The 57,671-nt window shown below is 39.6% G+C and carries 58 protein-coding genes, 1 tRNA gene and 1 riboswitch (2 of these 60 running past the window's edge); of the genes, 11 read left to right on the top strand and 48 right to left on the bottom strand.

Features of this window, described 5'->3' with window-relative positions:
• On the bottom strand, positions 1–128 hold the start of the coding sequence (locus tag PGP85_RS09000) for a hypothetical protein (RefSeq protein WP_270327164.1). 472 nt of this gene lie to the left of the window's left edge; the window shows 128 of its 600 coding nt (coding positions 1–128); it begins with the start codon at positions 126–128; its stop codon lies off the left edge, out of view.
• A 510-nt stretch (positions 129–638) separates the two neighbouring features.
• Complete coding sequence (locus PGP85_RS08995) at positions 639–1,742, bottom strand: site-specific integrase (RefSeq protein WP_270327163.1); 1,104 nt, start codon at positions 1,740–1,742, stop codon at positions 639–641.
• Positions 1,743–2,441: 699 nt separating this feature from the next.
• Between PGP85_RS08995 and PGP85_RS08990 the strand changes: the two genes are divergently transcribed.
• Entirely contained in the window at positions 2,442–3,233 is a 792-nt protein-coding gene (locus PGP85_RS08990; RefSeq protein ID WP_270327161.1) for a TraX family protein, read from the top strand.
• A gap of 105 nt (positions 3,234–3,338) precedes the next feature.
• Positions 3,339–3,611, top strand: a complete 273-nt coding sequence (locus PGP85_RS08985; RefSeq protein WP_270327158.1) for a Cif family virulence factor — start codon at positions 3,339–3,341, stop codon at positions 3,609–3,611.
• A gap of 93 nt (positions 3,612–3,704) precedes the next feature.
• Here PGP85_RS08985 and PGP85_RS08980 read toward each other — a convergent pair whose 3' ends face one another.
• The 4 genes from PGP85_RS08980 to PGP85_RS08965 form a co-directional block, all read right to left on the bottom strand.
• Positions 3,705–4,541: a PRD domain-containing protein gene (locus tag PGP85_RS08980; protein ID WP_270327155.1), complete on the bottom strand. Its 837-nt coding sequence runs from the start codon at positions 4,539–4,541 to the stop codon at positions 3,705–3,707.
• A 17-nt stretch (positions 4,542–4,558) separates the two neighbouring features.
• Complete coding sequence (locus PGP85_RS08975; RefSeq protein ID WP_270327153.1) at positions 4,559–6,022, bottom strand: glycoside hydrolase family 1 protein; 1,464 nt, start codon at positions 6,020–6,022, stop codon at positions 4,559–4,561.
• A gap of 18 nt (positions 6,023–6,040) precedes the next feature.
• Positions 6,041–7,876, bottom strand: a complete 1,836-nt coding sequence (locus tag PGP85_RS08970; RefSeq protein ID WP_270327151.1) for a beta-glucoside-specific PTS transporter subunit IIABC — start codon at positions 7,874–7,876, stop codon at positions 6,041–6,043.
• Between the two features lie 249 nt (positions 7,877–8,125).
• Complete coding sequence (locus PGP85_RS08965; RefSeq protein WP_270327149.1) at positions 8,126–8,740, bottom strand: GNAT family N-acetyltransferase; 615 nt, start codon at positions 8,738–8,740, stop codon at positions 8,126–8,128.
• Positions 8,741–8,844: 104 nt separating this feature from the next.
• Between PGP85_RS08965 and PGP85_RS08960 the strand changes: the two genes are divergently transcribed.
• Entirely contained in the window at positions 8,845–9,423 is a 579-nt protein-coding gene (locus tag PGP85_RS08960; protein ID WP_270327148.1) for a TetR/AcrR family transcriptional regulator, read from the top strand.
• A gap of 41 nt (positions 9,424–9,464) precedes the next feature.
• On the opposite strand, the gene PGP85_RS08955 is transcribed toward PGP85_RS08960, so the two are convergent.
• From PGP85_RS08955 to PGP85_RS08940, 4 genes are all read right to left on the bottom strand, one after another.
• Complete coding sequence (locus PGP85_RS08955; protein ID WP_090407351.1) at positions 9,465–10,151, bottom strand: DNA-directed RNA polymerase subunit omega; 687 nt, start codon at positions 10,149–10,151, stop codon at positions 9,465–9,467.
• A 255-nt stretch (positions 10,152–10,406) separates the two neighbouring features.
• Positions 10,407–10,700 carry a PspC domain-containing protein gene (locus PGP85_RS08950; RefSeq protein WP_090407348.1) on the bottom strand — a complete coding sequence of 98 codons (294 nt, stop codon included), beginning with the start codon at positions 10,698–10,700 and terminating at the stop codon, positions 10,407–10,409.
• A gap of 16 nt (positions 10,701–10,716) precedes the next feature.
• A complete protein-coding gene (gene liaX, locus PGP85_RS08945) occupies positions 10,717–12,489 on the bottom strand; it encodes a daptomycin-sensing surface protein LiaX (RefSeq protein WP_270327145.1) in 1,773 nt (590 codons plus the stop codon).
• Positions 12,490–12,740: 251 nt separating this feature from the next.
• Positions 12,741–13,028 (bottom strand): PspC domain-containing protein, encoded by a 288-nt coding sequence (locus PGP85_RS08940; protein WP_270327142.1) that lies wholly within the window; start codon positions 13,026–13,028, stop codon positions 12,741–12,743.
• 313 nt (positions 13,029–13,341) lie between these two features.
• Between PGP85_RS08940 and PGP85_RS08935 the strand changes: the two genes are divergently transcribed.
• From PGP85_RS08935 to PGP85_RS08925, 3 genes are all read left to right on the top strand, one after another.
• Positions 13,342–13,761: a GNAT family N-acetyltransferase gene (locus PGP85_RS08935; RefSeq protein ID WP_270327139.1), complete on the top strand. Its 420-nt coding sequence runs from the start codon at positions 13,342–13,344 to the stop codon at positions 13,759–13,761.
• 110 nt (positions 13,762–13,871) lie between these two features.
• Positions 13,872–13,986, top strand: a riboswitch (FMN riboswitch).
• 127 nt (positions 13,987–14,113) lie between these two features.
• Positions 14,114–14,713, top strand: coding sequence for an ECF transporter S component (locus tag PGP85_RS08930; RefSeq protein WP_270327137.1), 600 nt, complete (start codon positions 14,114–14,116; stop codon positions 14,711–14,713).
• Positions 14,713–15,168: a pyridoxamine 5'-phosphate oxidase family protein gene (locus tag PGP85_RS08925; protein WP_270327134.1), complete on the top strand. Its 456-nt coding sequence runs from the start codon at positions 14,713–14,715 to the stop codon at positions 15,166–15,168. The genes PGP85_RS08930 and PGP85_RS08925 overlap by 1 nt, the downstream gene beginning before the upstream one ends.
• Before the next feature lie 50 nt (positions 15,169–15,218).
• On the opposite strand, the gene xylB (PGP85_RS08920) is transcribed toward PGP85_RS08925, so the two are convergent.
• From xylB (PGP85_RS08920) to PGP85_RS08845, 16 genes are all read right to left on the bottom strand, one after another.
• Positions 15,219–16,718, bottom strand: a complete 1,500-nt coding sequence (xylB, locus tag PGP85_RS08920) for a xylulokinase (protein WP_270327131.1) — start codon at positions 16,716–16,718, stop codon at positions 15,219–15,221.
• Between the two features lie 171 nt (positions 16,719–16,889).
• Positions 16,890–18,371 carry a xylulokinase gene (gene xylB, locus PGP85_RS08915; RefSeq protein ID WP_270327128.1) on the bottom strand — a complete coding sequence of 494 codons (1,482 nt, stop codon included), beginning with the start codon at positions 18,369–18,371 and terminating at the stop codon, positions 16,890–16,892.
• Positions 18,372–18,382: 11 nt separating this feature from the next.
• Positions 18,383–19,345 carry an aldose epimerase family protein gene (locus tag PGP85_RS08910; protein ID WP_270327125.1) on the bottom strand — a complete coding sequence of 321 codons (963 nt, stop codon included), beginning with the start codon at positions 19,343–19,345 and terminating at the stop codon, positions 18,383–18,385.
• A gap of 55 nt (positions 19,346–19,400) precedes the next feature.
• The gene (locus PGP85_RS08905) at positions 19,401–19,916 is read right to left on the bottom strand and encodes a D-lyxose/D-mannose family sugar isomerase (protein WP_270327124.1); all 516 of its coding nucleotides are present in this window, start codon (positions 19,914–19,916) and stop codon (positions 19,401–19,403) included.
• Between the two features lie 16 nt (positions 19,917–19,932).
• On the bottom strand, positions 19,933–21,030 hold the full coding sequence (locus PGP85_RS08900) for a PTS fructose transporter subunit IIC (protein WP_251867367.1): 1,098 nt from the start codon (positions 21,028–21,030) through the stop codon (positions 19,933–19,935).
• 10 nt (positions 21,031–21,040) lie between these two features.
• Positions 21,041–21,349, bottom strand: coding sequence for a PTS fructose transporter subunit IIB (locus tag PGP85_RS08895; protein WP_090407318.1), 309 nt, complete (start codon positions 21,347–21,349; stop codon positions 21,041–21,043).
• An 18-nt stretch (positions 21,350–21,367) separates the two neighbouring features.
• Positions 21,368–22,237 carry a ketose-bisphosphate aldolase gene (locus PGP85_RS08890; protein WP_270327120.1) on the bottom strand — a complete coding sequence of 290 codons (870 nt, stop codon included), beginning with the start codon at positions 22,235–22,237 and terminating at the stop codon, positions 21,368–21,370.
• A 119-nt stretch (positions 22,238–22,356) separates the two neighbouring features.
• Positions 22,357–22,821 carry a PTS sugar transporter subunit IIA gene (locus PGP85_RS08885; protein WP_090407312.1) on the bottom strand — a complete coding sequence of 155 codons (465 nt, stop codon included), beginning with the start codon at positions 22,819–22,821 and terminating at the stop codon, positions 22,357–22,359.
• Complete coding sequence (locus tag PGP85_RS08880; RefSeq protein ID WP_270327116.1) at positions 22,803–24,293, bottom strand: BglG family transcription antiterminator; 1,491 nt, start codon at positions 24,291–24,293, stop codon at positions 22,803–22,805. Before PGP85_RS08880 ends, PGP85_RS08885 begins: the two co-directional genes overlap by 19 nt.
• A 213-nt stretch (positions 24,294–24,506) precedes the next feature.
• Positions 24,507–25,157 carry an HAD family hydrolase gene (locus tag PGP85_RS08875; protein WP_270327111.1) on the bottom strand — a complete coding sequence of 217 codons (651 nt, stop codon included), beginning with the start codon at positions 25,155–25,157 and terminating at the stop codon, positions 24,507–24,509.
• A gap of 11 nt (positions 25,158–25,168) precedes the next feature.
• The gene (locus PGP85_RS08870) at positions 25,169–26,050 is read right to left on the bottom strand and encodes an aldose 1-epimerase family protein (RefSeq protein WP_251867370.1); all 882 of its coding nucleotides are present in this window, start codon (positions 26,048–26,050) and stop codon (positions 25,169–25,171) included.
• A 58-nt stretch (positions 26,051–26,108) separates the two neighbouring features.
• The gene (lacD, locus tag PGP85_RS08865) at positions 26,109–27,116 is read right to left on the bottom strand and encodes a tagatose-bisphosphate aldolase (protein ID WP_270327110.1); all 1,008 of its coding nucleotides are present in this window, start codon (positions 27,114–27,116) and stop codon (positions 26,109–26,111) included.
• Between the two features lie 4 nt (positions 27,117–27,120).
• The gene (locus PGP85_RS08860) at positions 27,121–28,164 is read right to left on the bottom strand and encodes a galactitol-1-phosphate 5-dehydrogenase (RefSeq protein WP_177184074.1); all 1,044 of its coding nucleotides are present in this window, start codon (positions 28,162–28,164) and stop codon (positions 27,121–27,123) included.
• Complete coding sequence (locus PGP85_RS08855; protein WP_090407297.1) at positions 28,142–29,524, bottom strand: PTS galactitol transporter subunit IIC; 1,383 nt, start codon at positions 29,522–29,524, stop codon at positions 28,142–28,144. Before PGP85_RS08855 ends, PGP85_RS08860 begins: the two co-directional genes overlap by 23 nt.
• Before the next feature lie 19 nt (positions 29,525–29,543).
• Positions 29,544–29,822: a PTS galactitol transporter subunit IIB gene (gatB, locus tag PGP85_RS08850; RefSeq protein ID WP_090407293.1), complete on the bottom strand. Its 279-nt coding sequence runs from the start codon at positions 29,820–29,822 to the stop codon at positions 29,544–29,546.
• A gap of 14 nt (positions 29,823–29,836) precedes the next feature.
• Positions 29,837–30,289 carry a PTS sugar transporter subunit IIA gene (locus tag PGP85_RS08845; protein WP_270327107.1) on the bottom strand — a complete coding sequence of 151 codons (453 nt, stop codon included), beginning with the start codon at positions 30,287–30,289 and terminating at the stop codon, positions 29,837–29,839.
• A 252-nt stretch (positions 30,290–30,541) separates the two neighbouring features.
• On the opposite strand from PGP85_RS08845, the gene PGP85_RS08840 reads away from it, so the two are divergent.
• A complete protein-coding gene (locus PGP85_RS08840; protein ID WP_270327104.1) occupies positions 30,542–31,477 on the top strand; it encodes a 1-phosphofructokinase family hexose kinase in 936 nt (311 codons plus the stop codon).
• Positions 31,478–31,514: 37 nt separating this feature from the next.
• Here the strand turns inward: PGP85_RS08840 and PGP85_RS08835 are convergent, their stop codons facing one another.
• The 12 genes from PGP85_RS08835 to PGP85_RS08780 all read right to left on the bottom strand — a co-directional run bounded on the left by PGP85_RS08835 (position 31,515) and on the right by PGP85_RS08780 (position 43,195).
• On the bottom strand, positions 31,515–32,279 hold the full coding sequence (locus PGP85_RS08835; RefSeq protein ID WP_270327102.1) for a DeoR/GlpR family DNA-binding transcription regulator: 765 nt from the start codon (positions 32,277–32,279) through the stop codon (positions 31,515–31,517).
• Between the two features lie 150 nt (positions 32,280–32,429).
• Positions 32,430–32,708: a PTS galactitol transporter subunit IIB gene (gene gatB, locus PGP85_RS08830; RefSeq protein ID WP_090407282.1), complete on the bottom strand. Its 279-nt coding sequence runs from the start codon at positions 32,706–32,708 to the stop codon at positions 32,430–32,432.
• A gap of 174 nt (positions 32,709–32,882) precedes the next feature.
• Entirely contained in the window at positions 32,883–33,662 is a 780-nt protein-coding gene (locus tag PGP85_RS08825; RefSeq protein ID WP_251867373.1) for a DeoR/GlpR family DNA-binding transcription regulator, read from the bottom strand.
• Positions 33,663–33,871: 209 nt separating this feature from the next.
• Positions 33,872–35,317, bottom strand: coding sequence for a helix-turn-helix domain-containing protein (locus PGP85_RS08820; protein WP_270327096.1), 1,446 nt, complete (start codon positions 35,315–35,317; stop codon positions 33,872–33,874).
• On the bottom strand, positions 35,298–35,891 hold the full coding sequence (locus tag PGP85_RS08815) for a hypothetical protein (RefSeq protein ID WP_270327094.1): 594 nt from the start codon (positions 35,889–35,891) through the stop codon (positions 35,298–35,300). Before PGP85_RS08815 ends, PGP85_RS08820 begins: the two co-directional genes overlap by 20 nt.
• 81 nt (positions 35,892–35,972) lie before the next feature.
• The gene (locus PGP85_RS08810; protein ID WP_270327092.1) at positions 35,973–36,650 is read right to left on the bottom strand and encodes a class A sortase; all 678 of its coding nucleotides are present in this window, start codon (positions 36,648–36,650) and stop codon (positions 35,973–35,975) included.
• A 61-nt stretch (positions 36,651–36,711) separates the two neighbouring features.
• On the bottom strand, positions 36,712–37,797 hold the full coding sequence (locus PGP85_RS08805; protein WP_270327088.1) for a DUF916 and DUF3324 domain-containing protein: 1,086 nt from the start codon (positions 37,795–37,797) through the stop codon (positions 36,712–36,714).
• A gap of 67 nt (positions 37,798–37,864) precedes the next feature.
• On the bottom strand, positions 37,865–38,602 hold the full coding sequence (locus tag PGP85_RS08800) for a WxL domain-containing protein (protein WP_090407269.1): 738 nt from the start codon (positions 38,600–38,602) through the stop codon (positions 37,865–37,867).
• Between the two features lie 29 nt (positions 38,603–38,631).
• Entirely contained in the window at positions 38,632–39,411 is a 780-nt protein-coding gene (locus PGP85_RS08795) for a WxL domain-containing protein (RefSeq protein ID WP_270327086.1), read from the bottom strand.
• A 46-nt stretch (positions 39,412–39,457) separates the two neighbouring features.
• Positions 39,458–40,180 carry a WxL domain-containing protein gene (locus PGP85_RS08790; protein WP_270327085.1) on the bottom strand — a complete coding sequence of 241 codons (723 nt, stop codon included), beginning with the start codon at positions 40,178–40,180 and terminating at the stop codon, positions 39,458–39,460.
• Positions 40,155–40,547 carry an LPXTG cell wall anchor domain-containing protein gene (locus PGP85_RS08785; RefSeq protein WP_270327083.1) on the bottom strand — a complete coding sequence of 131 codons (393 nt, stop codon included), beginning with the start codon at positions 40,545–40,547 and terminating at the stop codon, positions 40,155–40,157. The genes PGP85_RS08790 and PGP85_RS08785 overlap by 26 nt, the downstream gene beginning before the upstream one ends.
• An 8-nt stretch (positions 40,548–40,555) precedes the next feature.
• Positions 40,556–43,195, bottom strand: coding sequence for a pectate lyase-like adhesive domain-containing protein (locus PGP85_RS08780; protein WP_270327082.1), 2,640 nt, complete (start codon positions 43,193–43,195; stop codon positions 40,556–40,558).
• 599 nt (positions 43,196–43,794) lie between these two features.
• Between PGP85_RS08780 and PGP85_RS08775 the strand changes: the two genes are divergently transcribed.
• Both PGP85_RS08775 and PGP85_RS08770 read left to right on the top strand, forming a co-directional pair.
• A tRNA-OTHER gene (locus tag PGP85_RS08775) sits at positions 43,795–43,889 on the top strand.
• Positions 43,890–44,091: 202 nt separating this feature from the next.
• Positions 44,092–44,514 carry a hypothetical protein gene (locus tag PGP85_RS08770; protein ID WP_270327081.1) on the top strand — a complete coding sequence of 141 codons (423 nt, stop codon included), beginning with the start codon at positions 44,092–44,094 and terminating at the stop codon, positions 44,512–44,514.
• A gap of 93 nt (positions 44,515–44,607) precedes the next feature.
• Here PGP85_RS08770 and PGP85_RS08765 read toward each other — a convergent pair whose 3' ends face one another.
• Complete coding sequence (locus PGP85_RS08765; protein WP_270327080.1) at positions 44,608–46,146, bottom strand: helix-turn-helix domain-containing protein; 1,539 nt, start codon at positions 46,144–46,146, stop codon at positions 44,608–44,610.
• A gap of 515 nt (positions 46,147–46,661) precedes the next feature.
• Between PGP85_RS08765 and PGP85_RS08760 the strand changes: the two genes are divergently transcribed.
• Positions 46,662–47,495, top strand: coding sequence for a Cof-type HAD-IIB family hydrolase (locus PGP85_RS08760; protein WP_270327077.1), 834 nt, complete (start codon positions 46,662–46,664; stop codon positions 47,493–47,495).
• A 64-nt stretch (positions 47,496–47,559) separates the two neighbouring features.
• Here PGP85_RS08760 and PGP85_RS08755 read toward each other — a convergent pair whose 3' ends face one another.
• From PGP85_RS08755 to PGP85_RS08725, 7 genes are all read right to left on the bottom strand, one after another.
• Positions 47,560–48,924: an MFS transporter gene (locus PGP85_RS08755; protein WP_270327075.1), complete on the bottom strand. Its 1,365-nt coding sequence runs from the start codon at positions 48,922–48,924 to the stop codon at positions 47,560–47,562.
• Between the two features lie 117 nt (positions 48,925–49,041).
• A complete protein-coding gene (locus PGP85_RS08750) occupies positions 49,042–50,631 on the bottom strand; it encodes an alpha-L-rhamnosidase-related protein (RefSeq protein ID WP_270327072.1) in 1,590 nt (529 codons plus the stop codon).
• 27 nt (positions 50,632–50,658) lie between these two features.
• Positions 50,659–51,990, bottom strand: a complete 1,332-nt coding sequence (locus tag PGP85_RS08745; RefSeq protein WP_270327070.1) for an MFS transporter — start codon at positions 51,988–51,990, stop codon at positions 50,659–50,661.
• Positions 51,991–52,145: 155 nt separating this feature from the next.
• Positions 52,146–53,117, bottom strand: a complete 972-nt coding sequence (locus PGP85_RS08740) for an AraC family transcriptional regulator (RefSeq protein WP_090407237.1) — start codon at positions 53,115–53,117, stop codon at positions 52,146–52,148.
• Positions 53,118–53,289: 172 nt separating this feature from the next.
• Positions 53,290–54,000 (bottom strand): B3/B4 domain-containing protein, encoded by a 711-nt coding sequence (locus PGP85_RS08735; protein WP_270327068.1) that lies wholly within the window; start codon positions 53,998–54,000, stop codon positions 53,290–53,292.
• Positions 54,001–54,004: 4 nt separating this feature from the next.
• Positions 54,005–54,475: a MarR family winged helix-turn-helix transcriptional regulator gene (locus tag PGP85_RS08730; protein ID WP_270327066.1), complete on the bottom strand. Its 471-nt coding sequence runs from the start codon at positions 54,473–54,475 to the stop codon at positions 54,005–54,007.
• A 63-nt stretch (positions 54,476–54,538) separates the two neighbouring features.
• The gene (locus tag PGP85_RS08725; protein WP_010741409.1) at positions 54,539–55,207 is read right to left on the bottom strand and encodes a cyclic nucleotide-binding domain-containing protein; all 669 of its coding nucleotides are present in this window, start codon (positions 55,205–55,207) and stop codon (positions 54,539–54,541) included.
• Between the two features lie 92 nt (positions 55,208–55,299).
• Here PGP85_RS08725 and PGP85_RS08720 point away from each other — a divergent pair, with 92 nt between their 5' ends.
• The gene (locus PGP85_RS08720) at positions 55,300–55,899 is read left to right on the top strand and encodes a YczE/YyaS/YitT family protein (protein ID WP_010741410.1); all 600 of its coding nucleotides are present in this window, start codon (positions 55,300–55,302) and stop codon (positions 55,897–55,899) included.
• A gap of 45 nt (positions 55,900–55,944) precedes the next feature.
• Here PGP85_RS08720 and PGP85_RS08715 read toward each other — a convergent pair whose 3' ends face one another.
• On the bottom strand, positions 55,945–57,093 hold the full coding sequence (locus PGP85_RS08715; RefSeq protein WP_010741411.1) for a cation:proton antiporter: 1,149 nt from the start codon (positions 57,091–57,093) through the stop codon (positions 55,945–55,947).
• A 139-nt stretch (positions 57,094–57,232) separates the two neighbouring features.
• A protein-coding gene (locus tag PGP85_RS08710) for a glycoside hydrolase family 1 protein (RefSeq protein ID WP_010741412.1) crosses the window boundary here: on the bottom strand, positions 57,233–57,671 show its 3' end. 971 nt of this gene lie beyond the right edge of the window; the window shows 439 of its 1,410 coding nt (coding positions 972–1,410); the start codon falls outside the window, past its right edge; the stop codon is at positions 57,233–57,235.

Below are 57,671 nucleotides of genomic sequence, written 5' to 3'. Positions count from 1 at the left end.
TTCGTTGCCTCGTTTACCAGCTCTTTCAATAAATGATTACTGCAAAACACCTCATAACCAAGTAAATTTAGCTTTTTAACCAATTCTTCCTCTGCAAAAACACATTTCGTTAAAATCAATACGTTCATTTTTATCTTCCTTTTTTCTATTTATTTGTTCACCTAACAACTCAGTATTCAACCCTGTATTGCAAAAAAAATGCCATAAATTTTAAATAAAAAAGAGTCATTTATTCTTCTTCATTTAACTAAATTTGTTATTATAGGACTAATGTAATTAGCAACAAAATTCTCTGCAGTTACACTATTCATAGTGTGATTAAAACCAGCGGTTCACCATGTACAAAAAAGTTCAAAGTCGAAATTTCTTTCTGGATAGATTGGAAATAATTCCTAGTCTTATAAAAAACTAGAAAAAAAGCTGGAAACCTTTGATAGTAATGGTTTCCAGCTTCCTTTGACGGTTTATGACGTTTTATACATTTTTTATTTTTTTAGAAGGAGTTTTTTTCTTTACCAGAACGACCAAAAAGATATTTTTAGGGTCAATAAACAGAAAAGCAAATAAAGAAAGCGCTTACTTAGAAAAAGAATAATTAATAGCCCAAAATATCAAGAAAAAAATTTTGAAAACGATTTTTAGTTAATCCACTGTTCCATCCTAGCTATTACTTGATACCTCTGCTCTAACAAAGCATTTACATATGTATCAAGTGTCATTTGCGTAGAAGCATGCCCTAAAAGCGCGCTGACCGAAGAGATATCACCTTTTGATTCTAAACAGCGCGTTGCAAATGTATGTCTCAGTTGGTGAAAGTGTATCTGCGATAAATCAGCCTTCAAACGGATTTTGTGAAAATGGTATGTTAATAGTCGTGGTTCACAAGGTTGACCATTGGTTGAAAACACGAACTCGCCAGTAGATCCTTTTTTATGATCAATTAATAGTTTTTTTAAGGTTCGACCTATCGGAATGACTCTTATTGAGGCCTCCGTTTTGGAGCTTGCAAAAACCAATTGTGTTTTTTGTTTTCCCTGAGAAATTCCTATTCGTTGATACGTATTATTTACATGTATCAATCCTAAATCAAAATCAATATCTGACCAACGTAAAGCAGATATTTCCCCAATACGCATACCAGAATGCAGGGCCAATAACACAGGAATTCCCGAACCATTTTTTTCTGCTAATGCAGTACTCATTAGTTTTTTTTGCTCTGGCCGTGTCAGTGCGCTAACTTTAGTCTTTTTAGCTTTTGGCAATTGAAGATTAGAAAATGGATTAGAAAAAATCTTTCCACATTTTTTGGCATAGTTTAAACACTTATTTAAAATTCGAAAGATTACCTGTATCGTTGATTTAGCAAGCTTTCCATTGATGTTTTGGAGAATTTTCTTTCCTTGTTCTAGTGATAACTCATTTAATGGGACGTCTTTTATCATCGGTAAAACATAGTTGTTCATTTTATAATAGTAACTTGAAAATGTTGATGGTTTGACATCATGCTGTACATAACTCAACCAATAACTAGCCCATTCCTCAAACGTTTCATTTGCAAATCCCTGTACTTGCTGGATCGTATGGTACTGAATTCTAAGTGGGAAGATTTTTTGGCGAACTTCAGTATAGCTCTTTCCGTAGACATAGCCATACTTAATTTTTCCATTTGATTTTCTACCTTTAGAATAACGCCCTTCCCAACGTCCATCCTTTCTTAAATATATGTTTTCACCTTTTCTCATAACTAAGTAACCTCCAATTTTTTGACGGCGTAAACGACGGCACATTTTTTTATTAATTCTTATTTAATCCACAGAAAATATGAAAAATGAATTCACTTTTTGTAATGTAATTTCAGGCTTATTTAAAAATGATTAATTTTATGAATATTATTGATTAATTTTAATCAGTATTTTATAATAGCATTACAAAATGATTTTAAAACGGAAGATAAATAAGTTAATTTATTTTTCAGACGAATATTTCTTTTCTAGTTTTTTATAAGACTATGTAATTTTTTTGCTAAATAAGGAAAGTATCTTCTCTAAATTTGAGGTGATACTTTCCTTATTTATGTAATCTTATCGTTTCATTTTATTATTTTAGTATATACAAAAAAATAACCAATTAAAATAGTTCTTCTCTTAAATGTCTGATTATTCAAAAATTAGTTGCCTATCAGACTCCTAGATCTTTCTGAGGAATATAAGAGTATCTATGCTGGTTGCATAGTCAGTTGTCAATCTGATATTAGTTAATCTTAAATAATAAAAATAACAACTCTTACGAATACCGATACTAAAATTGCATTTTTATTTTTATAAAGAATAAGTTGAATACTGTTTATTACAAAATCGTTAGCTTTGCAACATGCCTTTCAATGGTTCCTATATCAAATCGCTGGTAAATTATAGCTACTAGTTATTTAGGAGGAGATGTTTTTGATTTCTGATACGTTAAAAAAAGGGTTGTCTACGTTTGACCTGAAGGTTCTTGGTATTGTTTTAATGCTTATTGATCATGTGCATCAAATGTTTGTTCCATTTGGTGCCCCCAACTGGTTAGATTGGTTTGGCAGACCGGTTGCGACACTATTCTTTTTCGTAAGTGTCGTTGGATTCACCCATACACATAGTAAAAAGGCCTACATGTTGAGATTGTATGTATCGATGGTACTCATGTCGCTCCTTACTTTTTTACTGAGTAAGATTGTCGGTTACGAACAAGTGCAATTAATTAATAATATCTTTAGGGATTTATTTGTCGGTACTTTAATGATGTATGCCATCGATCTTTTCGTTGAGGGAAAAAACACTGCTAACTTGAAAAAAAGTTTTGCAGGAATATTGTTGTTTATTCTGCCAGCGTTGCTTTCCGTATTCGTACTTTCTGCCCTTTCGAACCCGTTAATTCTGCAAAATCCGTATGGGGTCTTAGCTATTACCACGCTTCTTCCGGCATTACTCCTAGCTGAAAACAGTGTAATGGTGCTTCTGATTCCGCTGTTGTATCTTGCAAGGAATAACCGTAAAATTCAATGCTTATTGATTGCATTAGTAGCAGCGATTTATTTCTTTTTGGGTTTAACTCAGTGGATCATGATTTTTGCGATTGTCCCAATCATGTTGTACAACGGACAAAAAGGCAAAGGGATGAAATATTTCTTTTACGTCTTCTACCCGGCTCATATTGCTATCTTGTATCTCCTCTCTGCCTTCTTATATAATCGCTAAAGCAAAAAAAGAACTCCTTGCGAGTTCTTTTTTGCTTTTACGCAGTGATTGATTTTAAGTTTCTATCTGCTGGACTTATAAAAATTAAATGAAGGAGTTGTTTATATGTCAGAGGCAGAAAAAATTGAAAAAGATATTAAATCAATCATTGAAATCTGCGATCGGTTATTTCACGAAGAAAAGTTCGATGAACTGACCAAATATTATACTGAAGAAGCTGTTCTCGTCGTAAAACCGGACCTGGTCGCCCGCGGTCGTGCCCAAATTAAATCGGCATTCATTAAGATCGCCGCCTACTTTGACTTTGACAACTCGATCAAACCAATCGAAGGGAAAATGGTTGTTGTGCGATCGATAATTCTTATGGCACTACGTTGATAGATTAATCCTGTTTTGCTGAAAAAAACGTTGACTATTCATTTTGATAGTCAACGTTTTTGTATGAATTTAACTGATCAGTGAGCTGAGATTTTATGTCGTATGTTTCATCAGACGGTTAATATGCACACCTAGATAAATAATCTCATCGGTAGGAATTGTTGTGTGGTTCACCTTTTCGATGTACTTTTTAACTTTTCCAGCAATCTCCATCGCCGCAGGGTACAATATCCACATTTGCTCATATAGCTGATCCTCGTCTTCCTCCAATAATCCATTTTGGTATAAACGTTCGACAAAATATCGTACATGTGTGATAAATCGAGAATAATGGATAGAGGTAGTGTCGATCTCCTTTTGAATTGAATAACGAACCATGTTCACGATACCGCTGATCATTTTGGCATATTTAAATCCATTAGCTTCAGAACCATCCGATTGTGCATTAATGAGATGGAAAGCAATATTACTCGCTTCTTCTTTCGGAAGTTGAATGTCATATTTGTCTTCCAACAAGGCCAGTGCTTGCTTTCCAATCTCAAACTCCTTAGGATAATATTTTTTTATTTCCCAATACAAACGATTAGCCACAACGAGCCCTTCCCTTGAACGCTCAATCGCAAAATGCAAATGATCGGTTAGTGTCAGATAGATATTGCTATTCAATGTCTTGCCTAATTCATTTTCTGCTTTGAGGATGATATCACGCGAAATTTCAAAAAATTCAAAAGGAATTTCTCCTACTAACTCAATGATTTGAGAGGTCTTTTTATCTTCTGCTGCCAAAAACATTTTATCGACTAACTCATCTGGAATTTTTTCTCCAGCCTTTTTCCCGTAACCGATACCTTTTCCAAAGGCGATGATTTCTTTGCCTTCATCATCTGCGAGTATCACACTTGAGTTTAAGACTTTCTTGATTAAAATCACATGTTTTCCTCCTCGCATTAGTCGTTAAGTGAAGCGCCGTTTGTCTCAATGATTTTCTGATACCAATAAAAAGAATCCTTCCTGCTGCGGTCATATGTTCCGTGACCTTCATCATCTGCATCAACATGGATGAATCCATAGCGTTTGGACATTTGCGAAGTTCCTGCGCTAACCAAATCAATCGGTCCCCAGCTAGTATAACCAATTAAGTCTACCCCTTCATTGATGGCCTCTTTCATTTGTTTGAAATGCGCCTTGAAGTAGTCTATCCGATACGGATCATGGACCGTTCCGTCTTCTTCCACGACATCCATCGCTCCCATCCCATTTTCAACGATCATTAACGGTAAATTGTAGCGATCATACAATTCAATCAAGGCAATCTTTAGACCTTTAGGATCTATCTGCCAGCCCCATTCTGTTGAAGGCAAATATGGATTTTTTACACCCAACACAGTATTCCCCGGAGTTCGCTCAGCCTTAGGATCACCTGATTCTGCCATCGACATATAATAGCTGAAGGTCACAAAATCAACCGTATACCCCTTTAAAGTTGATTGATCTGCTGTCGTTATTTCCAGCTTGATCCCACGATTTTCTAAATCTTGCAAAATCATTTTCGGGTATTCCCCTTTGACCTGAACATCTGCATAGAAAGTGTTTTCTAAGTTCTTTTTCAGCGTCAATTCTACATCTAACGGCTCACATGTCAGCGGATACGTCATGAGTTTAGTCATCATGCAGCCTACTTGACTTCCCGGAATTTTTTCATGTGCTGCTTTTGTAACAAGTGCGCTGGCAACAAACTGATGATGCAATGCCTGATAAATTTCTTCCTCGAGATTCTCACCAGATTTATCTGGAATAATCCCAGCAGTAGTAAATGGATGGCGATGAATCGAATCAATTTCATTGAATGTCAGCCAATAGCGAACATATTCTCCAAAGTTATCGTAACAAACATTTGCGAAACGAACAAAATCATCAATCACCGATCGATTGACCCAGCCGTTATATCTCAAACTTAAGGCAAGAGGCATTTCATAATGAGACAACGTCATGATCGGTTCAATCTTCAGCCGTTTCATCTCTTTGAATAGCTCTTTATAAAAGGCAACTCCTGCTTCGTTGGGTGCTGTTTCCTCACCTGTAGGAAACAGACGGGACCAAGCAATCGACAACCGTAAAGTCTTAAAGCCCATTTCAGCAAATAGAGCCAAGTCTTCTTTATATCGATGGTAAAAATCAATGCCGCGACGTTTTGGATACCAAGTATCTGTCGTATCTGATGCCGCCGTTTCAACAGCTTCAGTAGTAATCGTCATATGTGCCGCAAAATCTTTTTTATCAACATTTGGTTTATAGGTTGCCACATCCGCAACCGAAAGTCCTTTGCCATCCACGTTCCAAGCACCTTCAACCTGATTGGCCGCGATTGCTCCGCCCCACAAAAATCCTTTTGGAAAAGTCTGTTCTGTCATTTTTTACGTTCCCCTTTATTAAATAGTATTAATGGACAAGACGTCCGAATCATTGGTTACCTGTTGTGTTTCATTTAATGCTTGTACCTCGAAGTGATCCCCATTCGTTACGACACAAACAATAATCGGATCAAAACCGGCCGCTTGAATGGCCTTAATATCAAATCGAATCAGTGGCGTTCCCTGTAAGACTTGCTCTCCTGCAGAAACGAGGGCGTTAAAACCGGCGCCTTTCATCTGAACAGTGTCCAATCCGATATGAAAGAGAACCTCAGCGCCATTTGATAATTTCATTCCAAGCGCATGCTTAGTTTCAAAAACTGTAGTGATTTCACCATTTTCTGGTGCATAAAGGATGCCTTCCTCAGGAATAATTGCGACCCCTTTACCAACCATCCCGCTTGAAAAGACTTCATCTTGAACTTCAGATAAGGAAATAACTTTCCCTTTTACTGGGCTTGCCAAAAATTCGACTTGCTTGTTCGAAGGTTCAACAGCCGATTTTTCGATTGACTCTGTATCTTTATATAAAAACAATGCAGCAACAAATGCTGTGACAAATGAAACACCCAATACCACAAAGGCCCATACGAGATTCATTCCATTATCTGGATCAGCAAACATAGTGATGCTGGCAATTCCTGGTCCGACTAAGGCAAAAGCTTTAATCGTGAAAATTCCCGCTAATGCTCCACCAACGAGGCTAGATCCCATTACCGCCATCAATACACGTTTATGAATAATCGTCACCCCATAAAGAGCCGGTTCAGTTATTCCAAAAAAGGCCGATATTCCTGCAGAAATCGCTGTTGAACGAAGCTTTTTATCTTTTGTCTTTAAGCTGACCGCAAAACACGCGCCCGATTCCGCAATATTATGTGCCAATGAAGCTGGGAGATACAGTAATTCAGCTCCCAATTCACTCATTGAAGATACTGCATACGGGATCATCGCTTTATGCATCCCGGTAACGACCATTAGCGGCAGGATTGCTGCTAAAAGTGCTGTGGCTACCCATCCAACCGTTGAGTAAAGAGAAATGATTGCACTTGAAAAAATAGTTCCGACATTATAACCAAGAGGTCCCAAGATCAATAAACCGATCGGAACCGTGATCAACATACTCATCATTGGTACAAAGAAAATTCGAATGGACTTGAACGAATATTTTGTGAAAAAACGTTCCGTCAATGCATAGAACAAAATGGTCAGAATTGCTGGGAATACTTGTGAGGCATAAGCAATATTTTCAATATTAAATGATAAAAATGTTGCTCCCTCTGCCAGCATCGCCGACATATCAGGTAAAATCATCGCTCCCGCAATCGATACCGCTACTAATTGATTCACTTTCAATTTATTCGCTGTAGTCATGGCCACTAAAATCGGCAAGAAATACAAAGGAGCTCCACCAATCAAGTTGAGAATCTGATAGGTTTGGCTTTGATCACTTAGCAGTCCGGTTAAGGATGCTAACATCAGCAATGATTTTAGAATCCCTCCGCCTGCAATGGCTGGGATTAAAGGTTGAAAAACAGAGATGACAAAGTCTAGCAGCACCGCTCCGATTTTTCGATTCTTTTTTGGTGTATCTTTACTGGCCGTTAAACTATCTCCAACAATTTTAATGACTTCCTCGTACACCTCAACAACTTCATTGCCAATAATTACCTGACATTGAACATTGTGGCGGACACCAATCACACCCTCAATTGCCTCCAAGGCTTCCTTATTTGCTTTATCATCATCTTTCAAGGTAAAACGCAATCGGGTTGAACAATGCTCAATATGGCAAATGTTTTCTTTTCCACCAACATGCTCAATAATTTGTTTTGCTGTTTCCTGATAGTTCATTTTTTCTCCTCTTTTCTTTTTATTTTGTCGTTGATGGCCAGTCAGACAACAAAAAAGCAAGACCAAAATAACCCTCCATTTTACTCTTAAAGGTAAAATGAAGCCTTATTTAGGTCCTGCCTGCATTACCAGTCACATGCCTGTTCGATTTACAAGCATCTTAGCACAAAAAAATGAAACCGTAAACATTTTTTTTCGCTTGATAGTAATAAATCGCTACTAATTCTATTTTTGCCTTAAGTGATTCCGCTACAATTTTTTACTCATAAGAAAACATGTCAACTTCAATTCTTTATTATTAACATTCATGGTTATGACTTTTTGTTTAAAAATTTCAAATCCCCGATGAAGATAGAATTGATATGTTGAACCTGAATCCGTATAAAGATAAATTGTCTTTCCACTTTTTTGCGCTCTCAATTCTTCAAGCAGCAGTGTACCGATCCCTTTTCCATTTAACTCAGGATCGACTGCAAAAAAAGTGATCTCCCCATCATATTTTTGCTTGGAAAATGCCTGAAACATTTCTCTGTTCGCTTTGTCATAAGCAGTTGAATTCTCATTATGTCCAGACAGTTGAATCACAGAGGAACCGATTGAAACAAATAACTGTTGTCTCCATGAATGAATAGCCGCTGCTTCATTTTCAAATCGTGCAAATAGGAACCCCACCAACTGCTTTCCCATGTATGCCCCTAAGGCAAGGGTTGATTTTGATAACTCAAGATAAAGTACATATTTACTGTAAAGATAAAGCTCGAAAGAATTGTTGACATACCTATTGAGATGCATTCCTGTTGCTGCAAATTTTCTTGCTTTCTTCAGATCACTAACGTCTATTCTTCTAATTTTTATTTTATCCATTGTACCCTCCTGTTTTTGAACAGCTGTTGAATAATGTCCATATGTTCAATATAATAAAATCAGATAAACGTTGCCATAATCAATCTATTGGAGACTGTTCAATTTTGGACAAAATCAATCATTCTGTTCAAGAAAGTGAGGGCAAAATGGATAGACGTACTCGAAAAACCAAAAAAATAATTCAAGATACATATCTTTCGCTTCTCAAAGAAAAACCAATCCATAAAATGACCATTTCGGAGATAACCGATCTAGCGGATATTGGCAGAGGAACCTTTTACACACACTATTTAGATATTTATGATCTGCATAGACATGTGATCGATGAAAAATCTCATGAACTTTTGAGCGTTTTTGATACCACTTATCCGAGTGATCAAATTAATGACTTCAGGACGTTCTGTCAAAACATCATCACTTTTGTATCTGATAATCGAACGGTCTTTCAGTTACTGGTAGAGGAAGACAACAATATGAACGATTTGAGTAAATTAAAGGAGCAACTGATTGTAAAAATCATGGCTATAGAAAGACTAAATCCTAATGATATGGAAAATTATATCGCTGTTTCCTTTGCTATCGCTGGAATAATCAGTGTTTTATCGGATTGGCTCAATGCAGTGATTCCGGTTGAAAGAGAAGAACTGACCGATATCTTAAATAAGCTTATCGTTGATTTTTAGCTTATTCCTTTCAATAAAAAAAACGTCAAATGACGTTTTTTTTATTGATGTTGATCGACAATTTGTTGCGACTTATCAGCCGCGTCTTTTACATCATTATTCGCTTTTTGTAATTTCGTAATGTACTCTTTTAAATCAGAATTTTCCTGGTTTGAGCTGGCCAATTGTTGTTTCGTTGTATCTAGTTCGGCCTGTAATGAACTTTTTTCGTTTTTCACTGCAGTAATTTGATTGGTTAAATCATTTACAGTGTTCTGCAAGGTGCTTACTTGATTTGCCGCCTCTTGCAATTTCGTATTCCATTCTTGATTTTTCTGCTCAATGTCCTTATTTTTTTGATCTATTTCTTTGAGCTTATCGGAAATTTCTTGTTGCTTAGACTGCAACTCGCCATCTTTGCTAGCTAATTGTGACTGTAAACTCGTCTTTTCTCCCGCCAATTGATTTTCCTGATTTTTCAATCCATCAATTTGCTGCATGTAATTTTGAACATCTTTTTGTGCTTGGCTCAATTGATTCTGAGCCGTTGTTGATTTCGTTGATAGCTCCGTGATTTGCTGTTCCTTATTTGATAAAGAGTTATTCAGTTTATCCAAGTTGCTGTTAATCAGCGCGATATTATCTTCACCGCCCCAGTTCAATACATTATCCGCATAATTCTTTCCAGTAACTCCGATAAAAATCAGCAGCAGCGGAACCGTAATAAGTGCAATAGTTTTCTTCTTCATTAATTGATGTTCTCCTTTAAAAATCAGTAGTTATTTATTGGTATTCTTAATAATAGGGAAGTTTTTTTAATAATCAATCATACTTATGAAGAAATGAGTGATTTCTATAATTGGGTTCATTTTTATTTATTTTTCAAAATTCTATTTTGTTATTTGAACGTTAATTCGTTTTCAAATTTCTGACAAAAAGCTGAGCACAAAAAAAAGTGCTCAGCTTTTTTTATAGCCGGGCACTCTTTCATTTCATTCTATTCGTTAGAAATCGCTCCAATTTTCTTCGTCAGCAGCCTCTGCTTTTTTACGTTGGCCTTTTGATTGCTTTGGTCGTTCATAAGATTGTTGTTGATAACGTTGACTGCTGGTATTCGCTTTTGGAACAATCAGCATCAATAAAATGTAAAGAAATACTGGTGCCCCTGCTAATACGATACTAACAAAGACAAAGATTACACGTGCGACTGTTGGATCTATACCAAAATATTCTGCAATCCCGGCGATCGTTCCTGTTAACATTCTATTCGTTTGTGATTTCATCAGTCTTTTTTTCATTTTTAGTTAGTCCCTTCTATTTGTCGTAGTCTTTTAGGAAAATGTTTCCCGCTTTAGACGATACTTCTATTTGAGCGGTTTCTTCAGCTGTTCGCTTAAAACGCAGTGTTTTTTGAGTTTCTCCGTTTCTTTCTTGAACCGCTTCACAATTCGCAAAACGATAGTTGATTGTTCCCATCCCTGTTTTGGCTAGTCCTTTTAAACCGACTACTTTTGGCAGTGAGACTTTGACATCCCCGTTCACAGAGTTTGCTTCAATTTTTTTCAAATCGTCATTTCCTGCGGTCAGCTTAATATCTCCATTGATTAATGAATATTCAGATCTTACGATATCCGCTTTGGAAATGATCGTCCCTGTAACAGTCTCAATCATCGTGTCTAAAATATGACCTTCACGAATTTCCACATCATTATTGGTTCCTTCAATTTCTAACATCGAAGTATCGATATCCTTGATCAAAATAGTTCCATTCGTTGCTTTGATTGAAACATTTTTGGCGGTCAAGTCATCAATCAGCAGATCCCCTGTTAACAAGCGAACCGCAAGATCATTGTATTGACGTTTTGGCAGATAAAAAGTCAAGCGAGCCTCGACTCTTTTGTTCGGAACATGAAATAGAATTTGAAAATCATCCACGTCGATTCGGCTGCGTTCCAAAAAGGCCTCAACCGGATCCATTTCGTCCATCCGACCTAAAAGAGCAATCGATGCTTCAACTTTCACATCATTGATTGTTTCGTCTTCCCAAGTCTTCAAGATTACTTTGCCCTTGGCTAACTTGATGTTGATTGAGCGGGCATCAATCTCTTCAAAAATAAATTCATGGCTGAAGTGCGTCTTTGCTGTGCCATTAAATTTTCTGTTGATCTTTTTCCAATCAAAATCATTATTCACTGAGCTAGAAACTGTTTGAGCTGCTCGATTTACTACACGGCCAATTCGACTGGCCAAATCCGTGGGTTCTTCGTGCGGCCGATCAACCGGGCGATATGTTTGCTCGTCCAAATCATCTGGTACATCAAAGAATCCATCAGAAATGTATGGCCGCTCTGGAGAAGTAAAAAGATCCTTGTCAATGGCTTTTCGCTCATGCTTCAGCAGTTCGATTTCTTCCTCCAATTCCTTTAATTCGATCTTCATTTGATGATAGAGGACTTCATTTTCAGATGAGATGATTCCCAACTCAGCCTCAAGGTTTAGTTCTCTAAACTCTTCTTTTCTTTCTCTCAACGTGTCAATTTTAGTTTGTAACGCCTGATCAAACTCATCGATTTTTGATCGTACAGGATCTGTTTCCTCTGGTTCATGTTTAGCAACATTTTCCCATTCATCAATCATGCTGGACACACTGTCAGACGGCTGTGGTTCTTCTTGTTTAGTTTCCTCGAGCGTTTCGGGTTCTGACTCAGACTCCTGTTCTGCTGCTTCAGAAAATTCGGGTACTTCTTCAACTTCTATATCTTCTTCATATTCTTGTTCTATTGGCGGAACTTCCTCAGGCTCCATATCATTCTCAGTTTCCAGAGCTCCTTCAAATCCTACGTTTTCTTCATCGCTCACAGAAGTCGATGGTTCGATTTCTTCCGCTTCATTTTCTAGTTGACTAGTTTCTTCATCGAGTTCTGACTGAACTTCCGGTTCTACTGTGGAGTCAACTTCAGGCTGTGGGGCCTCTTCTTTTTTTGGTTCTGTTTCGTTTAAACCAAGACTTTCTAACAAATCTAATCCTTCTTCTGGTGAAAGGATACCTTTTTTGATCGATTCTAAGATCATTTCCCGTTCGTTCATGTTAATCGCTCCTCAACGAATTGTTCTATAGGAACTATTATGCACAAACATTTTCCCCTCGTCATGGGTCGAAAGGACTATCTTTTACTAAAGACTTGTCCAATTTTCCCAGCAGAGTGCAAAACTGCTGCCGATATGAATTATTTATCGCGATTTTTGCCACGTCAAAAAAGAGTGACTGCTATTCATAAACAAGTCACTCTTTCGATTTGTATTTTGAGACTGACGTGAATCAATCGTTGTTTTTCTAATTAAAAATCGCTCCAAGCATCATCGGCAGTTGTTTCAGCTTGCTTAGGTTGGCCGCTCGTTGCAGAACGTTCATACGCTTGCTCATATGTCCGGTTATTATTTTCTGCTTTCGGAATAAGAAATGCTAGTAATAAATAGAGTAAAATCGGTGCGCCTTCTAAGAAGAAGCTGCTGAAAACGAACAAGACACGTGCAATAGTTGGATCAATGCCAAAATATTCCGCGATCCCAGCTATTGTCCCTGTTAACACTCGATTGTTTTGTGATTTCGTCATTTTTTTCATCATTTTAATTCTCTCCTTTTAATTTGAAAAACACGATTCTTGAAAATCTAATTGATTTCCCTACCCGCAATGTGTTTTTATCTTATGTCTATATTATGCTTAATCTGCTTGGATTCGTCATAGGTCAAAAGGCCTATTTTTCATCTAGTCATTTGGTATGAGTTTTTCTAGTTCCCTCTCAACAAACAGGATCGATAGAATTTAGTACTGAACGTATAAATTTTCATTTCAATTAATCCCGGAATTTAATAAAGTATGATAAAGTATTTTTGATAAAAAATATTTGGACTACTCAATAATAGAAAGGGATGCTCGTTTGATTCAAATCCGTGAAATGACGCCACTTGATAAGCCCCGATTGCGCCAACTTTATTTGGAAAGCCGACGCTCAACTTTTTATTGGGACGATCCGGAACTAATGCACCTAGAAGATTTCGATCGCGATACTGTGGACGAACGTGTTTTCATTGCGGAAACACAGCAAACAATCGTCGGCTTTATTTCCTTATATGTACCGGATAATTTTATCCACTGTTTATTTGTGGATGGCTCTTTTAAAGGTCAGAGGATTGGCCATCAGCTTTTGGCAGAAGCCAAAAACCGCTTGCAACTGCCGATGAAACTAAAATGTTTGTCCCGCAACACGGCTGCTTTGGCTTTCTATGAAAAGGAAGGCTGGAAAAAAGTCCATGAAGTGAAGGTTCACGATGCTTATTGGAACCTTGTTTATCAGTAATAATGAATCGATCTATTTTGCTATTTTAAGCAGCTGATCCAGTAACATTTTCGTCTCTCAACCAAAAAAGCGCTTGCAATTCCAACTGAACAATGTGAAAATAAACACAATAAGTTCTTCAGGGCAGGGTTTAATTCCCGACCGGCGGTGATAGTCCGCGAGCCTTTTGGCTGACTCAGTGCAATTCTGAGACCGACAGTACAGTCTGGATGGAAGAAGAAAAGCGTGTGTTTGTTGATCCTTAAGATTACAAGCGCTATTTGATGAATCAATACACCTTTTTCTACTTTGACTGTGCCTTGCAAATGTTGTTGTAAGGTTCTTTTTTATGTTTCAAGAAAGGTGTGTTGAAATGAAATTTACTGCCAAAAAAATAGTGATGATTGCGATTTTTGGTGCGCTTTCCTACGTCTTAATGCTCTTCAAGTTTCCGCTGCCATTCATGCCACCATTCATGGATTTTGATTTGGCCGGGGTTCCGGAATTATTGGGCACGTTCTTATTGGGACCGGCCGCAGGTGTTTTTATCGTTTTGATCAAACTCTTGATTAAGCTGGCTACCGTGGGTACCGCATCGATGTTTACTGGAGAAATCCAGAATTTTATTTTGAGTCTTAGTTTTATTTTACCCGCCAGTTTGGTGTACCAACTCTCCACGAAGAAAAGTTCTGCTTTAAAAGGAATGTTAGTTGGAACCGCCATCGTAACTTTCGTAGCTTGTCTATCGAATATTTACTTCATCATTCCCTTCTATACCCGATTGTACGGGCTCTCGATGGAGGCAATCATCGCAATGACACAGGCTGTGAATCCAATGGTAGACAGTGTTTGGAAATTGGTCATAATCGGCATTGTTCCTTTTAATTTGATTAAGTATGGCGTGACAACTGCTGTGGTCTATTTTTCTTTGGATCGTTTGCGGGCAATTTTTCTTAGACGGGAGTTTTTATAGTGGAATTTCAAGCAGCAGTGGAACAGTTTTATCAAAAACTTGGGCACAAAAAAATTATGGCTCTAGCGACTAGCTTGAATGACCATGTGATGGTTCGGAACGTCAGTGTCATCATTCATGACGGAAAAATCTTGTTTAAAACAGATAAAAACTTTCGTAAAACGAAACAATTAGTAGAAAATCCGCGAGTAGCGATTTGCTACTGGGGTGTTCAAATTGAAGGAATTGCGGTTAATCACGGATTAGTCGTTGATCAAGTGGACCACTCTTTCCAAGCGCTTTATCAAAAATACTGGGAAACCAGCTACAACGCCTATCCTCACAAAAATAGTGAAATTTTGATTGAAGTGGTACCAAAATTCGTCGAGATTTGGGATCAAGATAAGGATGATCACGGTTTTCAGATCTTTATCGATTTTGAGCAGGAAAAGGCCCAGCTTGATCCTTACGATTAGATAAAAAAGAAGCGAGCTTCTCTAATTCATCGCGGCTCGCTTCTTTTTAATTACTGCATCAGCTCTTTTAACTGTTCATAGAGTTTCAGATATAGCTGATAATTTTTATTGTAGATTTTCAAGTTTTCTTTATTTGGATGATAACTTTTTCTAATTTGGACGGTTTTCGAAACAGCATCTTCATAATTCTTGTAAATCCCCACAGCCACACCCGCCAACATTGCTGCCCCAAGTGTTGTTGCCGTATCCGAATTCAGAATATCAATCGGGTTATTCGTAACATCGCTCTTGATTTGTGTCCAAAGCGGACTGTTCGCCGATCCGCCCATTGCCCGCAATCGGTTCACTTGTGCACCAGCTTGCTCCGCAATTGCTAGATTATGCTTCAAAGAAAAAGCAACACCTTCCATACTTGCGCGAATCATATGGCCTTTGGTTTTACTATAATCCAAGCCATAATAGAGTCCTTTTGCCTTCGGATTCCAAATCGGTGACCGCTCTCCCGCCATATAGGGTAGAAAAACAACGCCTTCCGATCCAGGATCGATGTTTTCGGCTTGAAGAGTCATTTCATCAAAACTAGTCGTTCCTTTTTGATCCGCAGTCATTCGTTCTTCTTGGCCAAAATTCTCTTCAAACCATTTCAAAACACCTCCTCCACCAACCGTTCCTCCTTGCAGCAGCCAATTTTCGGCAGTCACATGATAACTCAAAATCAATCGTCGGTCCGCACGGTAATCCTTTGTACAAATACTCATACCTCCGGCTTGTCCACCCTGCTCTTGCGTTTCACCATGATTGATGACACCAACACCTAATGCTCCGCATGCAGAATCCAATCCTCCAGCGACTACAGGAATACCCATAGTCAATCCACTTTGTGTCGCGGCTTCTTTAGTAACCTGACCAACAATTTCATCGCAAGGAACGATTTCAGGCAGAATGTCTGCCCGAAGATTCATTTCTTTACATAAATAATTGTCCCATGCGCCTTTTCGCATATCAAAGCACTGATAGCCATAGCCTTGAGAAATATCCTGTGTGACTTCACCGGTCAGCTTGTAAACAATATAGCTATTCGATTGTAGAATTTTATCTGTTTGCTTGTACAAATCTGGAAGCTGATCGCGATACCATAAAACCTTCGGCAGCGTATAGGTTGGCTGGATTGGATTACCACTGACGTTGAACAGTGTTTCTTCTCCGATCGTCCGCTTTAAATCATCACAAACGCCTTGTGCACGAGTATCCATCCAGATAGGCGTATTTCGCAGCAGATTTCCTTCTCTAGAAATAGGAATCGCCGACCAGCTTTGTCCATCAACGCCAATGCCTGCTATTTTTTCTGGTCTTACTTTTGAATTGTTCAACAGCTCTTTGATTGCCTCGCAAACGGCATACCACCAATCTTCTGGATTTTGTTCGACCCAGCCTTTTTGCGGCCGAAAGATTGGATAACTCTTGCTTGATTGTTCAACTGCTTCCCCATTTTCCGTAAACAGTGCAACTTTACAAGACGATGTCCCTATATCTATTCCTAGTAAATACACAGCCTTCTCCTTTCCGATCAAGATATCTTTTTACTTATATTATCTCAGATGCGCCTGGATTTGATAGTCTTTTCTTAAAGGATTTCCGTTGCTTCATCGATAAAAAAAAGAACAAACTAGTCTCAGACTGTCTGTTCTAAAGCGGCTGGATAAATTATTGTCTCCTGTTACTTATTTTGTTTGGTTTAAAGCTGTTAGTTGCTGCTGACTTAAATCTAAAAAACGCTGATAGGACTCAGAGTATTTTTCTGACTGATCCGTTGGACAATACGTATCCTTGATTTTATTTGTCGTCTGCCACCGATTCAGCAGATTCGGATCCTCTTTTCCTACTACTGCACACAGTAGTGCCCCATATGCCGGTCCTTCATCAAAGTTCAAGACTTCGATTTTCATTTGAAAAATATCCGCAAACATTTGAAGCCAAAACGGATTTTTGGTCACTCCGCCTGTGATGCGAAAGGTTTTTAACCCATTGGCTCGATCGTTTCCCATATTTTCATAGACGTTTTTTAGTGAAAAGGCAATGCCTTCCATTACTGCACGGATAATGTCCTCCCGCTTATGATGGGCGCGCAAACCGAAAAAAGCACTGCTTAAAGCTGATTCAAAATAAGGACTTCTTTCTCCAAATAGATACGGCAAGAAAGTAACTCCTTTGCTGCCAACTGGACTTTGCTCAGCGGCCTCGCAAAATGTCGCAAAGGATTCACTTGGCGCTAAAATAGTTTTAAACCAATCTAAAGAGTACCCTGCAGACAAAGTGACACCCATTTTGTAATTTACATTTTCGATAACAGAAGTGAAATAGTGATATTTCCCTAAATCTGATAATGTTTCATCCGTTTCATAAACTAACACTACACCAGAGGTTCCAACCGAAATTAATCCTTGTGATTGGGGATCTGAGATATTAGCGAAGGCTCCGCAGGCATTATCAGCTCCTCCTAAAACCAACTCTACTTTTCCCTCTAGCCCAAATTTTTCTTTAATTTCTGCCGTCATTTCTCCGATAATTTCCGTTGAAGCTCTGATTTCCGGACATTTCTCCAATGGAATCGCCAGCCGCTTTAATAGCTCCTCATCCCATGCTTGATGCTCAATATCCATCAAAATCGTTCCCGCTCCATCAGATGGTTCCGTAAACACTTCCCCTGTTAGTGAATAGACTAGGTAATCTTTCGGCAGCATGAATTTTGCGGTCCACTCCCACAAATCCGGTTCGTGTTTTTGAACCCATAAAATCTTTGGCAAGGTGAACCCTTCTAGTGGAATATTTTTTTCAATCCTTAACAAATGATCGCCTAGCTGATGTTCGAGCATTTTGACTTCTTCTGTCGTCCGGCCGTCATTCCACAAAATCGCTGGCCGAAGTACCTTTCCATTCGAATCAATCAGAACCAATGTGTGCATTTGGCCTGAGAAACCCAGTGTTAATGAAGCAGTTTTCATTTCAGGAAAATTTCGTATCAATTCATTCAGCGCTTCATTGAAGGCAGCTAACCAATCGTTTGGATTCTCTTCACTATATCCGGCTTGAGATGACGTGATCGTAAAAGAACTGCTGGTACTTCCCAATAGATCTCCCTTTTCATCCCCTAAAATAATTTTTAACGAACTTGTACCTAGATCAACACCTAAAAAGTAACTCATTTTCCTTCCTCCTAATCCATTTCATAGGTCGTAATCGCTGAGTAATTCGTTGTTAAATACTCTTGCTCCGTTTGCACATAATTTGGCCTGCGCTGCATTTCAAAGGTTATTCCGCCAAATCTTTCAATGAAATTCCCATTAGCTAGTTTAAGATCATTGGAAATTTTATTTAAGGTGTAAATGACACAGGCCTCTTGATCAGAGTAAATTTTTAATTGATTTTTTTTATGGTGATCCGTCAGAATAATTTTGGGCTTCGCCGTGTCCTTTTGTTTAAAACAATAGGCTAAGTCGATCCCATTTGTACAGATTTTTGATAGGTTCGTCTTTTGAACGAGGGCTTCGCTTATCTGTTTTTCTTGGGAGAAATCAAAAAGGCGATCTTCTGGGTCGTTCATCGCAGAGTATTCTCCAGTAGGTACAAACTGCTCATCGATCACTTGAATTTCTGCGGAGGCCGTTTGTAAATAATGATCCTCAATAGTTTTTTGATTTTCTAAATTGAAGTAGCTGTGATTGGTTAAATTACAGACAGTCGGCTCATTGGCTATAGCGGACATTTCGATTGAGAAACGATTTTTTACTAAACGGTAAATCATTTTTAGAGCAAGCGGTTCGTATGGAGACTTCGTATCCTCATACGTCAATTGAAAAGCTGTCTCATCAATGCTTCTCACCTGCCAGGTCACTTGATGCAGCCCGTTTTTTCCACCATGCAGATGGAGCTGACCTTCATTGGTATCGAGCACTACTTTTTCTCCCGCGTAATTCAGATAATGGGGCGGAAAAGTTCTGCCAGCATTTCGGCCAATCGTTGCGCCAAAGAAATAGGGGTTGTCTAAGTAGCTCTGCTCATCTTCATAGGCTAAAACATAATTCTGTCCGGTTCTCTTATTTACCATCTTCGTTAAAATTCCGCCATAGTCAAAAAATTCAACGAGGACGTACTCATTTTCCAATTGAAATTTTTGCATTTATTTTTCCTTTCAAAAACAGACTAGGACGTAAGTGCCTAGTCTGAACAATTCTTTATTTTGTTACTCGTTGAATTTTGGGATCGGTAAAAATGTCGCTGGCATCATCACTTGGTGAAGAAAATTCTGAAATGACAGCCCCTTTTTCTCCAGCTTGAAACCAATGTTTGATATTAGGTTCAATCGTATACTGTTCCCCTGCATTCAAAACAATCTCTTTTGCTACCGTGTAATACGCCTCTTGCCCACTAGGAATTGAACTATGAATCGGTTCTGTCCTGTCTCCTTCTACATACAAGTAGACGTTTCCCTTACGACAGCGAAAGGTTTCTCTTTTTCCGACTTCACCATTCCGAGGCGGGTGCCGATGCTCCGGACAGGTTTGGCCGGGTAATAAGACCATCTCTTTCGCACAATAACGATCATTGTTTTCATAAACGATTAGATTTAACCCTTGTGATTCAATCTGCCCCAAACCAAAATCAGCAAAATCAATCGCACCTAGTTCCTTTTCGGTAAAAATAATGCCTGAATCGTGAAACATTGCCTTTACGCGTTCTTGATAATCCATTTATGCTTTCCTTTCTTTAAGAAATTTTCAAGTCATCCCAAGAAACATCCTCTTCTTCTTTAGTTTCAATAACCACTTCGGCATTTGGATCAACTCGTTTTTTCAACAATAAAATGGTGACTGCCGTTGCTAGAGAACCGATGAATAAAGCTGCGACAAACGCCCATGGACGTGTCATAGTTGGAATCGCAAACATGCCGGACGCTGGAATATGACTGTCCGCTCCCCATAGCATGCTCAGTCCGCCGCCGATAGCTCCCCCAACGCCCGTTGCGATCACATTACGAGCGAGATCATTTAGCACGATTGGGAAGCAGCCTTCCGTAATCTGACAAATCCCCATCGGGAAGGCGGTTTTCAATGTTTCAATTTCTTGACGATTGAAAATATTTTTCTTGATGACCTTCCCAATGAAATAAGCCATTGTTAATCCAAATGGTGTAGTCATAGAAACTAAAATCAACACGGTAATCGGTTCATAAATTCCTTCAGAGAATAAAGCAAAGACGAAGGCAAAGACCACTTTATTGATCGCTCCGCCATAATCGATAGAGGCCAAGACACCGATGATTGCTCCATAAAGGAATAGCGAAGAAGTATTCAGATTTCCAAGGTAGGCAGTTATTAAATCAGTGAACCAAATAATTGGCGTTCCCACGACATAATACATGACCATTCCTGCCACAAATGAACTCAGAAAAGGCAAGACGAGTGTTGGAAGAAGACCTTCCATCCATTTAGGAACTTTGATCACTGCCATCAATAAAACAACTACATATCCTGAAACATAGCCGCCAACAACTCCGCCCAGGAATCCAGTACCGATACCATGTGCCACAAAACCGACCACCAAACCAGGAGCAATTCCCGGCTTGTCAGCTATCGAATAGGCTATAGCAGTAGAAACGATCATCGGTAGGAACCCTAAACCATACCCGCCCATCGTAGACATCGTATCCGCAAAACTGAAGCCGTCGCGGAAGTTTTCAATGGTCACTCCACCCATCATATTCCCGATTGCTAAGAGAAAACCTGATGCAACAATAATTGGCAAGAAAAACGAAATGGCTGTCATTAAATGCTTCTTGAATCCAATCTGCTTAATCTTTTCCATTTTTGCCCTCCTAAACTTTGACTTCTTCCAACTTCTCTACTAATTTATTTGGCGATTTCACTACTAAACCGGTTGGCACTTCAACAACTTTTTTATTTTTGAAACGGTCACGTCCGTTGACTTTTATATCCGCCGCAATAATTACTACATCTGCTTCATTGATCTCCTGCTGCGTCAATGCATCTTGCGTTCCGGCCAGTCCTTGTGTTTCGATATGAATTTGATGACCACGATCAATACTTGCCTGCATTAATTTTTCTTTGGCGATATACGTATGAGCGATTCCTGCTGTGCATGCGGCGATCCCAACGATTTTCATGTTAGCTCCTCCTTTTGATTAGCAATAATATTTAACTTTGTCATCCGATTTAAATAAATGGATTTTTTCCAGCGCGACTTTTTTCGTTTCTTCCATACATGCTGGGAATAAAACATTGGGTTCTCTGATTTCATTATTTCCAGCATTTAACACTTCCCGTAATTTATTCGCGAAAACAATTTTGATGTCGCTAGAAATATTGATCTTGTTCACACCCATAGTTACCGCTTTGCTGATTTCATCGTCCGGATTACTTGAACCGCCATGCAGAACCAATGGAATATCTGTCAGCGCTTCGATTTCCTCTAGAATATCCAAACGTAACTTAGGATCAACGTCTTTTGGATAGATTCCATGAGCCGTTCCAATAGCCACCGCTAAACTATCCACTCCAGTTTTTTCAATAAAGTCCTGCGCCACTTTTGGATCAGTATAAATAATTTCACTTACGCCGCCTTCTACTGTATTGCCCGTATCGCCAATTGTTCCTAGTTCCGCTTCAACAGAAACGCCAGCCGCATGAGCCGCCTCGACAACCTTTTTAGAAATCGCTACATTCTCTTCAAATGACAAATGTGACGCGTCGATCATAACAGATGTGAACCCAATACTGATGGCATGAAGGACTTGTTCAAAGCTTGCTCCATGATCCAAGTGGATACATACCGGTATTTTCGAATGATTTGCTAGATAGGTAGCTTGAGCAACAAAGCTATCTGTTAAAAAACTCAACTCATCCGGATGAATCGCAATCATTACAGGCGATTGCGATTCTTCGCAGGCCTCCATCACTGCATTTAATAATTGGCCAGAGCCGGCATTAAAAGCGGGAACAGCGAACCCTTTTTCTTTTGCAATAGTCAAAATTTCTTTTCCAGTTACTAACATTTGATCTTCTCCTTTTTCATTTGAAAGTTTTTTTAGATAACAGTTGGTTCAATTTTCAAGCCGTATAAATTTTCACTAGAATTCTTGTAAAGTGGACTTAAATTCCTTTATAATGGCCATTATTGAAATTCTAAGATTAATTCATACAACGCATCGGCCGACGCAACATTTTTTACAGCTTCAATAAATGTATTGTTTGCCAATAGTATCGCGACCTGCTGCAAGAGCAGAACGTGGGTGGTGTTTGCGTCTGAATCTTTGACCGCAAACATGATGACGACTTTTACCCCCTCTCCATCCAACGTTTCCCACTCGATCTCTTGGTCTAAAACCGCGATTGCGACTGTTGTCTCGATTACAGCAGCAGATTTCCCATGAGGAATCGCTACACCTTGCCCAATGCCCGTTTCGCCTTCTTCTTCGCGTAGGTACACATCGCGTACAAAATCCTCCGATGAACGGACAAAGCCTTTCACTTCTAACATATCAGCTAGTTCTTCGATAATTTCTCCTTTAGTGGTCGCCTTCGAACCGACCTTGAGCAGTTCTTTATGAATGACCTTGCTTAATTCAATTTTTTCCATTCCTCTATCTCCTTCATGGTGTGATTAATATTTTGAATATCCTTATCTGTTAATAATGGGCTGATCAATAAAACCGGAATATGATCAATATCCAAAGGCATCCGAATCGTTGAAAAGATCAGGTCGACATTTTCTTTGATAAAATCCTGGTTTTTTTTGACCTGGCGCTGACTCATCGTAGCGATGATATTCATGCTGGAAAAATTTTGCTGGATTCGAACTTTTAATAATTCTGAAGTTCCGACACCGGTAGAACAGATCAGCAAAATATTTTTATTCTCCTGTCGGTGAATTTTATACTTTTCAAAATATAACGTCAGATAACCAATTTCTGCGTCATTCATTTTTGTATCAAACATCAATTCTTGATTTATTTCTTCCGCAATTTTTTTCACCTTTAAAAATGTTGTTCGGTATTCTAGAAGCAAGCCGTCTAATAAATTGTTCTCTACTTTTATTCCTGCCCGAAGACGGCTGAGCATCGGCAGAACATGCTGGTACAGATCTTCGTATAATGAACGACTAGCAGGCAATAATGTTACATCTGAGATCAAGAAGTATTCTGTGATAAATTTTTTGGTCATCTCTTCCGCCAATTTTTTGTCCACGTTGCTGCTTTCTCTTTTTTGACTATTGATCGAATAGACATTTTGAAACACAAAGTATATTTCCAATGGATTCATTTGAATGGAGAGATAGTTTTCGATATTTTGAATAATTTTCGTTGATACTTGCCACATCTGAGGATTGGCTTCCATCAGCTGCTGTTCTTCTCTTTCAAGCGGCTCTTGATTTCCTAAATAATTTACTTCTCCTTCTCTGTAACGCTTGATAATCAAATAAATATGGGTGTAGATCGTAATGTCGTAGGGATAATTGATGTATTCATTCAGCATTTCTTCTAGCAGCGCAATTTGCTGATCAATAAAATACTTATCTATGACATTGATTTTGATTCCGATCTCGCTTAAACTGTTTATCTTATTCATTTCCAGAAAGATATGGTTGATTGCTTTGCGAATATTCACTTCCTCACCCTGCAGCCATAAATACTCGTGATTATAGTGAAGGTGAATTTGGTATTTTGCCAAAATCTCTGCCAGCTTTTTCATCCGACGCTCCACAGAACTCTCGCTTAAAAACTGAGTATCCATGATGGTACGTTTGATTTTGTTGGGGTACTTGAACAGCAAGGCCAAGGCAACTTCGTTTAGATTGTTCTCTTCGGCAAACTCAACCATCGAATGCACATCACTATTACGAAATTGGGCGCTCAATTTATACCCTTTACCGGTTTCCGAGATAATTAGAGGTACCTTTTTTTCTTCTATAAACAATCCATTGATCTTCTTTATCATGCGATAGACTGTTTTCGTAGAAACATATAAGATCTCTGCTAGATGTTTCGCTGAAACAAATTCATCGAAATTCAAAATATTGATCATCATATTTTCATTCGAACTAAAAATCATTTCCTCCACCTCTTGTCATTATTCTATATCCGTTGAATGCGTTTTCTACGTCATCCCTTGTCTACAGTCTGTGGACAAAAAATGAGCCTTCGAAAAACCGCGCACTTAAATTTGCCCCTCAATCCACACCCTGATTGAGAAACTTAAATAAAAAATCCAACTATCTTTCATCATAAAAGATAATTGGACGAGAAAAAAATTAATTTGTCAGAACTATAGTTTCAGGCTCAATGCTGCTTGAAACTCGGTTAAACTATTGAACAATGAACACTTAAAGGGATGATCATTCAGAAATTCATCCTTTTCTTCCGGGATATAAATGGGAACAAAGCCGCCTCTGTTAGCCGCAATCACACCTGATTGAGAATCCTCGATCACATAAGCTTTTTCAGGCGAAATATTTAAGCGCGAGGCCGCCTTTATAAAAAGCTCTGGATTCGGTTTGGCTTCGGTAACCTCTGAACCATAACAGTGGACGTCCATTCGAGCAAATAAACCTGATTGCTGAAGCAGCTCTTCAGCGATACTTTGCTTCGCTGAGGTCGCCACAGCCTTTTTCATTTTGTGACTATCCAAATAATCCAGCAGTTGGTAAACTCCCGGCTTAACACTTACGGGATGGTCTTGATAATGCCGCGCAAATTCCTGTTCACGAATCGTAATAATCTTAGCTGCTAATTTAGTGTCCTGATACTGCTCCGAAAAGAACAGCTCAATGTCCTTTAAGCTTCGCCCGAGTATTTTTTGATAGATCGCTTCAGTAAAATCGAGGCCAGTCACTTCAAAGGCTTGGGCAAAAGCCAACTTCGACACAGGTTCAGAATCTATCAATACACCATCCATATCAAAAATCACTGCTTCCATTACGAGCTCCTCTACTTAAACGTCATTTGATAACTACTTGTGAACTGCTCTGTTGGCTTCAAGGCATTAATGCCCAGTTTTTCATCATACTTTCCGTTCGTATCAAAAGTGTCAGCGACTCCGCACCAAGGTTCGATACAAATGAAGGGCGCTTCCTGCGGATAAGGAGACCAGATTCCTAAATAAGGCATCTCAGAATAATCGAATATGATCGCCCTTTTGGTTTTGTCTGATTTTAATTCCACTCGTGTATTTCCTTTGGTTTCCCAAATCAAGACTCCCTCACTAAACATTTCACGACTGATTGGGTAAATGTTTTCGGTTAGCTCAGAAGCCTTATCGGTTTGCAGCAAAACTTCTTTCGTTACTGGAATGAAGGTTCGCTTTTGTTTGGGTGAAAATTCTAAATAGTAGTCGGTGAAATCCGTGTCCTGATCTAATGGAACATTGAATCCGGGATGGGCTCCAATCGAAAAATACATCGTCTCTTCTGTTTCATTATTTTTTACGAAATAGCGAACAATCAAACAGTTGCCAAGTAATTTGTACTCGATCGTTAAGACAAATTTAAAGGGATAGCTTTTAAAGCTTTCAGCATCTTCGGTCAATGTTATCGCTAAGGATTCTGCTGAGTGATCGGTTACGGTAAAATCTCGATCTCGAGCAAACCCATGTTGAGACATGGCATACGTCTTTCCATCTAATATATACTGATCATCCTTAAGTTTTCCTACAATCGGAAATAGAATCGGGGCGTGTCTGCTCCAATATTTCTCATCCGCCTGCCAAATGTATTCCGTTCCTGTTTTTTTTGATCGAATACTGTTGATTTCTGCGCCTTTTGTTAAGATTTCAACGGTTAATTCGTCATTTTCCAATACGTGATATTCCATGAGAACCCCTCTTTCTTTTTTAAACACAAAGAAGGTAGAGCGAGTCTACCTTCCAATTTTATGAAAAACGTGCGGCTTTTTGCTGGCATTGAATTTTTTCATGCCAAGAAGTTGCTGTCTCGCTTAAAACCGCATTTAATTCAGCAATATTCTTGCGGCCTTCTGTTTGCAGCCATTCTCTTGCAGCGGCTTCACCCTTTGTGATATAAGGTTCCACACCGTTTGCCCAAGTGGCGCGTCCACATAACACACCATTAAAAGTCGAGCCGGCCTCTTTGGCAAATCGTAAAGTGTCTTGGAACATAGTCGCACTCACACCAGCACTTAAGAAGATAAATGGCAGATCAGTCGCTTCACCCTGTTCCTTGAATAATTTGGCTGCTTCGTCTTTTGTATAAACTACTTCGTCGCCGAACCCTTCAACAAATTTCATGTTTACGGGAACCTCTACCTTCAACACATCCACATTATAACGCGGGTTTGAAAATTCCTTCATCATATCATTCACTTTATGTGGTTTTACTTTGGCATATTCCTTTGAAGCAGCATCACTGATCTCAGCATCGTAGGATACTAATTCTAGGAAGAACGGAATTCCTTCCGCAACACATTCTGAACCGATCCGTTCCATGTACGCTTTCTTTTGATCATTAATTTCATCAGATTCATCAATATCATAATATAGTAGAAACTTGCAGGCATCGGCCCCTGCTTCTTTTAGGCGTTTCACTGACCATACATTCAATGAGTCTGGTAAACGACCTGGTGTTGTCGCGTCATATCCAGTTTTTTCATAAGCCAGCAACAGCCCAGCACTTTCGGCACGAGCATTCGCTGCAGGCAAGCCATATTCCGGATCTAATAGAATAGCACTCGCATACGGTGTTAATTCTTCCGAAACGATTCTTTTGAAATCCTCGATATCATTTTCTGTCGCATCCTCTTTGTATTTTGCGATCATTTTTTTCAATGCGCCGCGCTGATCAATGGCTAAGGCACCAATGATCCCTTCATGATTACTCGTATTATTTAACGCTTCATATTGTGATTCAGATACTATTTTCATTCTGCTATTTCTCCTCATTGATGGCATATAGTAATTTAACTGCCGCTGAATTTTTTTCAACCATTTTATCGAATGGCTCTGCTACATCTTCCAAATGATAAGTTCCCGTGATTAACGGCTTCACATCGATTTCTCCGGTAGACATGTAGCGTAGTCCTGTTTCCCATTCATAGCCTGGGAAAGGTGCTGAGTAAGACATCCAAGAGCCGGTGACTTCCAGTTCACCACGTAGAATTTTTTCAAAGGTTTCTGGATCAAAAACGACATCTCTAGTACTCGTCCCTACGTAAACAACTTTTCCGCGTTTGGCAACAAATTCAACGGCTTGTTTTTGCGTAATAGAACTGCCGGCTGTTTCAATTGCCACTTCTGGACGGCGGTTTTCTTGATAGTAGTCTTCCAATGTCTGCGTTAATGGATTGATCGTTTCATCTGCACCAATCGCTTTTGCGACTTCTAGTTTTTTATCGTTTAAATCAACTACAGTAATTTTTCCAACACCGATTGCCCGCAGTGATAAGACGGTTAAGAGTCCGATGGTCCCTGCGCCTAAAACCAAAACATCGACACCGGCGGAAATTCTGACTCTTTCAATTCCGTGAATCGCGACCGTTAAAGGCTCTAGCAATGCTGCTTCCTTCAAAGAAAGATTTGCTGGAACTTTGACACAATTTTTTTCTGGCACGACGACATATTCCGCCATCGCCCCTTGCTCACGCGAACCGATAAAACTATAGTTCGTGCACATTGCCGGCTCGCCTTTTTGACAATTCTCACAAGTCCCACATGGAACTAAAGGTGCTACTGCAACTTTTTCACCCACAGTTACCGAAGTTACACCTTCTCCGACCTCCTCAACGGTTCCGGAAAATTCATGGCCTAAAACTTGCGGGAAAGCATGAACCCCGCCTTCAAAATAGCGTGGCAAGTCCGACCCGCAGATGCCGCAATAGGCAACTTTAATCAGAACTTTTCCCGGTTGAATCATTGGCTTGGTAATATCTTGCAAGTCCATTTTATGTTTATCAGTTACTACTAATGCTTTCACCAGTTTCAGTCCCTTCAAATTCTTCTGTTTCTACATATAAGGTTCTTTTTTTGTATTTCACAAAGGTATAAACAAAGGCCGAGACATACAATACTAGGATGATAAAGAAGCCCGCGCCCATTTCAAACGTAATCCCTTTAGCCAATAGATACGTAATTGGACTGCCTGCTTGGTCCAAAGATGAAACCCGTTCGCCTGAACCAACCAGACCAACATTTTGCCCCAGCATCGTTTGTAGACTGATCATTTGATTGGAGATCCAAATCGTAATAAACATGATGACAGAACCAGAAATGAGTGTTCTGAATAGATTTCCTTTGTGCACCGCAACCGCCATGGCGATAAAGAAGCCGATTGTTGCTAAATCACCGAATGGTAGAACTTGATTTCCCGGAACGATTACCGCGATCAAAATGGTTAATGGTACAAAGACCAAACTTGCTGCAATGACCTGTGAATCGCCTAAAAGTAAGGCCGGGTCTAAACCGATTTTTAATTCGCTGCCTTTGAAATGCTTGTCTAGCAACTCACGTGCAGCTTCTGAAATTGGAATCAAACCTTCCATAATCAGCTTTACGACCATCGGCATCAAGACCATAACGGCCGCCATTTGAATCGCTAATTGAAGAGAATCGCCGATTGGATAGCGCGCCAGCATCCCAATAGCAAAACCTAGGATTGCCCCGACGATCGTCGGCTGCCCTAGTACACCCAAACGTTGTTCGATTTTTTCTGAAGTAATATTGATTTTATTTAGTCCTGGAATCTTTTCAATCAAATCATCAATCGGTGCAGCGAAAATCCCCATATAGGCAGATGAACCATGAGGAATAGAGATTCCTTCTAACCCAAAGTATTCATCCGTTACATCGCCAAACATATCACCCAATTTATAAGCAATAACTGCATGAACTACGACACCTAAAATTCCTAAATAAAAATTGCCGGTTGCGGTTTGTACGATTGCACCTGTAAAGGCCATATGCCAAATATTCCAAATGTCTACGTTTACAACTCGTGTCAGTTTTAATAGAAGCATCACGATATTGACCGCGATGGCTACTGGAATTGCTACTAACCCAAGGTCCGATGCCCAAGCCATCGGAGAAGTTCCTGGCCAGCCTAAATCAACAACGTTTAAACCCAAGTTGAAGTTTTCGGCCATCGCCTCTGCCGCAGCTCCTAAGTTTTCCGTCAATAAACTGATAACCAAACTAATCCCAACAAATCCGATACCGATGGTGATCCCTGATCGTAATGATTTCCCAATGCCCTGTCTCAACAATAAGCCTAAAATAAAAATAACGATCGGCAGCATCACGCTTGCGCCTAAGTCGACAATGTATTGAATTACTCCCATTTTTAAGAACTCCTATCTTTTATTTTTTTAGAACGGCTAAGATTTTCTCTTCCGTTGCTTGAATATTGATTCCCGATACAAATGCCACTCCATGAATGACCGGTACGCCGTAATCTTTTTTGACTTTCGCGGTAGTAACGATCAAATCGATCCCATCCTTTTTAGACTCCAATTCATTTACGCGACACTGTGTAACCTCAACTGGAATGCCCTCTTTCTTAGCTAGCTCTCTGATTTTATTTGCTGCCACTGTGGAAGTAGCGACTGCTCCGCCGCATGCTACGATAACTTTTTTCATTTGGAAACTCCTCCTTATAGGTATAAATAATTATTTACGATTTCAAACATTTCTTCCGTTTCATTTGCTGCTGCTAAACTATCAATAAATCCTTCTTTTTGAATCGACTCGATCAATTTCTGCAAAACATCCAAATGTTTCGGACCATCCTTGACTGCCAACATAACGATGACTGAAACATCGATAATATCTTCATCATCGCCGCCCATCTCATTGAAGACGACCGGTTTGGTTAACGTCGCAAATATCAACTGATCCGAATTGACTAAACTTCCATCCGTATGTGGAATTGCAACACCATGTTTTACTGGGAGACCCGTTGGAAAATCTTTTTCCCGATCTTTTAACGCTTGTGCAAACCCAGCCTTGACGATTCCTTTTTGTTTCAATGCATCCGACAATTGATCAAATAATTCTTCTTTGTTTTCGACTGTGTACTGACAGTACATAAAATCTTTCGAAATCATTTTCATCCTCCTAATTTTTGCTAAACCTAGGCAATTGCAGTTTGATTCAAAAATTTGCAAACTAAACCTTCGATGAATCGTTTGCACTTCTTTGTAATCGCTAACATAATAATAGCACATTATTTTGCTTTTGCAACAATAAATTTTGCTTTAATTTGCTTTTATCTATTTTGGCAAGTTTTTGATACGGAATTGCATTGTGATTAGTTTGCAAAGATGCTATTATGAGGAAAAAGAAGAGGAGATGTACTTATGATTCATTTAGTCTGTCCAAATCCTGCAATCGACAGAACCTTGTTAGTCGATGGCTTTGTCAAGAGCCTGCCTAATCGCCCTTATGAAGTGAAGGAATTTTCTGGAGGCAAAGGGTTTAATGTCGCATATGCTATTGGTTTTGAAAAGCCCGCTGTTGAATTTTGCGTTCATACCATTGCCGGAGGACGAAATGGGGAATACTTAAGGGAGTTGGCAAATGAAAACAATGTGCCAGTTAAATTTACCAAAATTGACAGCAATACCCGTGTTTGCAATATCATTATGGATACACAGAATCACCTCACCTATCCAATCTACGAAAATAGTTTTCAATTAACAGACGATCTGCTGGAGATATACACAAACTCTTTAAAGCAATCAATAAAAGAGCAGGACTATGTTGTATTCAGCGGTTCATTGATGAAAGGCATGCCCGCAAACTATATCGCTGATTTTATCAATGAGTTTCGTGAAAAAAACGTGAAACTATTTGTTGATACAAGTGGAGAGGCTTTACGGCAAGCTTATCAGGCAAACCCCTATGCGATAAAAATAAATGATGAGGAAATTTTAGATATTTTCCCTGATGCTGTTTTGGATACGATTGATTCTTATGCCGCTCTATTGGCCTCGAAGGCAGCGGAAAATATCCCGGTTTTTATTATCACACTTGGAGAACAAGGTATTATTGCCAAGATCGATCATCACATCCTGCATGTCAAAGCTAAAAAAGTAATCGCAAAAAATCCGATTGCCTGCGGGGATTTCTTCTTAGGCGGTTTAGTTAAAAACTTGGCAATTGGTCAAGATCCTGAGTACACCTTAAAAAAGGCAATCAGCTATTCTACTGCCAATGTCTTGAGCTGGTACCCCGAATTGAACACGCAGCAAATCGAAGAGATCTTCAACTCGCTTGAAGTAACGCAATACTAAAAAAGCCGACTAGTGTCTCATTGGCACTAGTCGGCTTTTAATTTGAGGCGATCAATTCAACGCCATGTTCATTTAGATAATCAAACTCATGACTATCGGTGGGGATTTGATCCGTTACTACAATATCGATATCTTCAAAATTAGCCGTACGGTTGAACGCAATATTTCCAAATTTGCTTTGATCAGCCAAAACAATCGCCGTTTGACTCTGTTGAATCATTTGCTTTGAAATAAGAACCTCACCCATATGATGACTGGTGATCGCTGCTTTGCTGTCGATACCGCTGCAGCCAAAAAAACCGATTGTAATAAAGATATCGCAAATATTATTCAGCGCGAATTGGCCGAATAATGAGGATTCATTATTTCTAAGAACACCGCCCGGAATAAGGATGTCGATTGCTTTATTTTTAACTAAGGTATTGATGATCGGCAGCGTATTCGTGACGACTGTAATATTTTTTAGCTTGACTATTTCCTGGGCCAACGCCAAAGTAGTCGTTCCATAATCCAGATAAATACTGTCGCCTTTTTCAATATAACTGACCGCGGTCTTCGCTATTCGTTCCTTTTCCGACCTGTTTTCAATTTTTCTTTTTTCATAATCTGTTTCACCGGACGGGTTTTCTAAAATAGCTCCCCCGTGAACCTTTTTGATTCTGCCTTCATCCTCCAAGGTATAAAGATCCTTTCGAATGGTCTCTCTAGTTACCTTGAGTTCCTTGCTTAGCTCATTTATCCTAACGGCGTGTTTCATATCCAAAGTATCTAAAATATAGTCTTTTCTCTCTACAGAATTCATTGCTTCCTCCCCGCACCATAATCTAATTTTACAGAAAAAGGACAGTACAACTGTCCTTTTAGAAAGTCACGATTATTGATTTCATCTGTTGGTTTATTCTCCACTCGACCAGTCTGATAGTTCGTAAAGCGACTGACTCTGCCCTAACTGCTATTGTTTTAAAACATCCAAGATTTTCTGTTCGGTCGCTGCTATGTTGATACCAGAAACGAAAGCTACACCATGAATTACAGGTACTCCGTAGTCCTTCTTTACTTTCGCAGTTGTCACAATCAAATCAATGCCGTCTTTTTTCGATTCCAACTCATTTACTCGACATTGGCTTACTTCTACAGGAATCCCCTCTTTTTTTGCCAATTCTCGAATTTTATTCGCCGCTACTGTCGATGTTGCTACTGCTCCGCCACATGCTACAATCACTTTTTTCATTTTTATTCCCTCTTTCTTTTTTTGTAATCGCTAACATAAGCATAACATATTTTTTGCTTATTGCAATAATAAGTTTTGCATTTAGTTGATTAGCCAACTGAAACGCAAGTAAATTATATTCAATGCAAAAAAACAGGCCGTGAACCTTAATGTCCACGGCCTGTTTCATATGCACTATTCTTCTTCAGATTCATTTGAGCTGTAAACCAGCTCCACACCTTGTTGGGTATACTGTTGATACTCTTCTTTATTTCTCGGAGTGTCTGTGATGACGATATCAAGCTGATCAAAAGCAGCCGTTTTATTCAATGCGACTGTACCAAACTTACTATGATCCGCTAAAACGATCGTCGTTTGACTATGCTCGATCATCTCTTTTGAGACTAAATTTTCACCTGTATGATGCGAGGTGATCCCTCTTGCTGCGTCGATTCCGCTGCAGCCGAAAAAGCCGATAGTGACAAAAATATCTTTAATATTGTTTGACGCGAATGGTCCATATAATGACGATTCATTATTCCTGACAATTCCGCCCGGAATGATCAAATCAATGGATTCATTAGCTAATAAGAGATTCACAATCGGGATAGTGTTCGTTACTACCGTCACATTTTTCATCTTCAAGATTTCTTTTGCCAACTCTAACGTAGTCGTTCCGTAATCAAGATAGATGGTATCTCCCTCTTCAATATAAGAGGCTGCTCTTTTGGCGATTGCGGTCTTTTCAGCATGAAATTCATTTTTCCGTTTTTCGTAATCCGTTTCCTGATTGGTCGTTTCTAGAACGGCACCACCATGGATCTTCTTGATCAGACCTTTTTTCTCGAGAAGATACAAATCTTTTCTGATGGTTTCTCTCGTTACCTTCAATCGTTTGCTAAGATCCAATATTTTAACTGCATGATTCTCTTCCAATTCTCTGATGATAAATGCGCGGCGTTCTTCTGAATTCATTTGGGCTCTCCTTGTCTTCATTCATCCTTCTTTCACAATAATACCATACAATTCTTTGCCTTTTGGAAAATACAGGAGTAAATGACAAATCAAAGCTAAAAAAACATCCAGAACGGGATGATTACTTTGCAAAGTAATCAAAACGACCTTCCGAACGCGTTTTTACATTCATTATTTATCATACCATCACGATCATATTGATTCTCAGATTATTCCATAGAGCTACCCTTCTCCGAGCGTTTTTGGATAATTTTCTGACCTAAATTTGCCCAATCAAGTGGGCGGGGCGGCGCCAGCCAGACAATACACTCTTTATTGTATTCTCTTCCCAAATCTCTCGAATCCGTCAACAAAATATCTGCCGGGCCGATTTCTGAAACGACCTCTGCACCAACTAACTGGAAAAATGCCAGATTTTCCATAATGAATTCGTTATACAAATTCCCAAAAGAAAAATCAACATATACGTTAACTGTTTCTAACAGCATACTTTTGGGGAAAGAATCTAAAACTAAAAATAGATACTGAAAAAGGAGCTGTTTTTTCTTCTTGAACAGTTCCGGATCGGTCTGCTGCAAGCGGGTAATGTAGACCCTGCAGAATTCTAAAACTGCCGGAAAATTTTGTTGAAAATAAGCAATATTAATTTCGGGTTGAATCGTTTCATAAGCAGAACTTGTTTCTAGTAATTGGAAATGCAAAAAATGACTATGTGTGAGAAAAGCACGTTGCTTCTCTTCATCAAGCGCTAACTTGGGAAATGCCCGAATCAAGCTAGACAGTAAATTCCCACTCCACTTTGCAATTTGGGCATTTTCACTCAAATTTAGCTTGCTGCTCAAATTCTCTGAACGAGCAGCATAATAATAGAAGAAAGCAGAACATTCGGCAGCTTGAAATTCTTCAGGAACAGCGTTTAAGAGAGCCTTTGAAATTTCTTGACTAGGCTCTTCCTTCAAAAGAATGCTCTGTTCTGATGTTTCCATATATTTTTGCTGCTGAATTCTAAGATTAGTGACACACAAGTAATGCTGCAAATTAATTTTTTGATGAATACTGATCGTTTCTGTTGCCAACGACTTCTGTACAGCCTGTACCCGAGTCGTATCCGAGTGATCAAAAATATGATCGTTGCCCTTATAAATACGTGAAAATAATTCCGTCAAAAACAAACGGACATTCTTTTCACTTTTCCCCGACAAACGAAATTTTTTATCGATTGTCAGATCAAATGCTGCCAAATACTTGTTCAGCTTTTTGTACGTACTATGAGCAATCGGATAGCTGATCATCTCTTTTTCCGACAGTTCATTTAATGACTTGTATTTTCCTAAAACTGCACCAAGCAGGATATTGAAGCTAATTGATTCTTCCACATAGTTTTCCAACAGTGTTTCCGAACTTGCCGTTCCCGTTACTTCTAATTGAACGAAGGGTTCCTCCACAAAAAGATGAATTTCCTCCGCCAAACCAAATCGTTCTAAATCAAGTATCAATTGATCGATCGTGCTTTTCAGCACATAGTTTGAGATTTCCAAATAGTCCATAAGTTCCTTTTTCGTTAATGCAAAATAGGAACTACGCTCTACTCGCTTTAAAAGTTGATACTTTCGCCACTCTTCTTTTGCTAAAAAATTATCCAGCAAAATAATCACTCGCTCTCGCCTCTAATTTCCCATTCGCCTCTCCATACAACACAATTCCTGATAATAAATAGGCACTTTGTGCAATATCGGCAAACTCATTCGGGGATCCAGCTGATCCGCTGCTACCATCTGGTGGTACATCTATTGTACCTAACTGCGAGAAAAAGTCATCATTTAACACTAACACCTGATTTTTTGGAGCCTTTTTCATTTTTGGTACGTACGGACTCACTGCTGGAAAGTCATTCGCGGCTTTTATCTTTTTTGGTTGGATATTAGGTTCCAGCGAGCGGTTGTCCTTACTGTCTTGGTCTCTCGTATTTTGCTCATCTTCCGAAAATTTCAAAACTTTGGATGTTGCTGTATTGGCGGTGCTAGTTTCGGTTGTGCTTGAGTCGATTACAACTTCATTTGTCGATGAGTCCCTGATTTGATCATCATGTTCTTCATTTGGTACTGGCGTGATGGTATTTTGCGGATCCAAGGGATCATAGATGACTGTATTGGCAAAGACCTGTTCTGAAAACAGGAAAATCGATGCTCCAAATGCGAGCATCACTGAACGTGCCATTTTTTTCTTCATCTCATCACTCCTTGTTCGAACTAAAATAGTTACTTTACTATGCGTACTTTGGATACCGGTAAAAATGAAAGGTTCGTAAACTTACTGACTGATTTTAGTGATTATTCTGATCCCAATCACCAAACATAGCAGAAACAAAGCTATGACGATTACACAGTAAGATCTATTTTTACGCTTATTGTTTTTCTGGATTGCTTCCCTTTGCTGCAATACTTGCTCTTTGCTTTTTTGACTGGGATGCTTCACAAGCTGTCCTTTCGCAACAAACCGTTGGTCCGTTCGAGTTGGTTTATCGCAAGTTATCAAGGTGATTTCAGCTTTTCCCCGATCATCTAAAACATTCAGCTCTGTTTGCTGGATAATCTTGGTTTGGTTAATGATATATTGATAAAACTCGCCTTGATAACTCAAATAGACACTCTCGCCGACTTTTACATCCAATAACTGACCAAACAATAAATTATTTCTGCCTAAATGATGCCCGATCACTACAATATTTTGCTTTTCAGGTGTTCGTTCCGGAAATAAAGTACCTGCACCAATCAGCATTTGCTGATCCGTGACTCCGGTGAAAACTGGCAAATCGATGTCCACCTTTGGTAAGATGATTTGTCCCGTCGCCTGATAGGTTTGCTTATTTTCAAATGCCAGCACGGCAGCTAAATCAGGTGGCTGAACTGCTTCTAACGGAACATTTTCTGTGCGTTCATTGGTATCGACAGTTTTGACCGTTACATGTTCTGTTTGATAGATAATCAAAACTTGCTTCATAAAAGGCAGAAACAATAAAAAGATGGCTAAGCAGTATAGCAGAATAAGGCTACTCCGAGTCTTTTTTGTCATTTTTTCTCTTACGCCATACGATAAATAGGATAATTAATACTAGTAATAGAATACCGATCAAGATATATAACCATGTGTAATCTTTCTTGATTGTGACGTCTGAATCATTCAATTTCTTCGCTTCGTCTGCTTTGATCTCAAAGTCTTTCTCTAACGACCAATGATAACGGAAGTTTTCTTCCTTTTGGCTGTCTTTTTCTTTGAATTTAAATGTGCCGTCCGAATCTTTCTGTCCATAGGCCTCGATTTTCATCGTGTACTTCCCTGCTTTTAGGCGTTCGCCCTTCAACGGCACGGACAAATTAAAATTGGAGTTCGGCGCCATTTGCATCTCAGCCTGATCGTCGGTATAAAGTGCTTCGGAGCTTCCTTTTTTGGTAATCGTCGCTTTTGTCGCTAATTGATTTAAATAGGTGGCATTAGGATTTTGCAAATTTCCTTGAATAACGTTTCGTGCGTTTCGTTGATTTGGAGTAACACTTTGCAGCTTCAAATCTGGTGAGCCGTTATCGGTAGCTTGACGCATCAATAATGCCACAACATATGAGTACTCGTTCTTGATTGCTAGACCCTTGTCATTTTCATCTGACGTATTCTCCGTACCCTCGGCTGTTTTTTCTTTAAAGGTGATTCCGCCAGCGATGACACCGTCAAATTTTTCGTTAGGCATATGTATTTTTACTTTATATTCTGCAGCCGATTGCGGTTCTAAGGTGATTTGTTCTGGTGCCTCAACATAATCCTTCATATTATACTTCAGCGACTTATCTGTTTTGATATCATTCTTACTATATTCGACAACGCCATTATTATTCGTTGTCGCGCTATTAATATGAGCCTCTACAACGACTTTTTTATCCGTATCATTGCGTAAATCGACGGTCAATGTATCTTCTTGATTTGGTGCCAGCAGTAAATCGAAATAGGTTTTGTCTTTATCAATTTGATTCGTTGATGTTTTAGGTGTTACCGCAAAATTAAACTCGGAGGCATAACTTGGTACAGTACAAATTATCAGGCTTAATAAGGTTGCAAACAGCATAGTCAGTTTTCTATAGGTCATTGTTTCATAGTCCTTTCAGTGAAAGAAAGGGATGCTGGAAACATCCCTTCTTCAAAAATCTTTATTATTAGTTTCCTGGAGCGTCAGTTAAAACCCATGTGAATGTAGTAGAGTATTTTTTCGCATATTTAGTTGTTGAACCTGGTACGCTTAGTTCAATACTTTCAGCAGCGGTAGCCGCATCTGTACCCCAATCAAGCAGATAAGTACCCGCACCTTGGTCTACTTTAGCCGACATCACATCTTTTAATGCACCTGAAGGATCAGCGGTAATCGTTGTTTTACCTGTAGGTTTTTCTGAATCTGAAGCAGTCACGACATTTCCGTTTTTGAAAACAATTTCTGCTCCCGTCAATACATCTGCATCAGCCGTTGTGAATTGACTATTTTGTTTCATTTGTAGTGTCCAACCTGCTTCAGTCCCACGATTATCTGTTACCTGTACAAAGTTAGGACCGGTTTTTTCAACGCTGTCTTTATCAATGTATTTTTGCGCTTTCGCTTTGTATATTTCATCTTTTGACGTGATTTTTTGTGTGCCAAAATCTAAACTTGAAGCGTAATCGATCGACAAAGGTCCTGCTGTTCCTGGTTTTGGACCAGTCGGATCAGTTGGATCTACTGGAGTCACCGGATCAGTCGGATCTACGGGATCAACCGGTTTAGTTGGATCGGTGTTTGGTGTAAATGTGATCACGCCGTTTGAATCATAACTTCCGCCATCTGCCGCTAGTGTTGTCGTTGCACCTAAAGCTAGACTTGCCAAAATACTTGTTGCCAATAATAAAGAACCAATTTTTTTCATGTGTTTCTCTCCTTTTTTATAGTAAGAATTTAGTTACCTGGTACGTCTGATAAACTCCATGTTAATGAAGTACTGTATTTAACCGCATCTTTCGGCGTACTGCCGGGCACAGATAACGTGATTGCTTTGGTTACGTCCGCGTCCACTTCGTTTCCATCTTTATCGGACTCTTTGACTGTTTCAACAGTTCCCCAACGATCAACATAAGTTCCTGCTCCTTGATCCTTTTTCGCGGACATAACTAAACTTTCCGTTCCTGCTGGATCAAGTTCGATCGTTGCAGCTGCTGTTGGATGTACGGCAGTTGAGTTGCTTGCAACTGTTGGGCTGCTTAATTTGACTGCTGATCCGGTCAGCGTATCATTTAGCGTACTTGCTGCTTTGAACTGCCCGTTTTGTTTTACCTTCAACGTCCAGCCGGCATTGTTTCCGCGATTATCAGAAACTTGAACATAGTTTGGTGTCGCCGCGCGGTTATCTTTGAATTGTTGTGCACGTGCATAATACACTTCGTCTTTATTGGTAATCTTGTTTACCCCGAAATCCAAAGAAGACGCGTAGTCGATTGACAATGGTCCGTCCGTTCCGGGATTTGGCCCATTAGGATCAGTCGGATCTACTGGTTCTACTGGATTAGTTGGATCTGGATCGGTTGGATCAACTGGTTTTGTCGGATCTGGATTTGGAATGAATTCAACCACACCATTTGAATCATATTCTGCATCTGCCGCATGAGAAACCACGCCGCCGATGGTTGATAGTGATAAAGCCGCTAACGTTGCGACAGTCATTAAGCTTACTTTTTTCATGAATTATTCTCCTATTGAAGTATTTTTTTTGAATGAAGTTCTTTCTTTAAGGTACGTCTTTTAACGTCCAAGTTAATGAGGTTTGGTATTTTTTTGCGTATTTTACTGATTTGCCGGGAACCTTTAATTGAATCGCCTGCGCACCTGTAGTTTCGTTGGTGCCAAATCGATACAGCCAAGTGCCGATTCCTTTATCCGTGTGAGCAGTTGCTACATTGATCTCGGCATCAAGCGGCAGGTCAAAGGTCGTATTAGCTGAAGGAGCATACGTATTTGAAAGATTCGAAATCATTGCTCCTTGGTTGAAAATCAATTCTGCACCTTTCAGTTCCTGCGCCTCAGCAGTTTGAAATTGTCCATTTTGTTTTACACTCAGTTCCCATCCAGCGGCAGTTCCGCGGACATCGGTAACTTGAACATAATTTGGTCCTTTTTTCTTAGTGCCGTCAAAATCGGTATATTCTTGTGCCAGCGCATAGTAGGTTTTATCTTTCGTTGAAATTGCTTGATTGCCAAATTGAAAGCTTGAAGCAAAATCCAGTGAAAGACTGCCGCCTGTACCAACTGGCGGACCCGCTGGATCAGTGGGATCAACCGGAACGACTGGTTTGTTTGGATCGGGCAGCAGCGGATCGAGTGGTTTGACGATAGCCCCGCCACGTTGATAGTTCATATGTGTATCAGAATCATCTGCATGGACTGCCGTTGCTCCAACAAAAAGTAAGCAGGTCAAGAGAAGAAAACTAAATAGTTGATTGTTTTTCAGCATTCTCGACCTCCTTTAGTTTTAAAAAGACTAGTACTAACAAAGCGAGCCCTATGATTGACGTCAGTATGTTCGATGTATCTCCCGTTACTGGAATAATCGTTCCTTCTCCCTTATATGAAGGCAAGGCACTCGAATAATTGGGTGTCGTTATCGAACCAGTGCCTGCTGCCGTTTCCTCTGAAGGAACAAGCGTTGACTCTTCGTTCTTAGACGGATCCTTTTTATTCGGGTCCTCTTTCGGGTATTCATATTTTCCATAGAAGGCTGTCACCCCGTTACTATCATAATTAGCGTCTGCCGCAAAAACAGGTACCGCACTGAAAAGCAGCAGCCCTACTAGTAAGCTTTTTATTAATAATCGTTTCATCTACTCACCTAATTTCCTGGGACATCTTCTAATTGCCATGACAGTTTTCCTGAATAATCACCGACTCGCTGCTTTTCAACCGGAACGGTCAATTTGAAGCCATTCTCGCCTGTCCAATCTGCAGAGATGTCTTTCGAGCCGTCAGAAGTGAATTCTCCCGATTCCACGATTTGCGAAGCAGTCGAGATTTGTTTTTCTCCTAATTGAGAGGTGTAATACAACGCATCTTCTAGTGAAATCGAACCGTTCTTCAGTTCTTCTGACTGACTCAAGGTTAAACGCCATGGTTTCCTTGCTCCGCCGCGAGTATCCGAAACAACAAGATCGCCGCTAATGGTTGGACGATAATTTTCTGTCTTGTTCGATACCTGATTGTTCCCGAAATCAAGTCCGGCAGGCACGGAAACTAAGGATAAATTCCCGACAACGGTAATTTTTGTCGCTGCCTTGAAGGTTGCATCGCGATAGGTCATATCATTTTTAGGGTTGATATTTCCGATGGCGTTATTTGTACTTGGCCGTTCGGATTCACTTAGCTCCGTAATCAAGCCGCTTTGATCTTGTAAGAAGAATTGCAAAATATCTCCTCTGACAATGTGTAGATTTGAAATATCGATCTCCCATTTGCCATCCGCTCCTACTTGCTGAGCTGAAATTCCTGATGGTTGATCGTTCACAGTTAGTGTTATAATGCTGTTAGGTTCCCCAGTTCCCGTTATTTTCGTAGTAATGCTTTGGATGCCATCCGCATGATCTACTTTGGCGGGTTCTGGTGGTGTTGCATCAATCACTGTACTTTCGATTGGATCAGTTGTGATCCATGGACCGCGCTCTGCGATTCCGGAGATCTTTTCTCCTGCTTTTTGAAACTGAATCGGGTCATTCGTATCCGTATAGGAAACATAGCCATTCACATCCGTGGATAAATTGTCTCTGACATTGCCATGAGTGTCTGTCAGCTTCACTTTTGCCTGATCTTCTGAAGCGTAGACAGGAATGTATTTAATTTCCCCAGCTACTAACCCATTATTGTCTGGTACCTCGCCGATGATTACGCGTCCTTTGATCGTTTTGTCCGCATCAGTGACAGGTGTCCATTCGATCTTCGGCTCCTGGTTCATCCCGGAAATCCGCCGGAAATTTGCCTGCTTAAACTTATCTAGATCAGCAACAGAAGTCGTTACTACCTCTCTTGTCCCACTTCCTTCAACCTTGAAACTTGGAACTTTTGCATAGGTTTCAGAGGATGGTCCTAAAACAGGCACACCAACTTTCCATAAATCAATATCCGAATCAAGAATTGAAAACGTATTGTTCGCATTATTAAGCGATGCTAAATTAACCGCGCTTTGACTATCATTCAGATTTCGCAAGTCATATTGTGCGGGACTGTTTAACGTAAAGTTATTTCCGGTTCTTGTGACCGTTCCTGTTCCCGTTCCATTGGCTGCCAAGTTGATCAGCGGCTGATTACTCGATCCGATGACATAAAGGTAACTGCCGGTTTCCGCATTTAAGTATGTGTTGTTTGCACTAAAGGCCACGATCGAACCTGCTGTTTGTTTACTTGTTAAGTTGACAATAGCGCCTTTCTTGATCGTCATCCCCGCACCAACATCGTCAAAACGCACCGCATTACCGGGCATATCGACATTGTAAACACTATTCTCGCCAACAGTTAATGACAAATAATGTTCAAAAACTGCCGGATATGTTCGACCAACTGTTTGCGTTTGTCCGACATCCACGCGGCAATTCTTTCCAATCGTAAATTCTCTAGAGGCTCCAGTTGAACTTGCGCTGGCTGCCACGTTATACCAAAAGACTGAAAAGTTGTAGTTGTTTACGTTTCCCTTATAATCTGTCCCGTCTTCCATAATCAAACTGCCTAGATAAAAGTTTTCTGCCCGTGTATTAAGGTCCATCTTGCCGTAAACCGTAACTTCCGCATGTGAAGCTCTTGCCAAACGTTGAACCCCTGACTCCGCAGTGATATTTCCGAAACGATACTTCCATTTGGCCCCGTTGGTATAATTTAAACGATTTCCAACAATATCTTCTGAACTGGCCCCGGCATAGTTTTGATTCAATACGATGTCATGCATATGGAATAGCCCTATTGCATTCGTTGGCGAACCCAGATAAATGGATGAATTTCTAAAATCTACTCGGTGTCCTTGCCCATCAATTTCTAGATCATTCTTTCGCTGATAGCCCGATAAACTAGAATCAGAAGCACTAGGGTTGCCAAAACTTGCGGTCAATATGATCTTCGTGATCGATTCATCACGAACGGCAATTACAAAGTCAGACCAAGTACTCACGGCTGCCTCGTTTGCTGCTAGTAAATTGAGTTCCGCTTTTTGGACTTTGGATTTTTCCTCGTTCACTTCTGAACTTTCGGTTTCATCAGTCATTTCCTTCGAGCTTTCTGTACTCTCAGTGCTATCCTCTTTAGAATTCTCACTCGTATCCTTCGTAAGCGGCGAAGAACTTATTGTATCGATACTGTTCTTGCTGCTTTCTGTAGTTATCTCAGAAGAATCCGTAACTGAGCTTGATTCTTCTATTGCGTTAACCGTAGGAACATACAGATTTGGGAGCAAAATGGTCAATAACAGTAAGACTTTTATTTTACGTTGCACCATTTTTTTCACCTCCTTCACGTTTTAGATATTATCACAGCTATTACCCATTTTTTATATTAATTTTAAAGTAAATTGATAATATAGTTATAAATATTAGGGAAACTCCGTGTTTTTAACAAATTATGAGCTTACTTTTGTTTAATAAATAGTAATAAAATAATGAGTGTTATATTATTGAGCGTTAAAGTTTATTTCAGGATTAGCAGTAAGCTGGGCAACCCTTCACATACTTAAATGAGAATAAATAACGATTTGTTTATACTTATTCTAATCTTGCTATTAAACCAATCTACATTGCTGAAAACTCAATTTTTTTAATTTTGAAAAATAATTTAACTTTTATATTAGATTTTAAAAAAATCGTTAATTAAAATGACAAAAATAAGGGAGCAATAGTATCAACATACACGACCAATTGATAAATTTCATTTTTAACGCTCAGTCTTTTGCAATTAAAAACACCTGTGATAGCCATCTAAGGTGTCAAAAAAGCTTGCGTAAAGCGCTTTCTTCAATGTGTTGTATACGCTTATTAGAATTTTCTAATTAGTGTTTAGACAGTTAAGCTTTCTATAAGCTAGGTGTCTTACACTCTTCTTGTGGATGAACTTGGTGTTTAAACTCAGAAATGGGACTTAAAACGACGGTTTGTTTCATTTAATACGAGGTGCAGGTTCGATTCCTGTCATCCACATTCTAAAAAAAGGAAGCATAAGAACGTAATCTCACGTTCTTATGCTTCCTTTTTTACTTCATTAACTTGTCAAAGCAGATTTTTTCAAATGACCATTAAATCACCAATAAAGCATTATATATCTTTAGTCTTCTTAGATTTTACTTACCCGGCTTATTGTAATCTTTTTGCAACACGGTATAATTTTTATTGAGGTGAATCAATGAAGATTGAAGCAAAATACACATTAAAAAAAGCATCTTGGATCTGTTACTTTCTTTTGCTCTTTATCGGTTTTTTATTGACTATCGGGCGATGGCTAAGTGTGCCGATTCCTGATTTTGTTGTAATTAATCCTGAGATCCACTCACATATCTCCAACCTATCGCTAAGTTTGATTTTTTATTTGGGCATCGGCAATACTTGGCTGGTAACCGGGGTAAAATTTCGTTCCGTCCTGATTCTAGGCGTGCTGCTTTTATTCGGAAATTTTGTTTGCGAAACGCTGATGGGGTTCATGAATACGGCGGATATCATGGATGCGGTTTATGGAACTGCGGGAACGATTATTGGCTTTACCTACCTATTTTTCACGTTTAAATATGGCCTAGTTCCAGTGAAATCGGCGGAAAAAGAAGTGTTGTAGCCATTGGTAAAAAAGAATTCAAAAAAGGACAAAACGAGGAACAGCTTCGTTTTGTCCTTTTTTGAGTTGAACTTGTTTTCGCTGTAGGACCAATCACTCAATCGTTTTTTTCTCACCAACGTAATGGTAATTGCTTCTCTCTGAGATTTCATTGACTAAATTCTGAATAGAAACAATCGCCTGTGGTGTAACGTATGGGTCCATTGAAACCAGTGGAAAATCTTTAGGCAGCCCTTCGATCGATCCGGTGGTAATCAAACCGTCGTAGGACAGAATTCTTTGGAAAACATCTTTGCTGCCTTCCCATACATCTTCAAAATGATGGATCTCAAAATTTCCATAAACGATTTGCTTAAGAACCTTTGAAATGAATTTTTCCTCTGTTGGCGATAGATCAGAAAGAAGCAGTAAATGGATCGTTTTATCCTGAGAGGCCAGCAGCTCCAGCGTATCGACTTCCTCTGTCAGCAAAAGATAAACATAATTGGTAATAAAATCTACTTGCTGATACATCTTATTTTCTTGAACAAATTCCTCAACGATTCTTGTAACCTTCTCCACCGCAAATCGGTGCATCAGCTTGACCATCTCTAAAAAAACAGTCCGGCTTTTCCGCAGAATCGTTAGAAATTCGCCGTCTTCATCATAGAGATAGACGTCATTAACTAAAACAGTCGTCAGTTCCAGCAGACGTTGCTTATCATAAAAAACGCCAAGCAATTTTGTAAAGCGCTCCGTCAATGCTAAATGAGCATTGAATAAACGAGTATAGCGAGGATTATCGCTTAAGGCGGCCTCCCGATGTTCTCTGCTGAAAACGATCGAATCAGAGAAGGAAACCCATAAACAATCTCGCATAATCACATCGGTTAAGCGCAGATTGAAAACCAGGCGGATCATTCTGCTAAAATCATTGATTCGCTCTTTTTCCGGCAGCAGCAAACCCTGCGTACGCAATTCTTCAGGTGCGTAATGATGACCATTTTTAATTCTCCACAAACTGATAAAAACACTATAGGTAAGGCGTTTATGGAAAATATGCTTTTTGGCTAAGTGATTGATTTTAGTAAATTCAATGATGAATTTTTCGATCGACTGGATTTGATCGTCGTTCATTTCCGGCAATGAATACTTTAGCGTATATTGCTTTTCAATAAAATAGCGATAGAAGAAATGGCGGATGACACTTTCTTTTCCTTCTAGGCGCAACGGGCGATACAGTAAAAGAATCCCCGCTTTATTTAAGGAGGGCTCGATCTTTTTTAAGTAACGTTGGATGTTTGAGGTGCTCAAAAACAACAGGCTTGATAACTCGCTGATATTGTCACAGCTCTCAAAGAGCAGTTGTTCCATAATCTGGAATTCAGGTGCGGTGGTCAATGCTTCAGAGTAGAGTTTTCCGATGCTTACATCATCTTTTAGCTTAACCCGATACAGCCCCTTAACCTTCTCGACAATAAAGTTGTCTTGGAGCTCATTAATCAGGCTGATATCGTTTAATAAAATCGGCAACGAACATTCCAATTCGTTGAGAATTCTCTCACTTGGCAACCCCTCGCGACTATAATACATCAACTCAATTAATCTCAATCTGCGTTTATTACTTGTCCCTAATATTTCACGAAAATCCACTATATCTCCTCCAAATCAACTAAGAATAATCCTGCATCTAATAAATTCAATTTCTCAAAAAATAAGGTTCATTTAATTTGTGACATCTAAATTCGTTTATTTCTGCATAAATTCCTGCCACAACGCACGTTTTCATTGTCTATTCCAACAGGAAACGTTCACATTTTCACGGCGGAGCCGCCAATTGATTAACACCTCTACCCACGTGTGTTTATTCAATCAACTCTTATTTAATAACAGTTATTATATAAGAGATAAAACCATAATTGTTATCCAACTATAATAGTATCACAAATAAAAAGGGGCGAATTCAATTTTCTTTTATTATTAAAGCTATTTAATCGACCATAAGAAAACGTTCGTTATTCACAATTATTGGAACTAAAAAATACAACAGGCTTCCTATTATTAAAATGGGAATCCTCCTTATTTTCCAACGTGATTTACAAATGAAACCATTTACATCACTTCTGGCCGATAGTAGACTTAAAGTAATACGAATAGGATGTGATGGAATGGATATCAAAGCGATTGTACTGGATATCGATGGCACGTTATTAACTACAGGAAAAGTAATTTCAGAAAAAACCAAACAGGCCTTGATCGCCGCTCAAGAAAAAGGAATCAAGGTGATTTTAGCTTCAGGCCGTCCAACGACGGGGATGTTGGACCTAGCGAAACAGTTAGAAATGACGAAATATGAAGGCTATCTCGTTTCTTACAACGGTTCACGAGTGACCGATTGCCTAACCAAGGAAGTCGTTTTCAATCAGGCAATGAGTGTTGAAACAGGTCAGGCAATCTTAGAGCACTTGAAGAAATTCGACGTAATGCCGATGATTGACAAGGAAGACTATCTTTATGTAAATGACGTTTACAACAATACGCTGCATCTGCCAGACGGCGATTTCAATATTATTGAATATGAATCTCGCGGCGGAAACTTTAAACTTTGTGAGATCGATGATTTGGCCGCCTTCGCGACCTTCCCGATCAATAAAATCTTGATCGCGGCACAACCGGATTATTTGCAGGAAAATGCTGACGCGATCCATGCGCCATTCGACGAAACCGTCACTGCGGCCTTCTCGGCACCCTTTTATTTTGAATTCACGGATAAAGGAATCGATAAAGCAAAAGCTTTAAATACTGTTTTCCCTGATTTGGGTATTCATTCGTACAACATGATTGCCTTTGGCGATGGTCATAACGACCGCTCAATCATCGAATACGCGGGAATCGGTGTCGCTATGGGCAACGCCGTGGATGACTTGAAAGCCATCGCGGATGACGTGACACTGACTTGCGATGAAGATGGGATCGCTGCTGGGTTGGCGAAGTATTTATAGACAGAAAAAACAATCAGCTAAGCCTCCTTGCTTAGCTGATTGCTTTTTAATGTTCACTAAATGATTATACGTTTCTTCTTTCTTCCAACTCCGCTTTTATTGTAGGATAGATTTTGTCCAAGTTGTAAAACAACATCGTGATAATTGAACAGAAAATCAAAATCATTGGAACGTAGAGATACATCGCTTGGATCGCAAACATTGCTTTGCCGGTTTGGACCGCTTCGCCTGGTTTGTACATTCCCCAAGCAAGGAGAGCTCCAGCTAATCCACCGGAAATTGCTTGTGCGACTTTCCCCAAAAAACCGTTAATCGCTGAAAGTGAACCCGAAACATTGACTCCTGTCTTCCATTCCCCGTAATCCACAGGATCGGCTTGCATCGAAAAGTAGATACTTTCCTTTATTCCATAACCGATTGCTGAAATAAACGCACCGAACAATATTCCAGCTACAGCCTTAGCCGCAAACATAATAATAACCAATCCAATCAACTGAATACTGGAAGATAAAATATATAAGTTTCTTTTTCCTATTTTTTTGGCTAACATCGGAACGAAGAAGTTTGCGAACATTGGAACTACTGACATGATAGTCGCAACTGTGATCGAAAGTGTCTTATTGCCAACGACAACTGAAAAATAATAGACCAAGGCACTAGATTGGATGAAAAAGCTTGTCCACATGAAAAGAATGTTCACCGCGAAGATCAGCCAAGGTTTGTTTTGCTTTAAAGAGATAAAAACGGTCTTCAGCGATACACTTTTTGAGCTGCGCATCGGTAATTCTCGCACACTGAAGAAGGTAAAGAAAAACAGAAGACATCCGATAATTCCAAAAATCCCCATCACGATTTTGAATCCGATTCGTTCATTTCCGTTTCCGAAAAAGGCGACTAAAGTTAAGGCCGTCGAACTGACAATGGTCGCTCCTAAAAAGGCAAAGAACTTGCGTGAAGTCGACAGCGCAGTTCTCTCTTCCGTGTCATTTGTCAGACTTGGCAAAATCGAAGCCATCGGAACATTTACTAAAGTATAAGCTAATGATAGACCAAAATATGTGACATACGCGTATACCAGCTTTCCTGAGGCCGAGAAATCAGGCACATTGAAACAAAGAAAAGCAAATAGTGCAAACGGTATCGCTCCGAAAAGAAAATAGGGTCGTGATTTTCCCCAGCGTGTATTGGTATGATCAATCAAATAGCCGACAAGTAAGTCTGTCATACCATCGACAAAACGTGTGACAACAAACATTAAACTAATCGAAGCTGCACTCAAATGCATGATATCCGTGTAAAAATACAAAAGATACAGCGAGATCATCTGCCAAATAAGATTGCAGGCTAAATCCGATACGCCATAGCCGATGCGCTGTTGCCACTTATTTGTCCGCTTGTTTTTTACCTGATTTGTTTGTGTCGTTTCCATAATAAAACTCCTTTTTATAACCTGTCCATTGAGTACAAACGCTTTCAATACCTTCAGAAAATCTTGGATTGAGCATTGATGGATGCTCAATCCAGAATCTTCAAAACTAGTCGTTCTCTATTCTTTCGCTAGTAAATATTTGCCGATCAGATACGCTGGTGTGCAGCTCCATGCATGGCAATAACTATTTAGAATCGGACTGCCATAAGGTGAAAAGTCTAACTCCTCCGGTTTAAATGCTTCCCAAAAAGTATCGGCACCTAACTCAATCATTTTTCCCCAATAATCTTTCATCAGCTTGATTGCCTCTTCGGAGCAATCGGCGATGAACAGTGCTTCCACAACATGATGATACATATATGGAGTGGCGATTCCTTTTATTGGAAAATGCTGCTTCACCGTTTCCTGCATGATTTTCTGATTCTTTTTCGTGTCAAAAACTTCCGCTAAAACCATCCATACTTGGCTGGCAACATTTACTTCACTAGTTTCTTCGACGATAAACTGTCTTTGCTTTTTATCAAATAAACTCTGTTTAGAAAATTCAATCATTTTGTCTAAAAGCTGTTGATAAACTGCTTTTTCTGGTTCATTGTAGGCTTCAGCCAATTTTAGATATCTTTTTAAGGTATAAATCATGATCGCTTGTCCAGCCGTTGATTTTTCAAAATCGTTGGACCAATCGACAAACACAGGCCATTCTTCCGTCAAAACTAATCGACCCTCGTTGTCTACCTGTTTAGTCGCTAAGTCTACAGCTCTTTTTGCGATTGGGTACAGATTTTCCAATGCATCATAATCATTGGTATGCTCAATATAATCGTATAAAGAAGTTACAAAGAAAAGACTATAGTCGAACAAGAACGTATCGTCTGGAGTCAACTCAGGTTCGGTAAACACATTTGCTGGAATTTTTCCTTCCGTTGTATGCATACCAGCAAAAAGATATAGACAGCGTTTAACTAGGAACAAATCGTTAAAAGTATAGTAATTGGCTAAAGCCTGTAAACGCAGATCTCCCAGCCATAGCCGGCGATCGCGTTTTGGACCGTCTTCAAAAACAGTTTGCATACAATCTAAAAGAGTTTTTACGGATACATTGTAGATTGCCTTCAATTCATCGTCTTCAATAGTCACCTTTGGTAATTGATCCACGGAAACAGAACTTTTTGCAATAAACAGTGGATTGCTGAAGCTAGCTTTCCATTTTGGTGAAGTATCAATCACCGTTAACTCAACGTAGCGACAACTATATCGTCTAGGTAATTGCAGCTTGGCAGGCAAAACATCGAGATGAATGTATTCCTCTTGAATCCAAGAACGTGATAGCCAGCCATCGTAGTCTGCTGAATCGGCGTACAATTCTGACGGTACTTCAGCAAATTTCAATCGTAAATATAAAGGGGCATCCATTGGCGAACCCACTGAAGCTATATCAATACTGAATTGACCAACGTAGTGATCTCCTAAATCTAAAATCAATGATTCTCCTCGACCTAAAGGATAGTCACTTAAAGACAGGCTATTCTTTTCACTTTTAATCAGCTCAAAGTCATTTACCCGTTGTTTCTCAGAAATTCGTTCCACGATCCCAATCGGATGAATTTCCGTTTCGATCAATCTTGGGATGTTAGCCTCTGCTCTATCCAATAAGTTTTTATCGTAATCCCAAACCACATCATTATTAATTTGAAAGGTAAAAGCCATGCTCATTCTCCTCACTAACTGTTTTAGTTATACTTTGACATCTAGATCTTGACTCGCTTCGACTTCATGATTTTCAGATGTTCCATATTTCTTCTGTAATCTCATCATGATTATTCCAGCGACTGTCGCTAATAAAACAATACCCGCAAATCCGATCATTGATGATTGAATACGATCCGGCATCACTAGATACGGTGTGATGAAAGCAAAGAGGCCACAACACAGTCTTGAAAAACCATTGATGAATCCTTGTAGTGAGGCACGAGTTTCCGCTGGAAAGGATTCCTGTGTCCAGACTTTATAAATCGCCTCCCCTGCTAAAGGATTCCCGAAATTGTAGAAAGCGATTGTGATTGCTAAGGCGATAAATCCAGCTCCGCCTCCAATCAATGCCATGCCGACCATCGCCGCAAACTGAACAAATGCACCGATAAAAAAGGCTTTGTTTCGATATTTTCCACCAGAGATTGAAGCGAAAACGATGGTTGTAGCGAGTGAAACGATATTTAGCACGATCCCTAATCCCGTAGCCTGTGTCTGACTTGCTCCTGCGTTGGTCAATGCATAGGTTTGAAATTGTCCCCATGTGTTTGCTAATAGATTCCAACAAACATAAAATGTAATGATTGCTAAAAAGAAACCTAGATATTTGTTTTTATTTTGACCAAACAAAACGGTTTTAAATGAAACCTCTTGTCCTGGTTGGCTGATCGTTTTATTCGCCGCTTGACGTGCATAGCCCTCTTCATGGAATATCTTGAATTTGACCGAAAAAGTCCGCCACAGCCAAGTCACTATCGCAAAACCAAATAAGATAGCGAAAACGATTCTAGCGCCAAGAACACCTTCAATCCCAGAAAGCAGGAAGGAACAAATATAAGAAATGAATACTCCGATTTGCCAAAAAATCTGCGTTGATGAAACCAGCTTAGCAGAGGTCGTTTCGTCCGGTGCATCATGCGAAACAACCGTCAAACTAATTGGCAGGTCTGCCCCTGAGGAAGCTCCCATAATAATCACACCTGCTAACAACATCAAAAGACTATTCGAGAAAAGACAAATTGCTGCGCCGATCGCATAAAATAGATTCAACCAATTAAAGGAACGAATCAAACCAAAGCTTTTACTAATATTTCCGGCGAACATCGAACCGAAAGCAATCGCAAAGGTCAAACCACCAGAGAGTATTCCGACTTGCCCAGTCGTTAATTCCAACCCTTTTTGCCAAACTGGGATCGTCGCAGATAGTCCGACGATACACCCCGAACCTAACATTGATCCTATTCCAGCGGCTGTAGCTAGTGGGGAATACCTTTTCACTAACGAATTATTTGAATCACTTTTTTTACTCACACTCATACACTCCATTTCATCATTCTAATCAGCTGATCAACTTATGGACTTATTGTAAGCGCATTACAGAATTTCAACTATGGCCGAAAGCCAGATGTTTTTTATCCAAACTACAGAAAAAAGATCTCCCTTTTTATAAGGAAGATCTTTTTCTTTTCAACTCAAGTTAGTTTATTTCTTACTTGTTTCGGTGTCTTATCAGTGAATCTAGCAAAGAGCTTGTAGAGCGAGGGCAAGGAATTGAAGCCAACTTCATAGGCAATTTCTTCAATGCTTTTATCCGTTTCCTTCATCAATTCCAATGCCGTTTGATACTTGGCAGAATTGAGCAAATCCTGAAATGTCCGCCCCGTTTCTTTTTTTAATTTATTCCCAATATAATTGGAATTATAACCAAATTCTTTTGCCAAATCCTTCAAGCTAAGCTGTCGAAAATGGATGTCGATATATTTTAGGATACAAATGATCTCTTCATCCTTTTTCTGATAATTGTCCAAGCTTTCTTCTTCGATCATTCGAGTCAATTCAATCAGTAAAAGGGAGAGTAAAAGATTGGCAGCTCGCATATAATACCGTCTCTTTTGAAGATATTCTGAAATAAGATTTTGAATTATTTTTTGGACCTCATCCTTTCCTCCACAATGAAAGTGAATAAACGCATCATGCTTCCCCGTTTTATTTGAAGCATTCATCAAAAACTCGTTGACCAATCCTGTTGATTTGACCATATTAATGATGATATCTGTCGTAATTGATTCATCCTTCAACAAAATATTGACCAATAGATCGTCCTCACTCAACGGATCAATTCGCTGGACAATATCTTTATCTAATAGAATAATTTCACCCTCTTGCAGAACGACTTTTTTCTCATTGACATACTGAGTACAGCTGCCGGAAAGCATATAATTAAATTCCACAAATTCGTGTGTGTGATTTGGCATTGCTGAGTAGCGATGATGCTTGTTGATAAAGATATTGCCTTCTTTGAAAAAGTTACTGCTAGGCATTTTGGGAATCGCTACGTCTTCAAATGGCAAATTCTGATCGTTGACATTGTACCCTTTCGTACGTTGAATTTTTTCGATTTCATTTTCTTGCCGTAGTATTTCTTTTAATTCTTCATAATTCATCTGTATTCCTCCAACCAAGCTGCAAAAAAAAACGTAGAGTAATGTACTGACTTTAAATTTCCTTTGTCTCTAGAATAGCATCGCTGAGATTGAAATAGAAAGATTTTTTCACTCATAGAGCTAATTGACTTATAAAAAAAGCAAGATCTCTACAAGACCTTGCCTTTAATCGTTAACTATTCACCTGTGATTCTTCAACGCTCACCACGAAATCGTTTCCCTCAACACCGAAGTATTCAGCGACTCGTTTCTTTAACTCTTGCATTGCTTGATTCGCTCTTTGAGCTTGCTCGGAATTGATCGATTCCATAAAAAAGATGACCTCTTGGGTTGTTTCGGTCAGCATCGTTCGCTGTGCTTCCCGCCAATTCAGACAGCGGCAAATCGCCCCTTCATTGTCGTAATAAATAATTTCTCCCGGTAAGGCTGGCGCGTCCGCTTCAGCTCCTAATGGTAAAAAGGATTCACCGCCAACGGCTTGACCTAAATGAATGTCTCCGGCAATTTTCTGTAAGTCTTCCCCGCCGCATGGAACTGCAAATTCTAACGAAATGCTGTTGTAGATATTGACCAGCGGATTGATCGGATGAAATTCACGATTCTGACTGACTCTTTTCAACAAAGCTTCGATTGAAGATCGGGCACCCTTTTTTGTTTTGAATTGGCTAAAGGCTCCGCGCCATTCAGCAATCACTGGATTTTGGCTAAAGGTTTCTTCCAGCAAAAATCCTTTAGCCGCTTCCTTTCCCTTGGCTAGCAAATCAATCAAATAGGGATCATTTTCCTGCTTCTGTTGGTTGCTGATTCCTTTTACGATCAATACGTTGATTTGTGCTTCAGGGAATACTTCCCAAAATGTTGGATCTGCTATAAATTTTGTCATTTGATTACTCCTCTTTTTGTTCTAAATAAGGCCACTTATTGCCCTTTTTGGCGGATAACCATTCCTCGTCAATATTAGCGACCACTGTCTTCAAGGTTTCCGCAAAGGCCGTGATTTCCTGTTCGGATAAATTTTGCAAAGCGATTTGATTGGAATAATCGTTTTCTAATTTGATGATCGGTACGAGTTCTGATCCTTCCGCGGTAACAAATAAGCGGCGGATTTTTTTATTTTCCGAATCATCTTTTTTTTCGATAAATCCCTTTTCCTCCAGCTTTTTTATTGCTCGCGCTGCGGTGGTCCGATCGACTTTAATCATTTCTGCTAGTTTATCCGGAATGATCCCAGGATTTTCGGAAATACGGATCAGGTATAAATACTGTCCCTTTGACAGTTGAAAATCTTTAAATTCAATATTTGCGATGGAATCCAAGGCTCTGGCTATCTTTCCAATATCTCTAAGAACATCTGTCATCTCGCGGCTCCTATCTGGTATAAAAGTATCATAAATGAAATATGTTGCAAATGCAACAAAAAATCAACCGTTATTTCCGAGCTCAACCAACATTTGTAGCTTTTCTGAATCAATTAAGTAGCCGGCTTTGTTCTTTTTCAGATAGCCGTTTTCTCGGAGATATTTGAGCGTATGCATCAAATGACGGTAACTAGTTCCCAAATAGTCAGCAATCTGCGTATTGTTTTCACTATACTGGTCGTTTACGGCAACTTCCAATAACAAAGCTGCTAACCGGTACTTCAACTCAAAGGTTTGCGCGTTTGAGAAATGTTCCATCCGCAATAATAATTTTTTCCCGATATATTGTGCAATCAATGTCGGAAATTCGAGCCCCGTCATCAGCGTCTGCTCCACCACTTTCAGCGGAATCGCTAAACAGCGAACTGAGCCAATCGCGATGACATCTTTAGGTGCAGCCTCCGCCTTAACCAGGGTCAGCTCCCCGATAAAATCACCGGCTTCAAGAAATTGCAGAATAAGATTTTTTCCATTAGGTTCTTGCTGCACGATCCGAGCTTTTCCCTTCAAAATTATCAATAAGTACTCCAACTTTGCCGTTTGACTAACCATTTTTTCGTTACGCTCAAAATCAATAAAAAAACTTTGGCCTAAGCAACTCTCTGGTAAGAATGGGTATTGTACCTGATTCAGCAGATGTTTGTTTGCATCGCTGTATTTTTCTTTAATCATTATTTTCTCCTCGGTAGGCTATATCTCCTAGTTGGTTATTTTCACTTGCGTCATACTCATCCTATCAATTAGTTATCGGAGGAACAATCAGGATGAATCGAAAAAAAATAATGCTCTCTTTTTTTTATTATCTACTCAGTGCTTTTGGAATCAGCTTAACGTTGAAGGCTGCCATCGGCGTCAGCAGTTTCAACTCATTAAATGCGACGTTGGCCGAACTTAGTCAGGTGAAGATCGGCACGATCACCGCCGGATCGAACCTTTTATTTATGATCGGCTGCTGGCTTTTGGATTCGCAGCGTAAGCTAAAAAACTACCTGACGATGGGAATTGCTCTGCTCTTTTTTGGCTCAACGATCAATTTGTTTACTTATTTTATTTTTCCGCTTTTTACACTCCATTCTTATTTGATGAAATGCCTGCTCTTTATTCTTGGGACAATCATCGCGGGAATCGGCACTGGAAAGGTTTTAAATTATCAGATCTTAAAATTTCCAATCGAAACGTTTTGTCTGCTTTTAGCTGAACGAAACGATCGACATTTCAAGTTTTACCGCTATGGTGTCGACTTTTTTTGTATCTTGACGGCTTTACTTTTGACCTTTTCTTTTGACTTAACTTTGATGGTACGGGAAGGCACGCTGATCAGCTTTCTATTGCTGTCCCCTGTAATCGCCTGGTCTAAGGACTGAACTAAAAACCGCTTGTCACAGTATTACTTGTGACAAGCGGTTTTATTACGTATAAACTTTTTTGGTAAAGTATTTCAGCAAAAATGGTGAGGACAGGGTCGTAAATAGGATCACCAAAATCATCGCCGAGTAATATTTTCCAACCACTAAATGTGCCTGAAACCCTAGTTGAACGATAATCAAAGCCATCTCTCCGCGGGAAACCATCCCTGAGCCTACCATTAGACTGCTCTGTTTACCGAACCCAGAGAACCTGCTACCCATGAATCCGCCGACCAGTTTTGAGAAGATCGCGATTACCGTGAAAACGAGAATGAACAGCAATTGCTTCCCAAGATCATCGAAGGTCACTTCCAGACCAATGCTGATAAAGAAGACAGGGATGAATACAGCGTAGCCGATCGCCTCGATATTGTAGCGTACATCCTTCCAAACATTCGTCTGACCAATCGCGATTCCAGTAGAAAAGGCTCCGATCACCGAACTTAGCCCAATAAAATCAGCCAGGTAGGACATGCTCAAACACAGCGTCAGTGAGACAATAATGACTGAAGACTGGGCAAATATCTTTTTGCTCAAGCCCATCAAATAGGGTGCGCCCCAGCGAATCAGGAAGAAGACCGCTACGAAGAATAAGACTTGCGCGATCAGCATGAATCCCAAAGACCGGTCACTGCCGCTTTTCACACCTAATAGCGGCATACATAGGCTGACGATCAGGACGACCAAAATGTCATCCACGACTGCCGCGCCGAGGATCGTCGAACCCTCCTTGGTGTTGACTACTTTCAGTTCTTTTAGGACCTCCACCGAGATACTGACCGACGTTGCCGCTAGGATCAAACCAAAGAAAAAGGACTGATTCAGCGGAACATGAAAGAGATTGCCGCTTCCGGTTCCCAATAAGAGCGGAAAAAAAATCCCCAGTAAAGCAACATACACACCCGGTCGAAAGTATTTTCGCAACAGCGGCAGATTGCTTTCAATGCCTGCCAGAAACATCAGTAAAATGACCCCGATCTCAGAGAAATCCTTCACCAGAATATCCGGATGGACGATCCTCAGTCCGCCATTTCCCAGCAGGATTCCCACGAGCAGCTGCCCGATCACCGCTGGTATGCCCATTCTCCGTGAAAAATGACTTGCTACGGTAACACTCACTAAAATCAGACACAAAACACCAATAAATTCCATCTCTTCGCCCCCACCATTACAAACTGAAAAGCTAGTATTAATGCAATTGTATCCGTTTCCAAAAAGGAAGTCTATCTGAAAAATGAGAATAGCAAAATAGTCGGAGTACCATTACTGATACTCCGACTATTTTGCTTAATTATTTCACTAATGAGTCGCCATTTGAGGAAATGACTTCTTTGTACCAAGCAAAGCTTTTCTTTTTATAGCGCGCTAACGTACCTGTCCCGTCAGTGTTGCGGTCCACATAAATCATGCCGTACCTTTTTTTGATCTCCGCCGTGGTAAAGCTGACTAAATCGATACAGCCCCAAGAAGTGTAGCCCATCACCGGCACACCATCTTCAATCGCTTCCTCTACTTGGACCAAATGATCGTTCATGTAGTCGATCCGATAGTCGTCAATGACGGTTTTTTCGCCATTTTCCAAAGTCACGAGCTCGTCCACGGCTCCTAGGCCGTTTTCTACGATGAACACGGGTTTTTGATAACGATCATAAAGGATGTTCAAGTAATACCGCAAACCTTCGGGATCTATCTGCCACCCCCATTCACTAGCCTTCAAATAAGGATTGGGA

This window comes from Enterococcus malodoratus, assembly GCF_027659535.1.
In the GTDB taxonomy this organism is placed as follows: domain Bacteria; phylum Bacillota; class Bacilli; order Lactobacillales; family Enterococcaceae; genus Enterococcus_A; species Enterococcus_A malodoratus.
The sequence above is the reverse complement of the archived record's forward strand: the minus strand, read 5'-3'. Positions and strand labels throughout refer to the sequence as shown.

Coding starts and splice junctions, on each gene's coding strand:
- PGP85_RS08730 (WP_270327066.1), bottom strand. CDS start 54,475: ATGACAGATGTTCTTAGAGATATTGGAAAGATAGCCAGAGCCTTGGAT.
- xylB (WP_270327128.1), bottom strand. CDS start 18,371: ATGAGTTACTTTTTAGGTGTTGATCTAGGTACAAGTTCGTTAAAAATT.
- PGP85_RS08755 (WP_270327075.1), bottom strand. CDS start 48,924: ATGGAAACGACACAAACAAATCAGGTAAAAAACAAGCGGACAAATAAG.
- PGP85_RS08760 (WP_270327077.1), top strand. CDS start 46,662: ATGGATATCAAAGCGATTGTACTGGATATCGATGGCACGTTATTAACT.
- PGP85_RS08720 (WP_010741410.1), top strand. CDS start 55,300: ATGAATCGAAAAAAAATAATGCTCTCTTTTTTTTATTATCTACTCAGT.
- PGP85_RS08805 (WP_270327088.1), bottom strand. CDS start 37,797: ATGACCTATAGAAAACTGACTATGCTGTTTGCAACCTTATTAAGCCTG.
- PGP85_RS08910 (WP_270327125.1), bottom strand. CDS start 19,345: ATGCAAAAATTTCAATTGGAAAATGAGTACGTCCTCGTTGAATTTTTT.
- PGP85_RS08855 (WP_090407297.1), bottom strand. CDS start 29,524: ATGGGAGTAATTCAATACATTGTCGACTTAGGCGCAAGCGTGATGCTG.
- PGP85_RS08880 (WP_270327116.1), bottom strand. CDS start 24,293: ATGATTTTTAGTTCGAATGAAAATATGATGATCAATATTTTGAATTTC.
- PGP85_RS08715 (WP_010741411.1), bottom strand. CDS start 57,093: ATGGAATTTATTGGTGTTTTGTGTCTGATTTTAGTGAGTGTTACCGTA.
- PGP85_RS08845 (WP_270327107.1), bottom strand. CDS start 30,289: ATGATTTCGAAAGATTTTATGTACTGTCAGTACACAGTCGAAAACAAA.
- PGP85_RS08835 (WP_270327102.1), bottom strand. CDS start 32,279: ATGAATTCTGTAGAGAGAAAAGACTATATTTTAGATACTTTGGATATG.
- PGP85_RS08895 (WP_090407318.1), bottom strand. CDS start 21,349: ATGAAAATCGTTGGGATCGCCGCATGCACAGCAGGAATCGCTCATACG.
- PGP85_RS08735 (WP_270327068.1), bottom strand. CDS start 54,000: ATGACAAAATTTATAGCAGATCCAACATTTTGGGAAGTATTCCCTGAA.
- PGP85_RS08985 (WP_270327158.1), top strand. CDS start 3,339: ATGTCAGAGGCAGAAAAAATTGAAAAAGATATTAAATCAATCATTGAA.
- gatB (WP_090407293.1), bottom strand. CDS start 29,822: ATGAAAAAAGTTATCGTAGCATGCGGCGGAGCAGTCGCTACTTCCACA.
- PGP85_RS08870 (WP_251867370.1), bottom strand. CDS start 26,050: ATGGAATATCACGTATTGGAAAATGACGAATTAACCGTTGAAATCTTA.
- PGP85_RS08975 (WP_270327153.1), bottom strand. CDS start 6,022: ATGACAGAACAGACTTTTCCAAAAGGATTTTTGTGGGGCGGAGCAATC.
- PGP85_RS08795 (WP_270327086.1), bottom strand. CDS start 39,411: ATGAAAAAAGTAAGCTTAATGACTGTCGCAACGTTAGCGGCTTTATCA.
- lacD (WP_270327110.1), bottom strand. CDS start 27,116: ATGAAAATAGTATCTGAATCACAATATGAAGCGTTAAATAATACGAGT.
- PGP85_RS08790 (WP_270327085.1), bottom strand. CDS start 40,180: ATGCTGAAAAACAATCAACTATTTAGTTTTCTTCTCTTGACCTGCTTA.
- PGP85_RS08940 (WP_270327142.1), bottom strand. CDS start 13,028: ATGATGAAAAAAATGACGAAATCACAAAACAATCGAGTGTTAACAGGG.
- PGP85_RS08875 (WP_270327111.1), bottom strand. CDS start 25,157: ATGGAAGCAGTGATTTTTGATATGGATGGTGTATTGATAGATTCTGAA.
- PGP85_RS08900 (WP_251867367.1), bottom strand. CDS start 21,030: ATGGAAAAGATTAAGCAGATTGGATTCAAGAAGCATTTAATGACAGCC.
- liaX (WP_270327145.1), bottom strand. CDS start 12,489: ATGAACGAACGGGAAATGATCTTAGAATCGATCAAAAAAGGTATCCTT.
- PGP85_RS08930 (WP_270327137.1), top strand. CDS start 14,114: ATGAAATTTACTGCCAAAAAAATAGTGATGATTGCGATTTTTGGTGCG.
- PGP85_RS08965 (WP_270327149.1), bottom strand. CDS start 8,740: ATGGATAAAATAAAAATTAGAAGAATAGACGTTAGTGATCTGAAGAAA.
- PGP85_RS08740 (WP_090407237.1), bottom strand. CDS start 53,117: ATGAATTATGAAGAATTAAAAGAAATACTACGGCAAGAAAATGAAATC.
- PGP85_RS08955 (WP_090407351.1), bottom strand. CDS start 10,151: ATGAAGAAGAAAACTATTGCACTTATTACGGTTCCGCTGCTGCTGATT.
- PGP85_RS08885 (WP_090407312.1), bottom strand. CDS start 22,821: ATGGAAAAAATTGAATTAAGCAAGGTCATTCATAAAGAACTGCTCAAG.
- PGP85_RS08890 (WP_270327120.1), bottom strand. CDS start 22,237: ATGTTAGTAACTGGAAAAGAAATTTTGACTATTGCAAAAGAAAAAGGG.
- PGP85_RS08950 (WP_090407348.1), bottom strand. CDS start 10,700: ATGAAAAAAAGACTGATGAAATCACAAACGAATAGAATGTTAACAGGA.
- PGP85_RS08745 (WP_270327070.1), bottom strand. CDS start 51,990: ATGAGTGTGAGTAAAAAAAGTGATTCAAATAATTCGTTAGTGAAAAGG.
- PGP85_RS08785 (WP_270327083.1), bottom strand. CDS start 40,547: ATGAAACGATTATTAATAAAAAGCTTACTAGTAGGGCTGCTGCTTTTC.
- PGP85_RS08825 (WP_251867373.1), bottom strand. CDS start 33,662: ATGAATTCAGAAGAACGCCGCGCATTTATCATCAGAGAATTGGAAGAG.
- PGP85_RS08800 (WP_090407269.1), bottom strand. CDS start 38,602: ATGAAAAAAATTGGTTCTTTATTATTGGCAACAAGTATTTTGGCAAGT.
- gatB (WP_090407282.1), bottom strand. CDS start 32,708: ATGAAAAAAGTGATTGTAGCATGTGGCGGAGCAGTAGCAACATCGACA.
- PGP85_RS08905 (WP_270327124.1), bottom strand. CDS start 19,916: ATGGATTATCAAGAACGCGTAAAGGCAATGTTTCACGATTCAGGCATT.
- PGP85_RS08780 (WP_270327082.1), bottom strand. CDS start 43,195: ATGGTGCAACGTAAAATAAAAGTCTTACTGTTATTGACCATTTTGCTC.
- PGP85_RS08815 (WP_270327094.1), bottom strand. CDS start 35,891: ATGAAGAAAAAAATGGCACGTTCAGTGATGCTCGCATTTGGAGCATCG.
- PGP85_RS08725 (WP_010741409.1), bottom strand. CDS start 55,207: ATGATTAAAGAAAAATACAGCGATGCAAACAAACATCTGCTGAATCAG.
- PGP85_RS08840 (WP_270327104.1), top strand. CDS start 30,542: ATGATTCATTTAGTCTGTCCAAATCCTGCAATCGACAGAACCTTGTTA.
- PGP85_RS08970 (WP_270327151.1), bottom strand. CDS start 7,876: ATGAACTATCAGGAAACAGCAAAACAAATTATTGAGCATGTTGGTGGA.
- PGP85_RS08770 (WP_270327081.1), top strand. CDS start 44,092: ATGAAGATTGAAGCAAAATACACATTAAAAAAAGCATCTTGGATCTGT.
- PGP85_RS08750 (WP_270327072.1), bottom strand. CDS start 50,631: ATGGCTTTTACCTTTCAAATTAATAATGATGTGGTTTGGGATTACGAT.
- PGP85_RS08995 (WP_270327163.1), bottom strand. CDS start 1,742: ATGAGAAAAGGTGAAAACATATATTTAAGAAAGGATGGACGTTGGGAA.